Annotated in this window: 51 protein-coding genes and 7 pseudogenes (2 of these 58 only partly in view); 26 read left to right on the top strand and 32 right to left on the bottom strand. The window is 63.7% G+C overall.

Going from position 1 to position 57260, the window contains the following annotated elements:
• On the bottom strand, positions 1-732 hold the 5' portion of the coding sequence (locus ACFQGD_RS12945; protein WP_345404488.1) for an SDR family oxidoreductase. Its footprint begins 45 nt before the window's first position; the window shows 732 of its 777 coding nt (coding positions 1-732); the start codon lies at positions 730-732; its stop codon lies beyond the left edge, outside the window.
• A 1-nt stretch (position 733) separates the two neighbouring features.
• Positions 734-1957, bottom strand: a complete 1224-nt coding sequence (locus tag ACFQGD_RS12940) for a cytochrome P450 (protein ID WP_345404485.1) — start codon at positions 1955-1957, stop codon at positions 734-736.
• A 118-nt stretch (positions 1958-2075) separates the two neighbouring features.
• On the opposite strand from ACFQGD_RS12940, the gene ACFQGD_RS12935 reads away from it, so the two are divergent.
• The 5 genes from ACFQGD_RS12935 to ACFQGD_RS12915 all read left to right on the top strand — a co-directional run bounded on the left by ACFQGD_RS12935 (position 2076) and on the right by ACFQGD_RS12915 (position 7864).
• Positions 2076-3185, top strand: a complete 1110-nt coding sequence (locus ACFQGD_RS12935; RefSeq protein ID WP_345404482.1) for a ferredoxin--NADP reductase — start codon at positions 2076-2078, stop codon at positions 3183-3185.
• 47 nt (positions 3186-3232) lie between these two features.
• The gene (locus tag ACFQGD_RS12930) at positions 3233-3940 is read left to right on the top strand and encodes a class I SAM-dependent methyltransferase (protein ID WP_345404479.1); all 708 of its coding nucleotides are present in this window, start codon (positions 3233-3235) and stop codon (positions 3938-3940) included.
• Positions 3941-4090: 150 nt separating this feature from the next.
• A complete protein-coding gene (locus ACFQGD_RS12925) occupies positions 4091-4954 on the top strand; it encodes an IS30 family transposase (RefSeq protein WP_345404476.1) in 864 nt (287 codons plus the stop codon).
• A 612-nt stretch (positions 4955-5566) separates the two neighbouring features.
• Complete coding sequence (gene ltrA / locus ACFQGD_RS12920; RefSeq protein WP_345404473.1) at positions 5567-7330, top strand: group II intron reverse transcriptase/maturase; 1764 nt, start codon at positions 5567-5569, stop codon at positions 7328-7330.
• Between the two features lie 75 nt (positions 7331-7405).
• On the top strand, positions 7406-7864 hold the full coding sequence (locus tag ACFQGD_RS12915; protein ID WP_390183516.1) for an IS30 family transposase: 459 nt from the start codon (positions 7406-7408) through the stop codon (positions 7862-7864).
• Positions 7865-8216: 352 nt separating this feature from the next.
• Here the strand turns inward: ACFQGD_RS12915 and ACFQGD_RS12910 are convergent, their stop codons facing one another.
• The 6 genes from ACFQGD_RS12910 to cynS all read right to left on the bottom strand — a co-directional run bounded on the left by ACFQGD_RS12910 (position 8217) and on the right by cynS (position 13424).
• Positions 8217-9239, bottom strand: coding sequence for a prenyltransferase (locus ACFQGD_RS12910; protein ID WP_345404470.1), 1023 nt, complete (start codon positions 9237-9239; stop codon positions 8217-8219).
• 82 nt (positions 9240-9321) lie between these two features.
• The gene (locus ACFQGD_RS12905; protein ID WP_345404467.1) at positions 9322-10068 is read right to left on the bottom strand and encodes a class I SAM-dependent methyltransferase; all 747 of its coding nucleotides are present in this window, start codon (positions 10066-10068) and stop codon (positions 9322-9324) included.
• A complete protein-coding gene (locus tag ACFQGD_RS12900) occupies positions 10041-11315 on the bottom strand; it encodes a glycosyltransferase family 4 protein (protein WP_345404464.1) in 1275 nt (424 codons plus the stop codon). Before ACFQGD_RS12900 ends, ACFQGD_RS12905 begins: the two co-directional genes overlap by 28 nt.
• Before the next feature lie 135 nt (positions 11316-11450).
• Positions 11451-11657 (bottom strand): ferredoxin, encoded by a 207-nt coding sequence (locus ACFQGD_RS12895; RefSeq protein WP_345404461.1) that lies wholly within the window; start codon positions 11655-11657, stop codon positions 11451-11453.
• Between the two features lie 17 nt (positions 11658-11674).
• Positions 11675-12880, bottom strand: a complete 1206-nt coding sequence (locus tag ACFQGD_RS12890) for a cytochrome P450 (RefSeq protein WP_345404458.1) — start codon at positions 12878-12880, stop codon at positions 11675-11677.
• Positions 12881-12977: 97 nt separating this feature from the next.
• On the bottom strand, positions 12978-13424 hold the full coding sequence (gene cynS, locus ACFQGD_RS12885; RefSeq protein ID WP_345404455.1) for a cyanase: 447 nt from the start codon (positions 13422-13424) through the stop codon (positions 12978-12980).
• A 251-nt stretch (positions 13425-13675) separates the two neighbouring features.
• Between cynS and ACFQGD_RS12880 the strand changes: the two genes are divergently transcribed.
• From ACFQGD_RS12880 to ACFQGD_RS12870, 3 genes are all read left to right on the top strand, one after another.
• Positions 13676-14533: a formate/nitrite transporter family protein gene (locus ACFQGD_RS12880; RefSeq protein ID WP_345404452.1), complete on the top strand. Its 858-nt coding sequence runs from the start codon at positions 13676-13678 to the stop codon at positions 14531-14533.
• A gap of 93 nt (positions 14534-14626) precedes the next feature.
• Positions 14627-14893: a putative acetyltransferase gene (locus ACFQGD_RS12875; RefSeq protein ID WP_345404449.1), complete on the top strand. Its 267-nt coding sequence runs from the start codon at positions 14627-14629 to the stop codon at positions 14891-14893.
• 43 nt (positions 14894-14936) lie between these two features.
• On the top strand, positions 14937-15779 hold the full coding sequence (locus tag ACFQGD_RS12870; protein WP_345404446.1) for an aldo/keto reductase: 843 nt from the start codon (positions 14937-14939) through the stop codon (positions 15777-15779).
• 31 nt (positions 15780-15810) lie between these two features.
• On the opposite strand, the gene ACFQGD_RS12865 is transcribed toward ACFQGD_RS12870, so the two are convergent.
• Positions 15811-17013 carry an aspartate aminotransferase family protein gene (locus ACFQGD_RS12865; RefSeq protein WP_345404443.1) on the bottom strand — a complete coding sequence of 401 codons (1203 nt, stop codon included), beginning with the start codon at positions 17011-17013 and terminating at the stop codon, positions 15811-15813.
• A gap of 519 nt (positions 17014-17532) precedes the next feature.
• On the opposite strand from ACFQGD_RS12865, the gene ACFQGD_RS12860 reads away from it, so the two are divergent.
• Both ACFQGD_RS12860 and ACFQGD_RS12855 read left to right on the top strand, forming a co-directional pair.
• Complete coding sequence (locus tag ACFQGD_RS12860; RefSeq protein ID WP_345404440.1) at positions 17533-18657, top strand: DegT/DnrJ/EryC1/StrS family aminotransferase; 1125 nt, start codon at positions 17533-17535, stop codon at positions 18655-18657.
• A gap of 267 nt (positions 18658-18924) precedes the next feature.
• Positions 18925-19920, top strand: coding sequence for an SDR family NAD(P)-dependent oxidoreductase (locus tag ACFQGD_RS12855; RefSeq protein ID WP_345404437.1), 996 nt, complete (start codon positions 18925-18927; stop codon positions 19918-19920).
• A gap of 385 nt (positions 19921-20305) precedes the next feature.
• Here the strand turns inward: ACFQGD_RS12855 and ACFQGD_RS12850 are convergent.
• Positions 20306-20518 (bottom strand): annotated as a pseudogene (locus tag ACFQGD_RS12850) (transposase family protein); the annotation flags it as partial.
• A gap of 704 nt (positions 20519-21222) precedes the next feature.
• Between ACFQGD_RS12850 and ACFQGD_RS12845 the strand changes: the two are divergent.
• From ACFQGD_RS12845 to ACFQGD_RS12830, 4 genes are all read left to right on the top strand, one after another.
• Complete coding sequence (locus ACFQGD_RS12845) at positions 21223-22017, top strand: reverse transcriptase domain-containing protein (protein WP_345398885.1); 795 nt, start codon at positions 21223-21225, stop codon at positions 22015-22017.
• A 585-nt stretch (positions 22018-22602) separates the two neighbouring features.
• On the top strand, positions 22603-23661 hold the full coding sequence (locus tag ACFQGD_RS12840; RefSeq protein ID WP_390221053.1) for a reverse transcriptase domain-containing protein: 1059 nt from the start codon (positions 22603-22605) through the stop codon (positions 23659-23661).
• A 53-nt stretch (positions 23662-23714) separates the two neighbouring features.
• A complete protein-coding gene (locus ACFQGD_RS12835) occupies positions 23715-24374 on the top strand; it encodes a group II intron maturase-specific domain-containing protein (RefSeq protein WP_390221147.1) in 660 nt (219 codons plus the stop codon).
• Positions 24375-24386: 12 nt separating this feature from the next.
• Positions 24387-25211, top strand: a complete 825-nt coding sequence (locus tag ACFQGD_RS12830; protein WP_345393118.1) for a group II intron maturase-specific domain-containing protein — start codon at positions 24387-24389, stop codon at positions 25209-25211.
• A 129-nt stretch (positions 25212-25340) separates the two neighbouring features.
• Here the strand turns inward: ACFQGD_RS12830 and ACFQGD_RS12825 are convergent.
• Positions 25341-26352, bottom strand: a pseudogene (locus ACFQGD_RS12825) (ISL3 family transposase); the annotation flags it as partial.
• Positions 26353-26520: 168 nt separating this feature from the next.
• Here ACFQGD_RS12825 and ACFQGD_RS12820 point away from each other — a divergent pair.
• Positions 26521-26760, top strand: coding sequence for a hypothetical protein (locus ACFQGD_RS12820; RefSeq protein WP_345393121.1), 240 nt, complete (start codon positions 26521-26523; stop codon positions 26758-26760).
• 29 nt (positions 26761-26789) lie between these two features.
• On the opposite strand, the pseudogene ACFQGD_RS12815 reads toward ACFQGD_RS12820, so the two are convergent.
• Positions 26790-27041, bottom strand: a pseudogene (locus ACFQGD_RS12815) (integrase core domain-containing protein); the annotation flags it as partial.
• On the opposite strand from ACFQGD_RS12815, the gene ACFQGD_RS12810 reads away from it, so the two are divergent.
• The gene (locus tag ACFQGD_RS12810; protein ID WP_345393124.1) at positions 27037-27999 is read left to right on the top strand and encodes a hypothetical protein; all 963 of its coding nucleotides are present in this window, start codon (positions 27037-27039) and stop codon (positions 27997-27999) included. The pseudogene ACFQGD_RS12815 and the gene ACFQGD_RS12810 sit on opposite strands and share 5 nt — an antisense overlap.
• Positions 28000-28092: 93 nt before the next feature.
• On the opposite strand, the pseudogene ACFQGD_RS12805 reads toward ACFQGD_RS12810, so the two are convergent.
• Both ACFQGD_RS12805 and ACFQGD_RS12800 read right to left on the bottom strand, forming a co-directional pair.
• Positions 28093-28628, bottom strand: a pseudogene (locus ACFQGD_RS12805) (hypothetical protein); the annotation flags it as partial.
• 296 nt (positions 28629-28924) lie between these two features.
• On the bottom strand, positions 28925-30079 hold the full coding sequence (locus ACFQGD_RS12800; RefSeq protein WP_390221146.1) for an ABC transporter substrate-binding protein: 1155 nt from the start codon (positions 30077-30079) through the stop codon (positions 28925-28927).
• A 1094-nt stretch (positions 30080-31173) separates the two neighbouring features.
• Here ACFQGD_RS12800 and ACFQGD_RS12795 point away from each other — a divergent pair.
• The 3 genes from ACFQGD_RS12795 to ACFQGD_RS12785 all read left to right on the top strand — a co-directional run bounded on the left by ACFQGD_RS12795 (position 31174) and on the right by ACFQGD_RS12785 (position 35165).
• Positions 31174-32397 (top strand): phthiocerol/phthiodiolone dimycocerosyl transferase family protein, encoded by a 1224-nt coding sequence (locus tag ACFQGD_RS12795; RefSeq protein ID WP_345393126.1) that lies wholly within the window; start codon positions 31174-31176, stop codon positions 32395-32397.
• A gap of 1135 nt (positions 32398-33532) precedes the next feature.
• On the top strand, positions 33533-34858 hold the full coding sequence (locus ACFQGD_RS12790; protein ID WP_345393129.1) for an integrase core domain-containing protein: 1326 nt from the start codon (positions 33533-33535) through the stop codon (positions 34856-34858).
• Complete coding sequence (locus tag ACFQGD_RS12785; RefSeq protein ID WP_345393132.1) at positions 34827-35165, top strand: 3-oxoacyl-[acyl-carrier-protein] synthase III C-terminal domain-containing protein; 339 nt, start codon at positions 34827-34829, stop codon at positions 35163-35165. Before ACFQGD_RS12790 ends, ACFQGD_RS12785 begins: the two co-directional genes overlap by 32 nt.
• Here the strand turns inward: ACFQGD_RS12785 and ACFQGD_RS12780 are convergent.
• From ACFQGD_RS12780 to ACFQGD_RS12755, 6 genes and pseudogenes are all read right to left on the bottom strand, one after another.
• On the bottom strand, positions 35155-35985 hold the full coding sequence (locus ACFQGD_RS12780; protein WP_345393135.1) for an SDR family NAD(P)-dependent oxidoreductase: 831 nt from the start codon (positions 35983-35985) through the stop codon (positions 35155-35157). The two genes, ACFQGD_RS12785 and ACFQGD_RS12780, sit on opposite strands and share 11 nt — an antisense overlap.
• Positions 35986-36286: 301 nt before the next feature.
• Positions 36287-36379, bottom strand: a pseudogene (locus tag ACFQGD_RS12775) (helix-turn-helix domain-containing protein); the annotation flags it as partial.
• A 358-nt stretch (positions 36380-36737) separates the two neighbouring features.
• Positions 36738-37640 (bottom strand): HpcH/HpaI aldolase/citrate lyase family protein, encoded by a 903-nt coding sequence (locus ACFQGD_RS12770; protein ID WP_345393138.1) that lies wholly within the window; start codon positions 37638-37640, stop codon positions 36738-36740.
• A 524-nt stretch (positions 37641-38164) separates the two neighbouring features.
• Entirely contained in the window at positions 38165-39352 is a 1188-nt protein-coding gene (locus tag ACFQGD_RS12765) for a phthiocerol/phthiodiolone dimycocerosyl transferase family protein (protein ID WP_345393141.1), read from the bottom strand.
• A gap of 165 nt (positions 39353-39517) precedes the next feature.
• On the bottom strand, positions 39518-40360 hold the full coding sequence (locus tag ACFQGD_RS12760; RefSeq protein WP_345393144.1) for an HpcH/HpaI aldolase/citrate lyase family protein: 843 nt from the start codon (positions 40358-40360) through the stop codon (positions 39518-39520).
• Positions 40361-40651: 291 nt separating this feature from the next.
• A pseudogene (locus ACFQGD_RS12755) lies at positions 40652-40768 on the bottom strand (transposase); the annotation flags it as partial.
• A 286-nt stretch (positions 40769-41054) separates the two neighbouring features.
• On the opposite strand from ACFQGD_RS12755, the pseudogene ACFQGD_RS12750 reads away from it, so the two are divergent.
• Both ACFQGD_RS12750 and istB read left to right on the top strand, forming a co-directional pair.
• Positions 41055-41327, top strand: a pseudogene (locus ACFQGD_RS12750) (IS3-like element ISPfr13 family transposase); the annotation flags it as partial.
• 196 nt (positions 41328-41523) lie between these two features.
• The gene (istB, locus tag ACFQGD_RS12745; protein WP_345393147.1) at positions 41524-42351 is read left to right on the top strand and encodes an IS21-like element helper ATPase IstB; all 828 of its coding nucleotides are present in this window, start codon (positions 41524-41526) and stop codon (positions 42349-42351) included.
• Positions 42352-42603: 252 nt separating this feature from the next.
• Here the strand turns inward: istB and ACFQGD_RS12740 are convergent, their stop codons facing one another.
• Positions 42604-42894, bottom strand: coding sequence for a helix-turn-helix domain-containing protein (locus ACFQGD_RS12740; protein ID WP_345393149.1), 291 nt, complete (start codon positions 42892-42894; stop codon positions 42604-42606).
• A 181-nt stretch (positions 42895-43075) separates the two neighbouring features.
• On the opposite strand from ACFQGD_RS12740, the gene ACFQGD_RS12735 reads away from it, so the two are divergent.
• On the top strand, positions 43076-43666 hold the full coding sequence (locus ACFQGD_RS12735) for an RNA polymerase sigma factor (RefSeq protein WP_345393152.1): 591 nt from the start codon (positions 43076-43078) through the stop codon (positions 43664-43666).
• A 498-nt stretch (positions 43667-44164) separates the two neighbouring features.
• Here the strand turns inward: ACFQGD_RS12735 and ACFQGD_RS12730 are convergent, their stop codons facing one another.
• Positions 44165-44938, bottom strand: a complete 774-nt coding sequence (locus tag ACFQGD_RS12730) for an ExeA family protein (protein ID WP_345393155.1) — start codon at positions 44936-44938, stop codon at positions 44165-44167.
• Between the two features lie 65 nt (positions 44939-45003).
• On the opposite strand from ACFQGD_RS12730, the gene ACFQGD_RS12725 reads away from it, so the two are divergent.
• Positions 45004-45375, top strand: coding sequence for a hypothetical protein (locus ACFQGD_RS12725; protein WP_345398830.1), 372 nt, complete (start codon positions 45004-45006; stop codon positions 45373-45375).
• 102 nt (positions 45376-45477) lie between these two features.
• Here ACFQGD_RS12725 and ACFQGD_RS12720 read toward each other — a convergent pair whose 3' ends face one another.
• From ACFQGD_RS12720 to ACFQGD_RS12675, 10 genes are all read right to left on the bottom strand, one after another.
• Positions 45478-47880, bottom strand: a complete 2403-nt coding sequence (locus tag ACFQGD_RS12720) for a hypothetical protein (protein WP_345390875.1) — start codon at positions 47878-47880, stop codon at positions 45478-45480.
• Between the two features lie 3 nt (positions 47881-47883).
• Positions 47884-48216, bottom strand: coding sequence for a helix-turn-helix domain-containing protein (locus tag ACFQGD_RS12715; RefSeq protein ID WP_345390872.1), 333 nt, complete (start codon positions 48214-48216; stop codon positions 47884-47886).
• Complete coding sequence (locus ACFQGD_RS12710) at positions 48217-49332, bottom strand: tyrosine-type recombinase/integrase (RefSeq protein WP_390183717.1); 1116 nt, start codon at positions 49330-49332, stop codon at positions 48217-48219.
• Between the two features lie 129 nt (positions 49333-49461).
• Positions 49462-51507, bottom strand: a complete 2046-nt coding sequence (locus tag ACFQGD_RS12705) for a site-specific integrase (protein ID WP_345392809.1) — start codon at positions 51505-51507, stop codon at positions 49462-49464.
• Positions 51504-51812: a site-specific integrase gene (locus tag ACFQGD_RS12700; protein WP_390221052.1), complete on the bottom strand. Its 309-nt coding sequence runs from the start codon at positions 51810-51812 to the stop codon at positions 51504-51506. Before ACFQGD_RS12700 ends, ACFQGD_RS12705 begins: the two co-directional genes overlap by 4 nt.
• 20 nt (positions 51813-51832) lie before the next feature.
• Positions 51833-52210 carry a hypothetical protein gene (locus ACFQGD_RS12695; RefSeq protein ID WP_390221051.1) on the bottom strand — a complete coding sequence of 126 codons (378 nt, stop codon included), beginning with the start codon at positions 52208-52210 and terminating at the stop codon, positions 51833-51835.
• Between the two features lie 33 nt (positions 52211-52243).
• On the bottom strand, positions 52244-52732 hold the full coding sequence (locus ACFQGD_RS12690; protein ID WP_345392815.1) for a site-specific integrase: 489 nt from the start codon (positions 52730-52732) through the stop codon (positions 52244-52246).
• A gap of 268 nt (positions 52733-53000) precedes the next feature.
• Complete coding sequence (locus tag ACFQGD_RS12685; RefSeq protein ID WP_345392818.1) at positions 53001-53249, bottom strand: hypothetical protein; 249 nt, start codon at positions 53247-53249, stop codon at positions 53001-53003.
• Between the two features lie 74 nt (positions 53250-53323).
• A protein-coding gene (locus ACFQGD_RS12680; protein WP_390221019.1) for an IS3 family transposase occupies positions 53324-54513 on the bottom strand; the annotation gives its coding sequence in 2 pieces (ribosomal slippage) (positions 53324-54261 and positions 54261-54513; 1191 coding nt in all).
• Entirely contained in the window at positions 54482-55300 is an 819-nt protein-coding gene (locus ACFQGD_RS12675; protein ID WP_345398926.1) for a DDE-type integrase/transposase/recombinase, read from the bottom strand. The genes ACFQGD_RS12680 and ACFQGD_RS12675 overlap by 32 nt, the downstream gene beginning before the upstream one ends.
• 22 nt (positions 55301-55322) lie before the next feature.
• Here ACFQGD_RS12675 and istA point away from each other — a divergent pair, with 22 nt between their 5' ends.
• The 3 genes from istA to ACFQGD_RS12660 all read left to right on the top strand — a co-directional run.
• Positions 55323-56708 (top strand): IS21 family transposase, encoded by a 1386-nt coding sequence (istA, locus tag ACFQGD_RS12670; protein ID WP_345398929.1) that lies wholly within the window; start codon positions 55323-55325, stop codon positions 56706-56708.
• Positions 56705-56968: a hypothetical protein gene (locus ACFQGD_RS12665; protein ID WP_345398932.1), complete on the top strand. Its 264-nt coding sequence runs from the start codon at positions 56705-56707 to the stop codon at positions 56966-56968. The genes istA and ACFQGD_RS12665 overlap by 4 nt, the downstream gene beginning before the upstream one ends.
• A 130-nt stretch (positions 56969-57098) precedes the next feature.
• Positions 57099-57260: the 5' portion of an ATP-binding protein gene (locus ACFQGD_RS12660; RefSeq protein WP_345398935.1), read on the top strand. Its footprint extends 48 nt past the window's final position; only the first 162 of its 210 coding nucleotides appear in the window; its start codon is at positions 57099-57101; the stop codon falls past the right edge of the window.

The following is a 57260-nucleotide window of genomic DNA, read 5'->3' as shown; positions in this document are numbered from 1 at the left end:
GTTCACCCCGCGCGGGAGCGAGACCACAGTGGACACCGCGTGCGCGATGTCGGACGGCCGCAGGAAGTACGAGTGACGTGCGAAGCCCCAGCGGGTCCAATCCTCGATCAGCGGACCGACCACAGACTCGTCGAAGTCCATGCCCATGCTGGTCTGGGTCGGTCCCGGCCGGACGATCGACGCCCGCACGCCGGTGCCTTCCAGCTCCATCTGCATCGTCCGCGCCATCGCCTCCACTCCTGACTTGGCGGGCACGTAGCCACCCACCCGGGGACGCGGCGCGCGCACCACGTCAGAGCCGATGAACACGAGGTCGCCTCGCCTACGCTTCACCATGCCCGGCACGATCTCGGCGACCAGCCGGTGCGTACCGACCAGGTGGACGTCGACCGCGCGCTGGAACGCGTCGGGGTCCTGCTCGTGGATCAGCGCGGTGTCCAGATCGCCCGCGCCGGACACCGCGATCTCCACCGGGCCGAACGCCTCCGTGGCCGCGGCGACGAACGCTTTTACCGAGTCGGCGTCCGCGACGTCGAGGCCGAGCGCCAGCGCCTCGCCACCGCCGTCGCGGATGTCCGCGGCGATCTCCTCGCACCGCTCCACCCGGCGCGCGCCAAGCGCCACCGGATGTCCCGCCGCGGCGATCGCCCGCGCCGTGGCCTCGCCGATGCCGGACGACGCACCGGTCACCACGGTGGGACGTCGTTCGGGATTGGGGTCGAATCGAGGCACGTCAGGCCACCTCCATCCGCACCGGCAACGTGGCGAACCCGCGCACGTTGGTCGAGTGCACGCGTAGGGCGTTGTCGGCGTCGATCTCGTACGACCGCACCCGGCTGACTAGCTCGGTCAGCGCGATGCGGGCTTCCAGCCGGGCCAGGTGCGCGCCGAGGCAGAAGTGGGGCCCGCCGCCGAAGCTCGCGATCTGCACCGAGCGGTCCCGGTCGAGGTCGAAGACGTCGGCGTTCGCGAACACCCGCTCGTCGCGGTTCGCCGAACCGACGAGCAACAGCATCCGCGCGCCGGCGGGCACTGTCGTGCCGTGGTACTCGCTGTCCTCGGTCACGGTTCGGACGATGATCTGGCTCGATGTGTCGTAGCGCAGCGTCTCTTCGATCCAGTCCGGGACGCGCTCCGGGTCCGCCAGTGGTTTGGCGAGCTGGTCTGGGTTGCGCCAGCCCCAGTAGAGGGCGTTGCCGAGGAGCTTGGTCGTGGTCTCATTGCCCGCGACCACCATGAGGAACAGGAACCCGATGATCTCGTCGTCGGTGAGCCTGTCGCCCTCGATCTCCGCGTCGAGCAAGGCAGACGTCAGGTCCTCGGTGCGTTTCACGCGCCGCTGGGCCACCATGTCGGCGTAGTACTGCACCAGCTCCAGGGCGGCCTCCATCGCTGAGGGCGGAACGTCGAGGACGTTCTCCTCGCGGTGCATCACGGCGTCAGCGAGCCTACGCACCTCGTCGCGGTCGCCGGCGGGGACGCCGACCAGCTCGGAGATGACGTCCATCGGCAGCTTGCCCGCGAAGTCGGCAATGAAGTCGAACTCCCCCGCCGCGAGCGCGGGTTCGAGGTACTGCCGGGTGAACTCGCCGATTCGCTCCTCCAGCCTGCGGACTCGCCGCGGCGTGAACCCTTGGGAGACGAGTGAGCGCATCCGCTGGTGGCGCGGGTTGTCCATGGCGAGGAACGACATCGTCTTGTGCGCGTGCGGCCCGTACGCGGCAGGGTCGAGCGAGACACCGTTCGCGCTGGAGAGTCGCTGACTGTCCCGGAACGCGGCGACAACATCGTCGTAGCGCGAGATCGCCCAGAAATCGAGCTCCTCGTTGCGGTAGAGAGGCGCGTCAGCGCGCAGCCGCGCGTAGAGCGGGTAGGGGTCGTCGTGAAAGCCGTAGTCGTACGGGTTGAACACGACCGATTCGGACGTCTGGGACGTCCCTGCCGCGACCTCGGTCATGGCCTGCCCTCCCACTCATTACTAGACATATGTCCAGACACTACTATGGACAATTGGCTTGCGACAAGCATGGGCGCACTCTTGCACAAGAACTGGACAGCTGTCTAGACTTCTGTCCATGAACGCGAGGAACGAGCGGGCGACGTGTCATCGACTGCGGGTCGCGGAGGTCATCCCCGAGACCGCCGACGCCGTGTCGCTGGTGTTCGACCTGACGGAACGGCAGCGCGAGCGATTCGCCTATCGCCCTGGCCAGTTCCTGACGCTGCGGCTGCCCACGGTGGACGGCGCGCTCGCACGCTGCTACTCGCTGGCCAGTTCCCCGCACACCGACGACCGGCTCAAAGTGACGGTCAAGCGCGTGGACGACGGGCGGGCGTCCAACTGGATCTGTGACAACGTCGGCCCTGGCGCGGTACTGGACGCCCTGGAACCGGCGGGCGTGTTCACGCCGGCATCTCTCGACGACGACGTCCTGCTGCTCGCGGCGGGCAGCGGGATCACGCCGATCATGTCGATCGCCAGGTCCGTCCTCACGCACGGCACCGGCAGCGTCGTGCTCTGCTACGCCAATCGCGGCGAGGACGCGGTGATCTTCCGCGACGAGCTGCGCCAGCTCGAAGCCACCTACCCGGACCGGCTGACCGTGCTGCACTGGCTGGAGTCGTTGCAAGGTGTGCCCACCGAGCACGGGCTACGCGGGCTGCTCGCCGGGCAGCGATTCACGGACGTCTTCCTGTGCGGGCCGAAGCCGTTCATGACCGTGGCCCGGGCAGTGCTGCGGGACCTCGGCGTCGACCGCACGCGGATCCACCTCGAGCGCTTCAACTCGCTCGGCGGCGACCCGTTCGCCGACACGGTGCCCGCCGAACCGAGCAACGTCGCACAGCCTGGCATCGTGCCCACCGACCCCGAGTCGCCTGACGCTGCCGAACCATCAGGCGCTGCCGGTGAGCCCGTCGTGCTGCACGTCGACGTCGATGGCGAGCCAAGGCGCCTCGACTGGCCTTCGGGTACCACGCTGCTGGAGCTGCTGATGGCCAGCGGCGTCGACGTCCCATCTTCCTGCGGCGAGGGTGTCTGCGCGTCGTGCGAGTGTCGCGTTGTCGAGGGTGAGGTCGCCATGGTGGACAACCAGGTCCTCGACGCCGAGGACATCGCCGAGGGCTATGTGCTCGCGTGCCAGGCCACGCCTGTCACTCGGCACGTGCGGGTCAGTCTGGGCTGAGTACGCTCAGCCGTGACTCCCAGCACGCCGGACCAGAAAGGATGCCCGTGACCGCGACCAGCGACGACGCGAAATGGCGCCCAACGGCCGCTACCAATAGCGATGCGGCGATGCACCCCGACCTGCTCGAGCACGCCCTGCGCGTGCCGGGTTTCATGCCCACCGACGAGGGACTCGCGCTACACGACGCCGTGCGCGACAACCTCGGCTCGGGCGTCGCGGTGGAGATCGGCAGCTACTGCGGTAAGTCCACGATCTTCCTCGCTGCGGCGGCCGCGGCGACCGGTGGCACGGTCGTCACCGTGGACCACCACAGGGGCTCGGAAGAGCACCAGCCCGGCTGGGAGTACCACGACCCGGAGCTGGTCGACCCGCACGTGGGGCGGATCGACACCCTCGGTGTGTTCCGCCGCACCATCGCTGACGCCGGGTTGGAGGACACCGTGGTCGCGATCGTCGGGCGGTCGGTAGACGTCGCTGCGTTCTGGCGCACTCCTATCGACTTTCTGTTCATCGACGGCGGGCACACCGAGGAGGTGGCACAGGCCGACTACGAGGGCTGGGCACCATGGGTCGCCGAGGGTGGCGTACTGGCGATCCACGACGTCTTCGAGGACCCACGTGACGGCGGCCAGGCACCGCATCACATGTATCAGAGAGCACTCGATTCTGGCGCGTTCAGCCAGATCACAACGGTCGGATCGCTGCGCCTGCTACTGTGTGTCAACGGTTCGGCTGGCTCGCTAGCCGGATGAGTCAGAACGGTGGCGCTTCGAAGCCGCCGATAATACGCCGCTGCGCTGTCGAGTGGATCGACAACGCTATAACGACCAGTCAAAACTGGCCCCTCGCACAGTCGGTGGTTTCTAGCGGCGGTCGCAACACTTCCGAGATCATTTGGGGTTGTGTTGTCGTCATCTCGTCGTGTGAGGAAGGGGCCGGGGCGGCGTCCGCAGTCGGCCAAGCGTCAGCGGTTCATGGAGTTGCGGGAGAGGGGGTGGAGCATTCTCGCGGCCGCGCGGGAGGTTGGGGTTTCTCGGACCACGGGGAACAACTGGACGCGGGGGTATAAGACCTACCGCCACGGCAAGCCGGCGGGGTTCGTCCCGCCGTTGGAACGACTCGCTGTGCGGCAGATCAGCGGCCGGTTCCTGTCACAGGATGAGCGGATCGAGATCGCCGACCTGCACCATGCAGGAGTTAGCGTCCGGCAGATCGCCGCGCGACTGGGACGGGTGCCATCGACGATCAGCCGAGAGTTGCGCCGCAACTCGATGACGGGTCGTGGCTATCGCCCGTTCGACGCTCACCGGCGGGCGACCGCCCGTCGAGCGCGCCGGCCGCTGCGCCGGGTCGAGAGCAACGGCCAGCTGCGGCAACTGCTTGCGGAGTTGCTCGCGCAGCGGTGGAGTCCGCAGCAGATCAGCCGTCATCTGCGCCGCCAGTTCCCCGACCAGCCGGGGATGTGGCTGTGTCACGAGAGCGTCTATCAGGCTGTCTACCAGCCAGGCTCCACGCTGATGCGGCCGTCGACGTTGGCTCCTCAGCATCGTTCACCGCTGCGCACTGGCCGCGATCACCGGCGGGCTCACCAGCGCCGTGACCGGCGTCGGCCGCGGTTCCAGCAGCCGATGCTCACTATCCACCAACGCCCGTTCCAGCCCGAAGACCGCTCCGAAGCCGGCCATTGGGAAGGCGATCGTGCGACGTGGAAAGTCGCACGTGGTGAGTGGTTACATCGTTTGGAGGTTCATGTGGTGAAGGTGTAACCCGGTCCAGTGTCGAGGGACCGTCCCCGCCCTGGCGTGCGTCACGGGTGACCGTGGGGTGCGAAGCCCAGGGGAAACGCTGAAGGGCTCTCGTCCCATCCGGGGGCTACGGGCAAGGGGAAGACCGGACGGGTGAACGCGAGTGAATCTTCGTATGCTTCGTAATCCCAGTCCCCGCGTGATGGGACGCTGCAGCGGGGAACAGGGCTGGCCGCTGAGAAGCGGCAGGCGCCGCTCATCGAGGTCACGGTGGCCGGGACGACACCGCCGCCCCGGAGTAAAGAAGGCACCCACCCCGGTCGTGTCTCGCGCGTGCGGAACACGGAAACCCCGACAGAGTCCAACATCCTGGTTGTGTGGGTGTTGGTAGGCCGACCGTGAGGGAGGCGGAAGTCTCTGGCGGGAACAGGATGCCCAAGAAGCCAACGCCGGTGGGCGAAAGCCGACAGGAAATCACGACGCCCGGCGGTTCCTCCAAGCCGTCGTCGTGGTGAACTGGCCGGATATCGGACCGAGTGTCCGGGTCCCGAAAGGGGCGCTGACGTGGGCAGGTGAGCTGGTGAAGTGATGCGGCTTGGTGCCGCCGGTACCGAAGGACACGTTGGACACCTGATGGTGAACGGACCTGAGGGCGCGACCCTCGACTGGGACGCTCTCGATTGGCGTCGCCACGAGGACAACGTACGGCGGTTACGGCAGCGGATCTTCACGGCGGTTAAGGGCGGGGACCTGGCCACGGTCAGGAACCTGCAGAAGTTGATGCTGCGCAGCTGGAGCAACACGCTGATCAGCGTGCGGCAAGCTACGCAGCGCAACACGGGTCGCGCGACGGCCGGGGTCGACGGGGAGGTCGCGTTGACCTCCGAGGCCAGGATGGAGCTGGCGGTGCGAGTGCACCGCGAGGCTCGATCGTGGCGATCCCGACCGGTCAAGCGAGTGCACATACCCAAGGCGGGTAGCCGTGCGAAGTTGCGGCCACTCGGAATTCCTGTGATCGCGGATCGCTGTCATCAGGGCAGGGTGCGCGCCGCGCTGGAACCGGAGTGGGAAGCCCGGTTCGAACCCCGATCCTACGGGTTCCGGCCGGGGCGCAGCTGCCACGACGCGATCGGCGCGATTTACAACACCTGCAAAGGCCCGCGGGCCAAGCGGGTATGGGCGCTGGACGCGGACCTGGCCGCGGCGTTCGACACCATCGATCATTCCCAGCTGCTCGAGGCACTCGGATCGTTCCCCGCCAGGGACATGATCCGAGGGTGGCTCAAAGCTGGGATCATCGAGGCAGGCACAGGGTTCGCGCCGACCGGAGAGGGAACTCCCCAGGGCGGCGTGATCAGCCCCTTGCTGCTGAACATCGCGCTGCACGGGCTGGAACACGCCGCAGGGGTTCGCTACATCACCGCCGGTCGGCAGGCCGGCGACACCGTGGCGGGCTCACCCGTGGTGATCAGATACGCCGACGATCTGGTCGCGCTCTGCCACAGCCAACGGCAAGCCGAGCAGATCCAGGCCAGACTGGCCGAATGGCTAGCGCCCCGAGGGTTGGTCTTCAACGAAGACAAGACCCGCATCGTCCATGTTGGACGGGACGGGTTTGACTTCCTCGGGTTCAACGTCCGCCGCTACAACGGCACGTTGCTGATCAAACCCTCGACAGCGGCGATCCAGCGAATCCGGGAACGGCTCCGCACCGAGATGCGCGCACTGCGCGGATCCAACGCGGCGGCGGTACTCGCCACGCTCACCCCGATCACCCGGGGCTGGGCGGCCTACTACCGGGGCGTGGTGTCGTCCAAGACCTTCAAGGCCCTGGACAACTACCTGTGGGTGCTGCTCTATAAATGGGCCACCCGCCGCCACGCCAACAAGCCGAAGAAGTGGATCGTGGAGCGCTACTTCGGCAAATACAACAAGTTCAGGAACGATCACTGGGTGTTCGGCGACGCCGCCAGCGGCGCCTACCTACCCAAACTCGCCTGGACCGACATCGTCCGCCACACCCTGGTTAAAGGCGAGGCGTCTCCGGACGACCCGACCCTGGCCGAGTACTGGGCCACGCGGCGACGCCGCGTCCCGCCCCCGCTGGACGGGTACACGCTGCGCCTGCTCGCCAAGCAGGACGGCCACTGCCCGCTCTGCGGGGACGAACTGCTGAGCGTCGCACAACCACCCCAGTCACCCCACGAGTGGGAACGATGGTGGCTGCAGATCACCCGCAAGGCGATCAACGCCGACTATCTCACCCACCACGGCAAACCAGGCTCACCGGACGGTGATCACACCCGCCTCGTGCACGCTCACTGCAGGCGATCGCTCCGCGCCCGCCAACGCAGCAGCCCGCCACCACAACCGGAACCGCCCTCGCGGCTTGCTTGAGCTGCCTGCGGTGAAAGCCGCACGGGCAGTTCTCAGGGGGGACCGGCGGGGCAACCCGCCGGTCCTACCCGACTCATCGTCGGCAAACATCACCTGTCGGCGATCGGCACACTCGTCGAACGGCAGACCAGGATGGTCCGGCTACTGCACCTGCCGCAGTGGGACGGCGACACACTCCATGCGGCGTTGACGGCGCGCATGGCTGACCTGGCGCCAGAGCTGCTGCGCTCGATCACCTGGGACCAGGGCACCGAGATGGCCCGCCACCTAACGATCACCGAGTCCCTCGGCGCACCGATCTACTTTTGCGATTCCCGATCACCGTGGCAACGCGGCTCGAACGAGAACGCCAACGGGTTGCTACGCGACTATTTCCCGAAAGGCACCGACCTGGCACGCCATTCGTCGAAGCATCTGCTGGCCGTCGAGGAGGAACTCAACAATCGCCCACGAGTCATCCTGCAGGACCGATCGCCCGCACAACTGTTCACCGCCCTGCTAGGCTCCGCCAGTCCGCCCGTGTTGCGACGATAACTAGAACCCACCATGCCGCATGGGGGTCAAGATTCACGTGCCGTCGACAGGGCGGTATCGTCAATCGTCAGTAACGGGTTCGGATACGTCCGAGCGAGTCCGTTTCCCTGCGCTGCGAGAAGACGGACGCCCGCCGCTGCAGGTCGATCACGCGAGTTCGCAGCCGAACGTGATGGGCAAGGCGCTCCTTGAACTCAGCGAACGTCAGCCTGTTCACGGGCGCTTGACTCCGGCAGCGCACAGCGGCTGGTGGTCTCTGCGGTTCGTCTCGTTGCCTGAAGGAGTCGTCCTTTTCACAGCAGGCACGTTAGCGCGGGCCGCCGGGCGCCCTTGAAGCGCATTCTGAACCGCGTCAGCGGTCAGACCGGCTCGCCAGTCGTCTCACAGTGGGAGAACACCCGCACGCATGCCGATCCACCGCCAGTCCGGAAGGCAATCCCTCGGCCCGAAAAATCCCATTCCCTGGCGTAGTGCGCGATAACGCATCCGCCGCGAGAATCACCGCAGCGGCCGTCCATGTCGTGCGCTCTTCCGGCCAGCGCTTGCCGTCCGCGAATACCAGCCCGGTCCAGTAGGAACTGTCCTCCTCCTCCCGCAGGTGCTGCATCGCGGCGAACTGCTCCAGTGCACGCTCCCACTCCCCCAGCGCGTCCAGTGCGAGCACCAGCTCGCACGTCTCCGCCCCAGTCACCCACGGATGGTCATCCACACAGCGCGCGCCGAGCCCGTCGACGATGAAGTCGTCCCACCGATACTCGATCCGCTCACGACCAGCCTCACCCCGGACCGCACCGCCGAGCACCGGGTAGTACCAGTCCATCGAATACCGCGTCTTCTCCGCGAACGCCTCGGGATGCACTGCCAACACATGTGCAAGCTGGCCGAGCGCGATCTCCCACTCCGGCTGCGACTCCCCCACCACGCCGGCTAACGCTAAGCCGCAGCGCAGGCTCTGGTGGATGCTCGCGCAGCCGGATAGCAGCGCTTCCCAGCACACCTCACCGCTGGCGCCCTTCGCCCAGCCGATCTCACCCCGCGCGGTCTGCAACTCCAGCACGAAGTCCAACGCTCTGCGCACCGTCGGCCACATCAGCGCGGCGAACGCCTCATCGCCGGTGACGCGGTAGTGATGCCACACGCCGACCGCGATGTAGGCGCAGAAGTTCGTGTCGGCACCTGCGTCCTCAACCTGGCCGTCCCGGAGCTGCAGCGGCCACGAGCCATCCGCACGCTGCGTACGCTGGGACCACGCATACGCCGCCTCCGCCTCTGCCCACAGCCCCGCTGCGGACAACGCCATCGCGGACTCGACATGGTCCCACGGATCGACGTGCCCACCCGCGAACCACGGGATCGCCCCAGAAGGCTCCTGCACCGCCGCAATGGCACGAGCGCTACGCAAAACATCGTCGGCCGACAACACTCCAGGCACAGCGGGGACGGCGTGGCGCCGCACGCTACGCAACCGCGCCCTCCGGCTTGTCCAGATACACCACGACGCTCTTGCCGATCAGCGGGTCGAGCAGCCGCTCGGCGGTGTGGGTCAACCACGGCGCACGCAGCATGTCCCACACCAACATTCGGTGATATGCCTTCGTCAGCGGATGGTCCTCCCGATCAACCCCGACGGCGCACTTGAGCCACCAGTACGGCGCGTGCAGCGCGTGCGCATAGTCCGTTCCCAGCGGACGCAGCCCTGCGGCCCGCAACCGGTCGGTGAGCTCGCTGGCGCGGTAAATCCGCACGTGCCCGCCCTCGACCTCGTGATAGGCATCCGACAGCGCCCAACAGATCCGCTCGGGCAGCCACCTGGGCACGGTGACAGCGACTGAACCGCCCGGTTTGACCACCCGCGCCAGCTCCCACATGGCCTTCTCGTCCTCGACGATGTGTTCCAGCACCTCGGAGGCGATGACGACGTCGAACGAATCATCCGGGAACGGCAGGTCGAGCGCGTCGCCGACCTTCGTTGTCGTGGTCGCCTCGGCGGAAGCGTCCCCTTCCTCGGCCATCCCAGCGAACATGGCGGCGACGCCCTCCAGCTCGGTGGCATCATGGTCGAACGCCACGACGTCGGCGCCTCTGCGGTAGGCCTCGAACGCGTGCCGCCCAGCGCCACAACCGACGTCGAGCACCGAACGTCCCGGCCCAATGCAGAGCCGGTCGAAATCCACGGTCAACATCTCGTTCCTTTCGTCGCCCATGATTCGGACCTGCAAGCAGTCTTCATGCGCTCGATCGCCTCCGCGTAGCACTCGGCCGTTGCCGCGGCGACCGACGTCCAGCTGTAGTAGCGCAGCACCCGCTGCCTACCCGCCGCGCCCATCCGCGCACGCCGCTCGGGGTCGTCAAGCTGTGCGGCGACGGTACGGGCAAGCGACTCGGTGTCGCCCGCGGGCACCAGGTCAGCGCACTCGCCGTCGGCACCGACCACCTCGGGCAGCGCACCCGCCCTGCTCACCACCAGCGGCGTGCCGCAGGCCATCGCCTCCACGGTGGGTAGCGAGAACCCCTCATACAGCGACGGCACACACGCGACCTCGGCAGAGGCGAGCAGCCCGGCCAACTCGGCGTCGGAGACGCCGCTAACGGTATGCACGATGTCGCCGATGGCCAGCTCCGAAATCAGCCGCTCGGTAGGTCCGCCGGAGATCAGCCGGGTGACCAGGGTCAATTCGACGTCGCGCTCGGTGCGGAGCTTGGCGACGGCTTCCAGGAGGTGGCGCACGCCCTTCAACGGGACATCGGCGCTGGCCACGGCGACGATGCGGCCGGGAACGCGAGGCCGCTCGGGCGGACGGAACACGGCGGTGTCTACACCGAGCGGCACCACCCGGATCTTGTCGCGCGGCACCGCGAAGTCGTCACTGATGTCGTCGGCCGAGCAGCCGGACACGGTGAGCAGCTCAGGCAATTGCCTGGCGACACGGGCCTGCATGCGGACGAAGCCATACCAGCGGCGTAGTGTCAGCTGGCGCCAGCCGGTCGCGGCGGCGAGGTCGGTGGTGCGGTCGCGCGTGATCGGGTGATGCACGGTCGCGACCAGTGGGATGCCCGCGCGCTGCAGCGACAGCAGGGCGTTGCCGAGCGACTGGTTGTCGTGCACGAGGTCGAACTCGTCCGCTCGCGCGTGCAGCAGTTTCGCGACGCGGCGGCTGAACGTCCGCGGCTCGGGGAATCCGGCGGTCCACATCGTGGCGAGTTCCAGCAGGTCGGTGGCGTCGCGGATCTCGCTGTGCCGGGGCGTGCGGAATGGATCCGGCTGCCGGTACAGGTCGAGGCTCGGCACCTTGGTGAGCCGGACCCGTGAGTCGAGCACCGGATACGGTTGGCCGGAGAACACCTCGACCTCGTGGCCGAGCTCCGCGAGCCCGCGGCTGAGGTGCCGTACGTAGACACCCTGCCCACCGCAATGCGGCTCACTGCGATAGGACAGCAGCGCTACCCGCACGGATCACCTCACAGGACAAAAATGAGAACATGTTCTCGTTACGGACGATCAGCCTAGCATGGCCCTTCAACCAGCCCTGACCCTCTCCGCGGCCGACAGGCGTGACCTCGGCACCGACACCGAGCCGCTGCCCTCTCAGCCAGCCTCGTCAGCGAATTCGGCCAGCGACAGGGCCACCTTCGGGCACGCCCTGACGGCTTGGCGCACCCGCTCAGCGGCGTCCACGCCCGGCTGCGCCAGCACGTGCAGCTGGTCCTCGTCGTCCAGCTGGAAGACGTCGGGGGCGTATCCCTCACACAGCCCGTTGGCCTCGCAGGCATCGTAGTCCACGATGACTCGCATGGTGTCCTCCCTGCCGGTTACCACAGCCGGACGGGCATTTCCTTGATGCCGTTGATGAAATTCGACCGCAACCTGCGGGCAGGCCCAGCAAGCCGCAGGTCGGGAACCCGGTCGGCCAACGTCTCGAACAGGGTCCGCAGTTCCAGCCGCGCCAGGTGGGCGCCGAGACAGAAGTGCGGCCCGCCACCACCGAAGGAGATGTGCGGGTTCGGGTCACGGGTGATGTCGAAGACGTCCGGGTTGTCGAACACATCCTCGTCCCGATTCGCCGACGGGTAGAACAGCACCAGCTTGTCGCCTTCCGCGATGTCCTGTCCGCCGATGACGGCGTCGCGGGTCGCGGTGCGGCGGAAGTCCATCACCGGACTGACCCAGCGCAAGACCTCCTCCACCGCGGTTGGCACCAGTTCCCGGTTCTCCCGTAGCTTGCGCCACTGCTCGGGATGTTCTAGGAAGGCAAGCATCCCGCCAGATGCCGCGTTGCGGGTGGTCTCGTTGCCCGCGACGATCAGCAGTACGAAGAACATGTTGAACTCGAGATCTTGCAGGACATCGCCGTTGGCGTCGGGCTGGATCAGCTTGGTGACGATGTCGTCGCGCGGTTCGGCGCGACGACGGTCGGCGAGCTCGTTGGCGTAGGCGAAAATCTCGCTCGCGGCCACCGCGCCGTCGGATCCCTCGACCTGGAACTCGGGATCATCGAAGCCGATCATCCGGTTCGACCAGTCGTAGAGTTTCTCTCGGTCCGTATCGGGAACACCCATCAGTTCGGCGATGACCGCAAGTGGCAACTGCGCCGCGATGTCGTGCACGAAGTCCACTTGGCGCCGCTCGGCGATCTCGTCGACGAGGCCGTGGCAGATGTCGCGAATCCCCTGCTCCAGCTTCCCGACCATCCGCGGCGTGAACCCGCGGTTGACCAGGTTGCGCAGCCGGGTGTGATCCGGCGGGTCCATGTTCACCATCATCGCGCGCTGCAACTCGACGACGTCGTCGTCGAAATCGGACAGCATCGCGGTACCGGCGTAGGAGGAGAACGTCTGCGCGTCGCGGGAGACGGCGACCACGTCGTCGTAACGGGTCACCGCCCAGAACCCGCGCCCTGGCGGGTCTTCCGGCTGCCAGTACACCGGCTCGATGCGCCGCAGCTCCGCGAAGAACGCGTGCGGTACACCCTGCTCGTAGACGTCTGGATCATGCAGCGTGACACTTGCCGTACTCATCGCACCTCGCCCGTGGTCGACGCCATCTGTGCCGTCACGGTATAACACGTTCTGCCTATATGTAAACAGGTGTCCAGAACAGTGTCCAGAGCAGCCCTCACCACCGGTAGTCGAGGAACTTCCCGTCGAACGTGACGACGACGCGGTCGCCATCCGGATCAGGGCGGCGAGCGATATCGACCTTGAAGTTGATGGCGCTCATGATGCCGTCGCCGAATTCCTCGTGGATGAGCTCCTTCAGCGCCGGGCCGTAGACAGCCAGCGCCTCGATGAACCGGTAGATCGTGGGATCGGACATCGCCGCCGAGTCGGTGCCTCGGGACGGCTGCAACTGCAGGCTTTCGGCAACCAAGCCATCCAGCTCGAGCAGCTGGCACACCCGTTGGGCCTGCTCGTACGTCAGCGGGTGTTGGCCGAGCAACGCCGCCGTCGTCCACACGACGGCGCCGAGCTTGTGGGCGATCTCGGCCCAGGTCAGGCCGCATCGCATCCGGGCGGCGATCACCAGGTCGGCGGCGTCGGACTTGCTCATGATCGGGGTCATCGGCGGGGCTCCTCACGAATCGGTGCGTACACGCACAGCCTCACCGACCAGGGCAGGAGACTCCAGACGCCACAAGCCGTCGACACAGACTCTTAACGCCACGGCGGCCCGATGAGCCTCCTGTGACGGGTCGCCGTTCCAGACGTCACACGGAGGACACATTCACCGAGCAGACTCAACCAACGGCGCAGCACGCCTCCCGGGTGCCGCCGCGCCCGCACACCCCTGCACCCGAGCGAAAGAGGGACCGCATGTCCTATCTGAACCCACCAGAGTTCGCCAAGAAGATGATCGACGCCGGTGAGTCCAAGGCACTCATGTCGACACGCGATACCGTGATCCGCGCCTACATGGCTGGTGCCATTCTCGCGCTCGCGGCGGCGTTCGCGGTGACGGTCACCGTGCAGACGGGTCAGCCGATCGTCGGCGCGCTGTTGTTCCCGGTCGGATTCTGCATGCTCTATCTGCTCGGGTTCGACCTGCTGACCGGCGTATTCACACTGGTTCCGCTGGCGTGGATCGACAAGCGACCCGGGGTGAGCGTGAAGGCACTGCTGCGCAACTGGGGCCTGGTCTTCATCGGCAACTTCGCGGGCGCACTCACCGTCGCGTTGATGATGGCTATCATCGTCACCTTTGCGTTCTCCGTGCCGCCGAACGAGGTCGGCCAGGCACTCGGCACGATCGGTGAGAGCCGCACGATCGGCTACGCCGAGCACGGCGCCGCGGGCATGCTGACACTATTCATCCGTGGTGTGTTGTGCAACTGGATGGTCTCCACCGGTGTCGTCGCTGCGATGATGTCGACATCGGTGTCCGGCAAAGTCATTGCCATGTGGATGCCGATCCTGGTGTTCTTCTACATGGGCTTCGAGCACTCAATCGTGAACATGTTCCTATTCCCGTCCGGTCTGATGCTCGGCGGCGACTTCTCCATCGGCGACTACTTGGTCTGGAACGAGATCCCCACCATCGTCGGCAACATCGTCGGCGGTCTGACCTTCGTGGGCCTCACCGTGTATGCGACCCACGCCCGCACCGGCCCTTCCAGGTCGAACGGCGTCGAGAGCGCAGAGGAAGAGCGGGAACCGGCCACCGTGGCTGGCTGACACCACACGGGAACGACGCCTTCCCACACCGCGTACGAGAAGGCGTCGTTCCCGGGCCACTCCCCAACCGTCGGCATGGTCGATAATCAACCCATGCCCGACGACCAGCAGCCACACCCGCGCGCCGGATTCCGCCTCACCGTGTCCGTCACGCCGGAAGACGTCGGGCAGCGGGTGTCCTTGCGGCGCCGCACTGACGACGGGAAGTTCACCGACGTCGTGGGCATTCTGGAACGCTGGGACAACAGTGTCATCGCCGTCCGACGGCGAGACGATCAGCTCGTCGAGTTCGACGCCGACGTCCTGGTCGCGGGAAAGGTCGTGCCGCAGGCCCCTCCGCGCAGGCGTCCCCGCATGTAGCCCGTGCGAAGCGACAAGGCGTCCACATCGATACGTTGGGGGCATGGCTTCCGCGATTCCGCACTACACCCTCAACGACGGCAACCAGCTTCCCCAGATCGGCTTCGGCACCTACCCGCTCACCGGCGACGAGGGCACGAAAGCCATAGTCAGCGCCATCGAGAACGGCTACCGCCTGCTCGACACCGCCGTGAACTATGGCAACGAAGAAGAAGTCGGCCAAGCCGTTCGGCAGTCGGGGATCGCCCGTGAGAACATCGCGATCACCACCAAAATCCCCGGCAGACACCACGAGTACGACCACGCCACCCGCTCCGTGGAGGACTCCCTGCGCCGACTCGGGCTCGACTACATCGACCTCGTGCTGATCCACTGGCCGAACCCGAGCGTCGGCAAATACCGCGAGGCATGGCGGGCACTCATCGACCTCCGCGAACGCGACCTGGTGCGCTCCATCGGCGTCAGCAACTTCACCGAGCAGCACCTCGACGACATCATCCGCGACTCCGGTGTCACGCCCGCCGTCAACCAGATCGAACTCCACCCGTACTTCCCGCAGGCCGAGACGCGCGCGGTCCACGCCAACCTCGGCATCCAGACCGAGTCGTGGAGCCCGCTCGGCAAGCGCAGCGCCCCGTTCGACCAGCGGCCCGTCACCGACGCCGCCGAGGCACACGGCGTCGGCCCCAGTCAGGTGATCCTGCGCTGGCAGCTGCAACTCGGCGCGCTCCCGCTGCCGAAGTCCGCCAACCCGGAACGCCAACGCGAAAACCTGGACGTCTTTGAGTTCGAACTCAGCGAGCAGCAGATGGCCGCCATCAGTGGGCTCGCACGTCGTGACGGCAGGCTGTTCGGCGGCGACCCCAACGTTCACGAGGAGATGTAACGCTCGCTCGCACAGCCTCCGGATGGAGCTATCAGCGACCCAGCCAGTCCTTGAACCCGGTCTTGAACCGGGTCAAGGCGTCATCCAGCTCAGCGGGTCCGTGCGCTTCGGAGACGAACCAAATACCCCGCCGCGCCACCCAGATGCCGTGTTCCACCAGTACGGACGCGAGGCTGGCGTAGCGCTGCAGATCGAGCTCCTGCAAGCTGCGGTAGTCGGTGACCTCGGCGTCACCGAACGACACGTGGAACGCCATCGGCATCCCCTCGACCCGCAGTGGTTCGCCGAACGATTCCCCGATCTCCCGAATCCCGTCCATCAGCTTCGTGCCGTGCGCAATGATCGACGGATACGGCGGATCGTCCCGGACATGCTCCAACGCGGCGATCACGGCCGCCATCCCCGGTGCCCAGGCATTGAACGTACCAGCATGGTTGACGTCGCCGATACCGATGCGGCTCATTAGATCCTCGCGCCCCACCAGGGCCGACACCGGATAGCCACCACCCAACGCCTTCCCATAGACCGCGAGATCAGGCGTCACACCATAGCGGCGCGCCGCACCCCCGGGGCCCACTCGGAAACCTGAGATCACCTCATCGAAGATCAACACGATACCATGACGCGAGCACATCCGGCGCACCCGCTCCAGGTACCCCGGCGCCGGTTCGATCACCCCAGAGTTGATCATAATCGGTTCCATGATCACCGCTGCGATCTGCTCACCCTCGCGCTCGATCACTTCCCCCAGCAGCTCCGCGTCGTTCCACGGCAACACCCGGAAGTCCTCGAGATGCGACTCCAACTGGCCAGAACTCGCCGCTTGCCACGCACCATCACGCTCGGCGACCAGCACATTGTCCAGCCAACCGTGATAGTGGCCCTCAAACCGGATCACCCGGGTGCGACCAGTGACCGCCCTCGCCAGCCGCAACGCAGCCTGCACGACCTCCGTGCCGGTCAGCCCGAACCGGACCATGTCCGGCCAGTCGAGCACCGAACACACCAACTCCGCCGCATAAACCTCCCGCTCCCCCTGACCGCCAAAGATCAACGCATCACGGGATGCCTGATCCACCGCTGAGGTCAGGAATTCTGGAGCGTGCCCGAACAACGCCGGTCCTTGCCCCAGCAGGTGGTCGACGTAATCGACATCGTCGACGCTACGAAGCCGCGCTCCGTCCGCGCGTTTCAAGAACACGTCCGGCCCGTCCAGGCGAACATTCGAATGCACACCCCCTGGCGTTCGAGCACGGGCCCTGCGCCGCAATTCGGCGGAACGAGTGCACTGATCAGTGAGCGTCGTGACAGCATCACTACCTGTACTCACGAATACCTCCGGAAATCCGGACATCGAATAGACGATCGTCCTAGCGCGTGCGGTTGTGACGGGCGTATACACACCCGCACACATCAGGCATATCCAGCAACATCAGAAATGAAACATAAAGATTAGTATATGAAACCACGCTACTGCGGTCACATTTTTCCGTCAAGGGGGCCAGTTCCCATGTGACTACGCCACCATTAATGACATCCAGTCGTCACAGTGAATATCTTCGCGGCGCGGCTTTTACCGTGATTCACGACCGGATTAGCAACCTCTCACCTTACGTGATTTGGTCGATATTCATTACCTTTCAGTCAGCGCATACAACCAGATCAACGCTAGCCGCGCTACCGGACATGAATCTACCGCACGGCTAAAGCTGGCTCCTCGCATCGCTGCGCCTCAGGAATTGATCCTCAAGACGTGATCCCGCTGGCGGAACCGACCTTGAACGGCAATGAAGCACGCTACGTCCAGGAATGCATTGAAAGCACTTACGTATCCTCCGTCGGACCTTTCGTCGAAAAGTTCGAGAAGGCGTTCGCGGCCACCATCGGCGCCAGCCACGCCATCGCCTGTGCCAGTGGCACCGCCGCGCTGCACGTCGCACTGCGACTCGCCGGCGCCGAGCCAGGACGTCTAGTGGCGGTATCCGACTTCACGTTCATCGCCTCCGCCAACGCCGCCACCTACACCGGCGCCGACGTACTGCTGGTCGACAGCGAACCCACGACGTGGAACATGGACACCGAACTGCTCTACGACGAGGTCTGCCGTCGCGCAGCCAGCGGCCACCAGATACCCGACATCGTCGAAATCGTGCACGTCCTCGGCCACCCCGCACACATAGAACCGCTGCTGGAACTGCGCGACCGGTACGGCATCCGCGTCGTCGAAGACGCAGCAGAATCTCTCGGGGCCGAATGGTGCGCTGGCACCGCGACAGGCACCTACGCCGGCACCATCGGCGATATCGGCTGCTTCTCGTTCAACGGCAACAAGATCATCACATCCGGCGGTGGCGGTATGCTCGTCACCGAGAACGACGACCTCGCGGCTCGGGCCAAACACCTCACGAACCAAGCCAAACGCGACGGCGGATACCACCACGACACCGTCGGCTACAACTACCGGCTCACCAACCTCGCGGCAGCCCTCGGACTTGCGCAACTCGAACGATTCCACGACGCAGTACGGGCGAAGCGTACCATCGCCCACCGCTACCACGAAGGCCTCCGCTGCCTGCCTGTCACCGTGGCCCCCAGGGCGTCATGGGCGAACCCGAGCTACTGGCTCTACTCAATCCTGACCCACGAGAATGCCCTAGGACCCAATCAACTCATCAACGCCCTCGCCGAGCGAGGCATCCAAGCAAGACGACTCTGGCCACCACTGCACCAACAAACCCCATACCGGTCGACCGAACGAATCGGCGGCGACGTCAGCGCCAAGCTCTACCGCAGAGGACTCTCACTACCCAGCTCCACCCATCTGACCTGCTCTGAGCAAGACGCCGTGATCCGCGCAGTGACCGACTTTGTCCGGTAGTCCAGCCGTCACCCGCGCTCTGCGCTGAACGGCCCGTTGGGCGGCAGCCCGCCGTCCAACGGGCTGCCGCCAGCACGGCTGCGGCTACGCGCCATCGCGCAACGTCCCGCTGTCGGCGGCCGACCGCAGAGGCGTAGCACATGCCGGGTGCGATCACGACAGAACTCGACACCTATTAAGGCCACCGACCGCGAGCGCACTCTCGATGACGAGAGACGAGAACGGTCGCAGGGCCGTGTCTTTGACGACACACAAAGGGATGTGTTAATGACGGATCTTTCGGGCGTCCGGGCCCTCATCACTGGAGCGAATGGGTTTATCGGCAGCCATCTCACGGGACGGCTCATGGCCGAGGGGGCCCAGGTCTCCGCCTTCTGTGAATACAATTCGCACTGCTCACTGGGGTGGCTCGACGACCTGCCGCCCGACCAGTTAGCCCAACTCGACGTCACGCTGGGCGATATCCGCGACGCACGGTTGGTGCGCGACGCGGTAAAAAATGTCGACGTCGTTTTCCATCTCGCCGCCTTGATCGCCATCCCGTACAGCTACCAAGCCCCAGCTTCGTTCGTGGAAACAAATGTCAACGGTACTCTCAATGTGCTCGAGGCGGCGCGAGACACCCCGCATGTCCAAGTGATCAATACCTCCTCAAGCGAGGTGTACGGGACACCGGAGTCGGTGCCGATCACAGAGACGCATCGGCTGCAAGGGCAGTCACCCTACGCGGCGACGAAGATCGCTGCCGACCAATTGTGCGAGGCGTACGCTCGAGCATTCGACACGCATGTCGTCACGCTACGGCCGTTCAACACTTTCGGCCCGCGGCAGTCTGCTCGCGCCATCATCCCCACGATCCTCGGCCAACTGCTCGCCGGAGCGCAGCAAGTACAACTCGGAAACCTGAACCCGCGCCGCGACATGACGTTCGTGGCCGACACCGTGGACGGTTATGTCCGGATAGCGACCGCCAACCTATCCCCTGGTGAAACAGTGCAACTCGGCACCGGCGAAACCGTCAGCATCGGCGACCTGTTCACACTGTGTTGTGAGGTCACCGGCGCCGACGCCGAGGTTCTCACCGATGTCGAGCGAGTCCGTCCCGAGGCAAGCGAAGTGCAGGTCCTGCTGTCGGATCCGAGCCGGGCAAAGGAGCGGCTGGCATGGCGACCCAACACAACATTGCGCGACGGGCTGGCTGAAACGGCGCGCTGGCTAAAGCCCAGACTCGACGTCCATAAAGCGATGCGGTACCAGCGATGACCCCGCAGCCATCCGAACCTGTCAGCTGCTGACTCGCCATGCCCCAAGCCGCAGTCTCGAACACACTGAACGGGCGGCGGGTGTCCATGTCGACGAGCACTGTTGCGTACCGCAGTCGCTTGCGTAGCGCGAAATCATCGACGCCCACAACGTGCACCTCGCGGCGAGGCGGGTCGGGATGGTCGCGGACCCGCCGGAGCAGCGTGTCGCGGCCGCACGTCATTCCGAGTGTCGCAGCCAGCCGTGCTCCGGCCCGTCCGGCCAGCGCTAGCCCGATGTGGGCCACCATGGTTTGCCACAACGGTGTGGCTCTGCAGTGCGGGGTGGTCACACCGGGCACCTGTTCGGCGAAGGTCGCAGCGTGACATGTTCCGTTGCTGCAGCGGAAGCGCCGTACCTCGAGGTCAATGAACACGCCAGTACCGGCCAGCGGTGCATCCGCCAGGCGACGCCGATAACGACCATGCACCAGCCGGGACGCCTTCCCGCACCAACGACAACGAGCACTAGATCCCGCAACCCTCGCGACGACAACAAGATCACCGACACGCCGCTCGACCCGCTCCACAACCAAGCCAGCAAGACGAGGCCACACCATTTGACTGTCCACAATGCACAGTCAGCAGCCTAGAACACGCAAGCCCTCCAGCCCGTCAGACACGCCACAAAATCAGCGACAGAACCTGATTAACGGCTCTGGCTCCTTTTCGGTTTGCGCCGTGAGGCGCTGTGATTCGAGTGGAGGTGGGAGACCTTCGCCGCTTGCCTCGTCGTAGCGAGGGGGTGGAGCTGAGGGCAGCCTGATCCGGGTGGTGCCGGGGAGGGCGGGAGCAGCCCTGACAATGCCGGGACGTGGCCAGTACTGCCAGATGTCGCGGGTCCGGTGAGCGTGACGGAGCGGAGTACGCGAGGAACCGGCGTTTTACGTCTCTCCAATGAGACACCGGCTCGAACCTGGCGGATTTGGGCCGGACGCGGTGCGCACCTGTTGGCGATGTCGGCGGGGAACTCCTGGGTCGGTTTACCGTTGCCGGCCGGGAGGCCACGAGGAAGGTCTACGGCGTACTCGTGGCGATGCCGCAGGGACACAGTCGGGCTCCTCCTTCGTCGAGCGAATCACAGTGAACACGGGAACCACCTGGTCGCGGTTCCCGGCGGCGGGCGTCCAGCTTGTTGTCCGGGATAGGCGCATCGACCGCCGAATGGGCCGGGCGGGGCGGAGCCGTCGTAGTAGTCCGAGATCGGGAAAGCCGGTCACATGGCGAAGGGCGGCAGCGGATTCGAGAAGGGACGGAGGCTGCAATGCCGAAAGACGCACCGCCGAATGGCGGTGCCCGCGACCAAACCCCGGCGGGGCCATGGACGCGGGTATCGGAGATGCAGGCCAAACTTCACCGTTGGGCGGCGGCTGACCCTGGTCGCCGGTTCGACGACCTGTTTAACTTCGTGCATGACCCGGCGACGCTGATCGTGGCGTTCGACCGGGTCGCGGGAAACCGAGGGGCGCGCACTCCCGGGGTCGACGGTCTGACGGTCGCCGACGTCGAGGAGCGCATCGGCGTTCCGGGGTTCCTGCACGACCTACGGGCCGCGTTGAAGGACGGCTCGTTCCGTCCGCTGCCGGTGCGGGAACGTAAGATCCCCAAACCGGGCGGGTCCGGGAAGGTCAGAAGCCTCGGGATTCCGACGGTGGCTGACCGGGTCGTGCAGGCCGCGCTGAAACTCGTGCTGGAACCGATCTTCGAGGCGGACTTCGAGCCGGTCTCCTATGGGTTTCGGCCCAATCGGCGGGCCCAGGACGCGATCGCCGAGATCCATCACTTCGGCTCCCGTGGCTATCGGTGGGTGCTGGATGCGGATATCGAGGCGTGCTTCGACCGGATCGACCACACAGTCCTGATGGACCGGGTGCGTCAGCGGGTGAAGGACAAACGCGTACTGGCGTTGGTCAAGGCGTTCCTCAAGGCCGGGATTCTCACCGAACTCGGCGAAAATCGGGACACCCTGACCGGTACGCCGCAAGGGGGCAGTGCGACGCGAGGTCGCACGGTAGTGAGTGGATGCACCGATGGAGGTTCGATGGTGACGAAGGTGTAGTCCCCGATCAGTGTCCGCGGATCGGTCCTCGCCCCGACGTGCGTTGCTGGTAACGGCAGGGTGCGAAGCTCGGGGGAAAGCCGGAGGGTTCCCGTTCCATCCGGGAGCCACGGGCGAGAGGAAGACCGGACGGGTGAACGTTGTGAACCCTTGATTGATGTCTCGTGACTGCGGATTCCCCGTGATGGGTAGTGGCAGCGGGGTTGCAGGGCTGGCCGTTGGAAAGCGGCGGGTGCCGACCGGATCATTCCTGTCCGGTCGGGTGGACACCACCGCCCCGGGATAAAGAGGGCACCCACCCCGGTCGGGTCTCACACGTGCGGAACGCGGGAACCCCGGCTGGGGTCCAGGGCGACAGGGTTCGTCGTGGTAGGCCGACCGTGAGGAAGGCACAGATCCCCAGTGGGACAGGATGGTCCAAGAAGCGAATGCCGGCGGCTGAAAGGCAGCAGGAAACCGAGGCGGATGAACCGTTGACCTCCAGCGATGCCCCGGATAACTGGCCGGATACGGGACGCATGTGCCCGGCCCGCAAGGGAGCCGACGTGGACCAGGTGAGCTGGTGAACGAAACCTGAGGACGACGTTGGAACCGGAGGGCAAGTTGGACGCCGAGGCGGTCGCTGAGGTGAACGGACCTACGGACGAATCCCTGGACTGGGACGCTGTGGATTGGCGTGCCGCCGAGGAGGACGTACGACGTCTGAGGCAGCGGATCTTCACCGCGAGTCAGGCAGGGGACTTCAAGAAGGTCCGCAACCTGCAGAAGTTGATGCTTCGGTCGCGCGCGAACACGCTGCTGAGCGTGCGGCGGGTGACCGAGGACAACGCTGGCCGCAAGACGGCGGGCATCGACGGACAGGTCATCACGACCTCGTTCGGCAAGGCGGCGCTGGTCGGCTGGATGTGCCAGCAGACCGAGCCGTGGCAAGCCCAGCCCGTCAAGCGGGTGTTCATCCCCAAGTCGAACGGCAAACAGCGCCCGCTCGGAATTCCAGTCGTTGTGGATCGCGTGCTGCAGGCACGGGTGAAGAATGCACTGGAGCCCGAATGGGAGGCACGGTTCGAGCCCAAGTCGTATGGCTTTCGGCCCGGCCGTGGCTGCCACGACGCGATCGAAGCGATCTACCAGGTGGTTAAGGGCCGCAACGCCAACCGCCAGTGGATCCTCGATGCCGACTTGGCGGCGGCATTCGACCGCATCGATCACGACCACCTGCTGAACAGCCTCGGGTCCTTCCCCGCGCGGGGACTGATTCGGGACTGGTTGAAAGCCGGTGTGATGGATCGGGGCCGATTCGCCCCGACGGAGGCGGGAACACCGCAGGGTGGCCTCGTCAGCCCCGTCTTGCTGAATGTCGCGTTGCACGGGATGGAGAAGGCCGCGGGAGTCAGGTACTTCCACCGCAAACGGGGTGGGATCGAAACCGCACCTGACTGCCCCGTGCTGGTCCGCTACGCCGACGACGCCGTGGCCCTGTGTCACAGTCGCCAGCAGGCGGAGCAGGTCAAGGCACGGCTGGCCGAGTGGCTGGCGCCGAGGGTCTGGTCTTCAACGAGGACAAGACGCGCATCGTCCACCTTGATGAAGGTTGTGACTTCCTCGGGTTTAACGTCCGCCGCTACCACGGCAGAGTGGTCTTGATCAAACCCAGCCGGGAGGCCGTGAGACGCATCCGGAGACGGCTGCGCACCGAAATGCGTGCCCTGCGAGGCGGGAACGCTGCTTCGGTGCTCAAGAAGCTCACCCCGATCGTTCGGGGATGGGCTGCCTACTACCGGACCGAGGTGTCGAGCGAGGTGTTCTCCGCGCTCGATGACTACATGTGGAAGCTGACCTACCGATGGGCACGACACCGCCACCCGAAGAAGTCGCGATGGTGGGTCGTGGACCGCTACTACGGTCAGTTCAACCCGACCAAGCGCAACCGCTGGGTGTTCGGCGACCGGGACACCGGCGCTTTCCTGCCCAAGTTCGCTTGGACCAAGATTGTCCGACACGCGATGGTCGTCGGAACCGCCTCGCCTGACGACCCGGCGCTGGCCGACTACTGGGCACAGCGTCGCCGCAAGCAGATGGACTCGCCGCTGAGCGCATCTGTTCGGCGCCTGCTCAAGGCCCAACAAGGACGATGCGCCGCCTGCGGCGGGCTTCTGCTGCATGCCGACCAACACCCGCAAAGCCCGAACGAATGGGAACAGTGGGTGCGCGTCACGCTGGTGGCACTGCGCAAGCAGCACATCACCAGCCCACACACGCGGCGCAACGGCACGGACGATCCGCGTCTCATTCACGCCTTCTGCCGCCGACGAACCATCATCAGCGGCGAAGGTCCAGCCGAAACGCAGGTGGCCTGAACGCCTTCGAGCTTGCTTGAGCCGTATGCCGGGACGACTGGCACGTACGGTTCTGAGGGGGCCTCGGCGGGGCAACCCGCCGGGGCTACCCGACTTCTGTCTCCGCTGCTGGCCAACATCGCGCTGTCGGTGCTCGATGAGCATCTGATGGCGCCGTGGAAGCCGGGTGGGACGATGTCCACCGAGGGTAAGCGCGGTTACCGCCGCCGCAAAGGTCTGCCGACATGGCGGCTGGTCCGCTATGCCGACGACTTCGTCGTCTTGGTCCACGGGACCGAACACGACACACGGTTAGTGCGCGAGGACGTCGCCAGGGTGCTTGAACCGATGGGTTTGCGGCTATCACCGGCCAAGACCCAGATCGCGCACCTGGCCGACGGGTTCGACTTCTTGGGGTTTCGCATCCAGTGGCGCCGCAAGAGGGGAACGGACAAGTGGCACGTCTACACCTTCATCGCTGACAGGCCCATCCGGTCGTTGAAGGTGAAGATCCGTGCTCTGACCCACAGGCAGTCGCAACAACCGCTGGGGCCGCTATTGATCAGGCTCAACCAGATCATGCGCGGCTGGGCCAACTACTTCAAGCATGCCGTGGCCAAGGACCGGTTCGCCGTTCTGCACAACTTCGTGTGGTGGCGGCTGATTCGGATGCTGCAGGTCCGGCACCGCTGGAGTTGGAGGGACGTCCGACGCCACTTCACCACCTGGAATGGGCGGTGGCTGCCCATCGTGGCACCGGACGGGACCGAGTTGTTCAACATGGCCAAGGTGACGGTCACCCGCTACCGATGGCGCAGCAACACGATCCCCAACCGCTGGACCCCAGAACCAGCCTGACGACAGAAACCGTGGAGAGCCCGTTGCGTCGAGAGGCGCACGGCGGGTTCGGCGAGAGGCCCGGGGAAACGGACCGGGAGCAATCCCGGCACCGCGCCCCGGGCCTACTCAGCGGTGACGCTTGGTAGTTCATCCGAGGAGTATGCGGTGGCGGAGGAGGTGGAATCCTGCGCGTCCGTACATCTGTCGCTTGATCAGCTTCGTTTTGGTGTTCACTCCTTCTGTTCGTCCATTGTGGAATGGCTGGGTGAGGGCGGCGTCCGCGGCGTGGCGGTCGAGTTCGAGTCCGCGAGTGAACGCGTGCAGGTGGGGCAGGTTCCTCGGCCCGGGCTTGGTCGATCCAGGCGGTGAGGCGCTCATCGTTGCCGGGGTCTGGGGTGAGCAGGCCAGCGAAGTCGCTGATGAGGGCTGCGAGCATCGTCATCTCGGGGCAGGCGCTCGTTGCGGCGTCGATCCGTTCCCGCTGATGGTCGTGAAGCTCGTCGGGATGGGTGAGCAGGTAGCGGGCAAGCCGCTTGGGTGAGATCGCGAGCCGGTCGGACTCGACGAGTCCCTGGGTGATGTAGCGATATAACAGGTTCTGGCTTCCGGTGTAGCCGAGCTCGGTGATCTCGTGGAGCAGCTGCAGCACGGGCACGCCCGGGTCTTCCTCACGGCGCTGACGGAGGTGGTCCCGGAACGGATCGACCAGGGTGGGCCGGTACTGCGGTGCCCGCACCAGCCGTTCAGGTTGGCCGATGCGGGCGTAGCGCTTGACCGTGTTTAGCGCCAGGTTGAGCCGACGGGAGATCTCGAGTAGCCCGACGCCGCGATCGAGCAGATCATGCACCTGCCGCCAGCGTTCGCGGGTCGTGGCGGCGCGTTTCCCGTCGCGGGGTGGCGGGCCGGTCTTGCCCCAGCAGGCGCTGTGGGCGGCGACCTCCTTGAGAGCGGCCTCGGCGAGGTTGTGCCACAAATGCCAGCGATCCGCGACCTGCACCGCGTCGGGCAGCGCACGCCGGATCGCTTCGGCGTAGGCGCCGGAGCCATCCCGGCACACCACCTGCACCCCGGGATGCTCGCGCAACCAGGCTTAGAGCGTGGCCGCGGTGCGGTCGGCCAGAACATCGACGCGCTCGCCAGTCTCCGCATTGATGATGAGAAATAACCCCGGAGTTCCCTGGCGGTCGGCGACGGGTTCGTGGCCAGGACCTGGGCATTCCTGCACGTTCAGGTGATCTTTTCTGATCTGAGTCAAACTTCACGATTCGTGAGCCGATCTCATTTGAGTCGATGGTTCGGCAGTTGAGGTGAAAGCGAGGAGGTTCGGGTGGCGCTGGCTGTAGTGCAGGACCTGCGCGAGCACCGGGCTACGGCGAGCGTGCAGGAGATCGTCGAGTTCGAGACCGATGTGTTGTCGGGCTTCGTACTCGCCCGGTCCGCCGCCGGGCTGGCGGACAGCACCATCCGTTCCGATGTGACAAACCTGGAGCAGGTGCGGGCCTGGTTCGGGCGTCCGTTGTGGGAATGGAACCCGCCGACGCCGACGCGTACTTCGGCAACGCGTTAAGTTGAACCGTCACGGGTTCTCTGCCGCTTCTATACGGGGTGCGGCTCTCGATTGAGGGCAGCATAGTAGGCCTGCTCATGTTCAGCGGGCGGGATCTGTCCGATCGTGCTGTGCAGGCGTCGGTGGTTCCACCAGTCGACCCAGCCGGCTGTCGTGTACTCGACGTCGACCAGGGTCTTCAACGGGCCGCCGTGGAAGACGTCGGTGGCGATGGCCTCGGTTTTGTACAGGCCGATGATCGACTCCATGAGGACGTTGTCGTAGGCGTCGCCGACAGTGCCCGTCGTCCGCCATCACGGTCGCATCGCTGAGGTTCTCGAGCAGCTCGGCCTACTCGACGACGATCGTGTCCCCGCGTTCGAGACCTGGCTGCTACGCAAGCTCGAGGGGATCACGCCCGGCATCCGCCACGACACTGAAGACTGGATCCGCGCTCTGCATAACGGTGGGCCGCGCACACGGCCCCGCGGTCCCAACACCGTCTGGCACTACCTCAACGCCGCCCGTCCCGCCTTGCTGGACTGGTCAAACCGCTACGGCCATCTCCGAGAAGTCACCCGCGAGGACCTCCTCGCGGTCGCGGGCTCCTTACACGGCAACAAACGCCGCCACACTCTCTGCGTCCTGCGGTCACTGTTCCGGCACTGCAAGAAGAAAGGCGTGATCTTTCGCAACCCAACCGCACGTATTCCCGTTGGGCCGAACCAGTATCACGCCATTCTTCCCCTGCACGACAACGACATCGTCGCAGCCACCAACGCGGCGACCACCCCGGCGGCCCGCCTCACCGTCGCCCTGGCCGCTATCCACGCCGCCCGCACCACGGACATCGGCCGGCTGCTGATGGACGACATCGACCTGGGTAACCGTCGACTGACAATCGCCGGCCGAACCCGCCCCATGGATAACCTGACCCACCGAGCCCTGATCGACTGGCTGGACGAACGGCGAGCTCGCTGGCCCAACACCGCCAACCCACACCTGCTGATCAACCGTGTCACCGCCGTCCGGACCTGCCCAGTCGGCAGAGTCTGGATCACCAAGACCTTCTGGGGACTCGAAGTCACCCTCGACCGGCTACATACCGACCGCAAACTCGAGGAAATGCTGACGCACGGCCCCGATCCACTCCACCTCACCGCCGTGTTCGGCGTCAGTCCTGGCACCGCCATCCGCTACGCCACCGCAGCCCGTCAACTCCTGGACACGCCAATCGAACGACACGATCAGCGCAGTTGACCACGAACCCAAGGAATATGCTTGCCTTCCAAACCCGACTAACCCGGAGTTCCAGCCGAGATCCCTTCGGTTTTGCTGAACTCCGGGCTTTCTCACGGTCGCGTAGCGTTGCCGCTTACGCAGCGCGAAATCGTCCACCCCGACCACGGGCGGCACCGGCCGCTCCGGCACGGGTACCCGCAACAGCGCCCGCAGCGCGGTCTGCCGTGACAATCCGACGCCGAGACTGGTCAGGACTCGGGCACCGGCGCGTCCAGCCAGCTCCCGCACGACACGGCCCACCTGTATGGCCAGCCGGGCGGTGCGGCGTTGATACCGCCTGGCTACGGTAAGCGGCTCGCGGAATGTCTGCCGCGAGCAGTCCATAGTGGAGCAGCGCATCCCGTCGTGCCCGCACCCGCACCACGACTGGTCTTCCGTCCACCGGCACGTCGGCGAGCCGCCGCTCGATATAGGCATGCGCCCGCTTCGTCTCCACCGCGGTTTCGAGCACCGGCTTCGTGAGCCCGGTCAACATCCCGTCCGGGCCGACCAGCTCCACACCCCAATCCGGGCAGACTCCACAAGTTGATGCGCAAGCTGCTGTTGATCAATCTGAGCCGACACATCGGCTCGATCGTCTCGTCCACGACTGGCCCTTTCCCCGAGCTTTGCTCGGCGTGTCGGACCAGATACACCGCTCACGCTCATCCGACAGGCCCCGTGCCAGCCGCACAACGACCCACGGTTATGCCGGAACAGCCTTCTTTTGGGGTTCGTCGTGGGTGAGACTGGCCAAGGGCCGAGGACGCCGGCGGAAGATGCGGCAGTGTGCACGAACTCGTTATGGCGATAGTCGCCATATTTACGTATTCTGACTGCCCGGACCCCTAAACACCACAATACATCAAATCGAAAACCCGTACTTGCAAGAAGTCCCGCGCAGCTAAAACCCAAAGCTCTTACTGGATGAATACCTCCAACAATTACAACTCGTGCGATACGAATTGTCTCGAAGTGACGCCGCACCATCGAACGATGAACCTCGCAGATCAATTCGAAAGGTAGCCGCGGACTCCATCCTCCCCATAGAGAACGCGCCTGACTTCAATCCACTAGCTGAGAGGGATCCATGCCTCACTGCTCTGACAAGAAATGAGAATCCGTCACAGGTGTCTAGCATGCTCGAGAACGCGCCGCGATCGCTAGTATTTTGACCAGCCCTCCTCATAATGTTACGACATCGGGTCTGCGCTTCACTAATCGTCCCAGGGTCGTCAGCTGTACTCACGTCATAAGCTGGCAACCAACCGACCGCCAGGCTCCCTCGCATTTGGTTCGCATTGTCTCCCGCGTACGGTCGGTTCGCCGAAGACAGTCCATACCTCGGCCTATAATGCTGAGATTCAGCAGCCTGTGTAAAATAGCCAATTTGCCCGCTCATGTCGATTACGTGACTAACTCCAGACTCTCTGAATCTCGGCACGGTCTGTGCCGCTTGAGCAGAATATTGCGTCACCGATCCGCTGAATTCACCTATAACCCCTTCTAGGCCGTATCTTGAAAGCTCATTCTTTACGATATCCCCAACTTCGGATCCCCACTGCTCTCGAACTACTATGATGCCAACTCTACCCATTGGTCGCGAGCTCGGTTGGCCGAGGCTACTATCCCATCCTTCAAAGTATCCACTCGCTTTGAGTCGCTGCATCCATTTCGGCACGAGGCGTTCAACGGCTGGTTGCGTTGGCGCATACAGATAGGGAGCCAGTCGCGCATAGACCGGCCTGGGTCGCAACACAATGGGAGACATAGCGATCAGCGGCGTCTTATGCTTAGCTAAGCAGGACGCCGCCAACGGTCGAGAGAGGTGCGGAATCACATCGACTACAGCGAACACAGGTCGATCCTCTGTCCAAGCGGTACATGCCTCCTGCTGAGTTCCGTTCGGGTCCTGCGCCGCGCGACCAGTTGACAAATCATAATACACCGGCGTTATCTTCTTTCCCAGAACACCGCCACGTGAGTTTATGTCACTAATGACTGCCTCTGCCTGTGCCTTTTGGTCGCCAAGTCCGAACTCGAATCCTGCCGACGCCATAAAATTGCTAAAGTCCGACTGCAGGCCAAAGCCGATGAATATCTCATTTTTTGTTACCCCCCTAGTCAACCTTCCTGGATTCTGCGTGGCCCTCCCACCATGGCTGCCTGCTACTCCGCCAGTAGGACTGCCTGCTACCCCGCGAGTCCGACTGCCTGCTACTCCGGGCACGCGAGATTTCACGACGTCTGACGAGCTACGGCTATTAGTCCCAGGACTCTCTAGCGGTGTGGACAGATCGTCTGTTGCACCGGGTAATAGTTCTGCCTTCTCGGCAAACTGGACTGTTGACCCGCACCCCGACGAGAGTAGCAACAGAGCTAGGAGCGACGGCACATATGCCTTTTGAGTTGAAGAACCAAAGGAGCGCGTTACCACAAAACGACGCACACCGTTCCGTTCTTGCAACTCCGCCTTCATCTGTAACAATCGAATCGTTAACACAGATTTACATGACACATCTTCAATAGTAGGTAGCGGGTTAATGGAAGTCAACAACTGGACAATACGTCGTGCGCGTATGCTTCCATCAGCATTCGCTGGCTAGTTTCACTCCACACGACCTAACGGGTTTAGAACACATAATATGGTACCATGCTGGCGTAATAATGGCTCTGATAGCGCCACCATGTCTGATATCTTGAGTTCCAGCCTTGTCCCGCGATCGGTGTGTTCGGCCCGACACACCGGGCTGCCGGGGCTGGCGAGATGGGCGCGAAGTGTGATGATAGTTGATGCCGTGACGACCCGGACATCGAAGCGGAAGATGAAACACTGTAACTACCGGCATGCTCGGATATAAGGGAGCATCAATCCTACGTAGGCACAGACCACAAAGGTGCAACACGGAGGACGCTGATCTTGACTAGCGAATCAAGTAGTCTTATGTTTTAAGTAAATCTGTCGCCGCGTAGTGCTAAAGGAATAAGTTATCGAGCAGATAGGTCGATAACTCGTATGTTCGCCAGGGCGGGACACTTCGCCAAACTGCTTCGAAGTTCTTGCACCGTGCTGCAGATAGCCTACGGGAGAGTAAATGTTTCAAATCAGCTCTGCGCAGGCCAGCTCAAGAGAAATCTCAAAGGAGTCATGGAATGGCAAGTATGATTCGACCATTGGATGTATTCGAGGCACCAATACTCAGCGGCGTGCCGGCCTTTACGGTTAAGTATAGCGGTCACATACCGGAGGACGTTCTACGCGCGGCCTTTCGCGAGTTGTGTGACTGTCATCCAATACTAAAAGCTGCAGTGGAGATAGATAATAGTAAGTACCAATTTAGCATCAATACGGATCATTATCCCCAAGTTTTGTCGTTCCGAGAAGATGACGACGAAGGCTTTCGCGCCGCACTTGGCATGTGGCAAAATGAAGATGCGGTCGCACAACTACTCGTCCAAATGGGTGATACAGGTGGGGCAGTTACCCTACGGGCGACCCACGCCATCGCAGATGGTGCGGCGATATTCGCGATTTTAGATCACTACTTTCGACTGTGCAGCTGTTTCGCAGGACACGATACAGAGGAGATTAATCGGACGCGAGGACGCATACCTCAGCCCCCGTCTGCGATGTTTGACGAACGTTGGTTCGGCAGAGTTGTGTCGGATTCCAACTTCGACTACGAAGTCGACCCGATGAAGCTAAAAGAATTCAACCCTCAAGCTTCTGGCGTCCCCACGGTGCATCGTACATTGAAGTTGGATGCGAAGGTGACGGCTCGTCTAATTGGTGTGGCAAAGCGTCGTAACATTACGCCCAATTCGCTACTGAGCGGAGTAATTGCCTCAACCGAACTCGTCGAGGCGAGCAGGTCTGAGTCAGAGTTTGTGGAAATTGTTTCGGCGGTCAATCTGCGGAATAGGGTCCACCCGCCAGTGCGCAGCACTGAGACAACAAACTTCATCGGCACACACAGTATTTACCTAGACAAATCGATCAACCGAGACCCCTTTTTTATTGGAGCGACTCTGCGAAGCGACCTTAGTAGGGCAATTTCGGATCAAAGAATCGAATTGTGGCCACCACAAGGCACTTGGCCTCCTGCGGAGCGACCTAGTCAAAAGGGCGTTCAGATAAGGATGAGCAATGCCGGTCTCGCTCCAAAATTTGTCAGTCCACCAAATGTCAGTATTGACGACCTAGAAGCGCGCACCGGCGACCTTGGCAGCTCAGCGATATCCGCTCTTTATGGGGTTATCACCTACGCTGACAAGCTCACTATCTACGCGCGTTACCCTGTCGCACAACGCCGGGAAGACCAGGCTGATGTGGTAATCGATCGTATACTCCAGACGATCTACGCTGCGTGCACGTGAAAACGAATCGGCGGTTGTTCACAAGTGTCCACTGAGGAAAGCATCGGCCGATGCTTCCGGATCTGCCCCTACCTGAGTCGTGGGGATCTGTCTGATTATTGGCTCTGGCTCATTTTCGGTGGTGACGCGGGGTTCGTGGGGTGGGCACGGAGCGTTGTGTCATAGTGACGCTGGTGCGATGTTGATCAAGTTCTGGCGTTGGTGTTCTCGGGATTGTTGTCGGAGGTCATCCAAGGGGTTGAGGAAAATGAAGGGACGATCGTAGTCCGGACGTCGACGCCGCTGGGGCCAGCGGTGTGTGCCCGGGCTGCGCCGTGGAGACGAAGCGGGTTCATGCCTAAGTCGAGCGGCGGGTCGCCGATGTGCCGGTGGACGGTGCGGGCACGACGGATGCGCTGCTGCACTATGGACTGCTTGCGGCAGACATTCCGCGAGCCGCTTACCGTAGCCAGGCGGTATCAACGCCGCACCGCCCGGCTGGCCATACAGGTGCGTCATGTCGTGCGGGAGTTGGTCGGACGCGCCGGTGCCCGAGTACTTAGCCTCGCGCTTTCGTGGTGATGCGGCGGTCGGGTCGTGTTGATGAAGAAGAAAGGTGCTCCGAACTGTGAAAGTTCGTATATTCAGCGCCCGAGTTTTCGCGAGTTCGAGGAGGCACCTTTCTGGTGGGTAAGTCTACTGGTTTGTCGGTGGCCGTGAAATTCTCCCCATAGGTGGCAAATTCCTTGCGCGTCTGAGTCTGTGAACCAGATCCCGGTTTTAATTCCCGACCACTGAACGGGCTAAGTTGATCATCCGTTCAGGAGGTTTGGAGTGTCTCAGCCGAAGCCGGGCCGTAAGCCGCGTAAGCGGCTGGCTCCCTCGGAGAAGTACGAGGTCTACGTGCAGGTCTTGACGCAGCAGGCCACTCAGCGGGAGGCGGCCGAGAAGTGGGGCGTGGACCGTTCGACGATCGTCTCGATCTGCCGGACGGCCAAGCAGGGCGCCCTGGATGCGCTGTCCGCTGCGCGGCCGGGTCGTCCGGGCAAGTCGGCCGCGCAGGCCGAGCTCGATGAGGCGAAGGCCGAGATCGAGCGGCTGCGCGCGACGGTGACTGAGCAGGCCGTGGCGCTGCATCTGCAGCAGGGAAATCGCCTTGGGACTCGTAGCCGGCCCGGTCCCGCCGCGGGTGCACGCCGATGTGAAGGCCGCGCTGCTGGCGCTGGTGGCGTACGCCCAGGCCGAGGGAGGCTGGTCGCTGCGCAGGGCTGCGGCCACGCTCGGGCTGGACCATGTGCGGGTGCTGCGTTGGCTCGATCGCGCCGCCGCCGGGCGGCTGGCCGACGCCAAACCTGGCCCCGATGTGCCGCTGCACGCGCTGCTGGACTGGGAACGTGCCGCGATCGTCAAGGTCGCCGACGAGTGGGGCGAGATCGACCGCTCGCATCGCAAGCTCGCGCACCGCGCCTCCCGGCTCGGCCTGGTCTATGTGTCCGAGTCGACGGTGCTGCGGGTGCTGGCCGCGGAGGGCGTGCACCTGCCCGAACGCCCTCCGCGGGAGCGACGCGACAAGCGGCCGTTCCCGGAGTGGGCCGAACTCGTCCCGGGCGTGATCTGGATCTACGACTTCACGCACTTCGCCGGTCTGCCCGGCTGGGGCGTGATCGCGGTCATCGACGTGGTCTCGCGCAAGTGGCTGTCCACGGTGGTCTCGGCGGAGGAGACCTCCACTCAGGTCGAGGTCGCGTTCACCCGCGCCTTGGGTGACGACGGTAAGGAGTACCTGCTCGACGAGGCGCTGCTCGACGAGCTCGCCCACGGTGTCGTCCCGGACAATGACGAGCGGATCCCGGTGCTGCTGGCGGTCTCGGACAACGGGCCGCAGATGACCTCCAACGCTACGGCGGTGTTCATGGCCGGTGCCCGCATCGCGCAGCACTTCGGGCGCCCCGGCACCCCGAACGACCAGGCCTGGGTCGAGTCGTTCTTCGGTCACCTCAAGGGCGAGTACCCGTATCTGGACAAGATCACCGACGCCGGCGATCTGGAAGCCGAGCTGGACCGTCTCCGGGCGTTCTGGAACGGCACCAGGCTCCACGAAGGCATCGGCTATGTCACCCCCAACGACGAACACGAAGGACGGGGTGAGGTCATCCGCGCCGCACGCCGAGCAGGGCTACGCGCAGCCCACGAAGCACGGGTTGACACCGACGACAACTACAACCAGATCACCAATGACCGCCCCGCCAGTGGTTGGGAATTTCGAGCCCCAACTGGTTCATTTGGTCAGACGCACCTCGCCCACCCGTACTGGATTCCTGTTGAACAGGCTGGTGTCGGAGAGTATCCTAGCCGACTTGGTGAAGATTCCCGCCGGCGGCACCTGACAGCCCACGAGCCACCAGACGGTTCAGACGACGGAGCACTTCCTGGAGATGCAAGGACGAAATGTGCGGTCGCTGGCCGCGAAAATGCTGCCTGAGCTGATCGTCGACCTTCTCAGGTCAACGAAGCTCGAACTCGGGGAAGCGCGGCTCATCGAGCCCCACCAAGCTAACGGCGTCATGCTGGCCGAGCGGTCGGACACATTGCGCCTGGAACCCGGCCAGACGCACATGACAGTACGGGACTACGGCAACACCGGCGCAGCGTCAGTGCCGAACACACTCGACGACGGTGTGAGAAAGAGAAAGATCAAGCCCGGCGACGCTCTGCTGCACGTCGCGTTCGGTGGTGGGGTGACGTGGGGCGGCGTGACCATGCGCTGGACTACGAACCTCACATCATGAACCCGCCGCCACAGATGAGGGTCTGCCCGCTGACGTAGTCGGACTCCGGCGTACACAGCAGATATACGGCTCCAGCTGCATCCTCGGGCGTCCCGGCGCGTCCAAGTGGAGTCATCCACTTTATCGCCGCGAGCAACTGAGGGTTCACGCCGACCTTGATCTCGCGGCCTTGGATGTTGACAGCGCCGCCGCCAGCGGCGGCGGCCTTTGCGATGCTCGTGTGGATGAGCCCGAACGCGACCGTATTGACCGTCACGTTGTACCTGCCCCACTCTTTCGCCAGCGTCTTCGTCAGACCGGTGACGCCGACCTTGGCGGCGGCGTAACTGACCTGACCTGCATTGCCTCCGAGCCCAGCGATGGAGGAAATGTTCACCACTTTGCGGCACGGCACCGGCTCATCCGTGGCTTTCGCCCGTTTGACCGCGGCTGAAATGACCGGCTGAGCGGCGCGCAGGACGCGGAATGGGGCTTTCAGGTGTACATCAAGGATGGCATCCCACTGCTCATCGGTCATCTTCTGGATGACGTTGTCCCAGGTGAAGCCGGCGTTGTTCACGATTATGTCCAACCCACCGAAGCCGTCCACAGCGGTATCGATGAACCGCTCGGCGAAAGCCTCATCGGTGACGCTGCCAACGCACGCGATCGCGCTACCCCCGCTAGCCTCAACTGCGGCCAGGGTGTCCTTTGCGGTTTCTGCGTCCAGGTCGTTCACCACGACCTTCGCTCCCTCGGACGCGAGCTTCAGCGCAATTTCGCGTCCGATACCGCGGCCAGAACCTGTTACGAGAGCGACCTTGTTGTCGAGTTTTGCCATCAAAAGCACCTTTCTCAGTCAGACACAGCGACCGTGGCGTCACCTTGTAATGTTGTCGTCTCATCAGCTAGTGCCGCGTCTGGAAACGTTGGCCTTGTAAGAGAACACCAACGCCAGAACTTGATTAACATCGCATCAGCGTCACTCTGGCACAACGCTCCGTGTCCATCCCGTCAACCCCGCATCACCACCGAAGATGAGCCAGAGCCGATCAAGGGACGGACCCCTTACTGATCGACGATGGCGTAGTTCGAGGGTGTGGCCGTGCGTTCCGTGAGGGCTTGCTGCAAGCTCAGGCACGCTAGGCCAGCCGGTCGACCGTCTCGTGGACGTAGCGGTATACTGTCGCCACGCCGATGCCGAACTCGGCGGCGAGCCGAGTGTAGATGTCGCAGTTGCGTAGGTGCGCCTATATCAGCCTGGCCTGCTCGCGGCCGCTGAGACGGCGAAAGTGTGAGCCGATCGCCGCACGGTGTTCGCCGATAATTCCGGCGACGTAGTTCAGGGTTGCGGTGGACGAGCGATCGCCGACGGATAGAACAGCACGTGAAGCTACTGGTGGCTGTTGGATTGATCTTGGTCGACGATCCATCTACCAGGAGCTTAGCCACGTCCACCGCGACGACACGCAGCCACGAACGAAGATCAAGTTGAAAAGGATCCGTACACATCGGACAGAATGCCAAGCACTCGTGTGGCATGTTAACCCAGATCAACGATACAGTGCCCCGCACCACCGCCCACCCACCCGATCAACTAGCGCCGGAAACTCGGGCTAGGATCTGGCGCGCCCACCTAAGGTGGAACGCATCGACGAGCACCCCATCGAGGCTGACCGCTCCCTGCCCGGCCGCTTCACCCTGCTCGACACTCGCAAGATGCCGTCGCGCGAGATCGATTTCCTTCTTACTCGGAGAGAACACCCGGTTGGCGATAATAACCTGACTTGGGTGGATGACGAGCTTACCTGAAAAGCCAAGCACCGCAGCCCGCTGGGCCGCCTGCTCGAAGCCGGCATGATCGCGGTAATCAGGATAGGCGGAGTCGATGGCAGCGACGCCAGCGGCACGCGCCGCCACCAGGATCTTGCTCCGTGCATACTGCCAGATATCACCTGGATACGGGATCGTCGATTCCAGGTTCGCGCCTACCCTGGCGCCCTGCGAGAGCGAGTAGTCACCGGCCCCGAAGCTGATGGCTGTAAGCCGAGGCGATGCTTTGGCTATTGCTTCCACGTTGATTAATCCCTCGACGGTTTCGATCACGGCTTGCACGCGAATACGTTCGGCCAGGCCGAGCTTCTTCTCCACCTGCGTCAGCAGGACGTCGACCCACCAAACGTCTCGTGCGGCTGTCACCTTGGGCACAATCAACGTGTCCATCGCTTCCCGTGCCCCGGTCACGGTTTCGATAATGTCGTCGTGCGCCCACGGCGTGTCCAGCCCATTGATCCGCACCGCCCGCTCCGTGTTGCCCCAGTCACGACCGGTCAGCGCTTCAACGGCTTCGTCGCGGGCGTCCTCCTTGGCCGCAGGCACGACCGCGTCCTCCAAGTCCAGGAATACCACGTCCGCGCCAGACGCGGCTGCCTTGCCGAACATCCATTCTTTCGTCGCTGGTGTCGCCAAGACTGATCGCGGTGGCCGGATGAGCATGAAGCAGATCCTCGCTACGAGTGAACTACATGTTCAGGATGATAAAATCTAAGATGTATCATTGAACATAGTACGCTCCGCGCGTTAGGTCAATTTGGCCGCAGACCCCACCTACGACCTAGCGGGGTGGCATGTATCCAAACTGATCAGACCAATGCAGGATATATATGCTTCCCCAGTTCGTGATCCCGACATCCTCAGCCGCTACTTCTTAGCTGGGCGATCGCGCTCACTGTGGACGGAGTCGGTGGTAGTGCCTGCGCAGTCGATGATTGAACAAGCTCCGTCGGACCCGACATACTGGCGACCCGGCCGGCCAGTGCCGCACGCCTTCTCAATGCCGCCGGGCTCGAAGATTGACTCCGCTCCAGAAATTAATCACAATTCAGTGGTTAATGGATTCAGGCTGGGTTCCCAACCGAAGAGGCTAGACAGCGGTCCCGGCAGGACTCACGGACGCCGCCAAGTTCGGATGAGATAGAGAAAGCTGGACATCGAAAAGCGTCTTGCGAAATTCGGCCAACTTACGTCGTAGTTGCGCGGTCAATCTCCTCCTTTATGTATCCAGACAGCGAGCTGGCTTCGGCGTGTTCAAATACATCATCGGACAGTCGCAAGTCGATTGTCAGACTACCTCGGAACGTGTATACGACGTACTCGCCGTCATTGTTAGATCTTATCCTAACCGGGGGCGGTCGCAAAAGGTCGACATATCGTAACTCGTCAGGATGCTGTAATTCAGGCAGGATACCCTGCCCGCTGAGGCCAAAATTCAGTCCTAACGGAACGCGAGGCGCCAAGCCTTGAGGAGACAGCATTCCCTCCCGGCTTGGAACTGCGATATTCCGATTCATAGTATTGGACCTTATTTGAGCATGAAAATCACGAGCGATCGAATGTACCGTGCTGGCGCGAGAAATCTCAAAAGACGCTATGGATAAACCGACAAAATTTGTGCTTTCAGTCGGATCTACGACAGGCGAAACATGGCGCCTAAGATTCACAGGGTAAAGTACGTTAACCGGCAATGATTCGCAACCAGAGTGTTTTAATCGGTGGAGGCCAAGTGCGACTGCACTCCCAACAAATGAATTTACAGAGAGTTTGTTCAAGCGTGCCCAGCGAGCAACATTAGACGTTGCGCTAGTAGAGAATTTCAGGCTCTTGAAAATAACACCGCTAACACTAGCAACAGGTCCTGAAAACGACTGAAACGACTGGGTTGACTCCCAGCGTTCGCGGATAAGATCCGACGGACGCTTTGGCAGGACTGGATTCGGTTCTACTCGAGTGTCGAGACCATCCATGATATTTGTATAGTGTTCAAGAAGTTCCACGAGGTAGGAAATAAATGCCGCGCCGTCGACTATTGCATGTGTGATCCGCAAGGCGATGTACCCAGATCCCGGCTTGCGAATGTGAGCCAATTCTGCGACCGCTCGCGCACTGTCCCAATCGCTGTGAGCGAATTGCCAAAGCGTGCCTTTATCACCATCAATTGATTTGATGGTGACATCATGGCTAGGCGACGTGTATAGAAGCTTACCGCAACTACTTGTTTCGATTCTACCGCACAGGACTGGATTATTACAACAAAGGGATCGGAACGCTTTCAGCAATGCGGAGTCATCTACATCGCCAACGTACTCAAGTGCGAATGTCCGCGGTTCGTCAATTTGTGACTCAATCTCGTCCAGGTAGCGCTCTGGCACAGAGTACCTCCGTTGTGCTAGGTTAGGTAAGGAGCTTCTACGCGTCAACTTGAACCGGGAAATTCAGCCGGTAAGCAGGTTTAACCCCAAGCATTGAAGGGCGGGTAACTAGCGCACCGTCATTGAGTCGGCCGCGAATAAGCTACGTGTACAAGGCTGTTTGTGTCAAATCACTTGATCTACCGTTCTTTCTGCTCTTGCTATCAGTAGTCGGGCGCGCTCGATAACAGGCTTACCGACGACCTCACCATTAAGAACCGTTGCTGATTCTTCTTTCGCCATGTCGATTACTGACCTCGCCCACTTGATGTCTTCAATGGATGGAGTAAAGGTAGAGTTTGTGGTAGCGACTTGGTTAGGATGTAGGCATAGTTTTCCACCAAAACCTAGCCGTGCGGCATGATCTAGATCATCCTTGAGTGTCTTTTCGTCTCTAATCGCTGTGGTCAAGCCATCTATAGGAGGTGCGAGCCCTGCGGCTGCTGAGACGGTGGGTAGCATGGATCTGGCGTAAAACATGGCTAGACGCTCAGTGGGAGAAACGCCCAATTGAAGGCCAAAGTCGACGTTCCCGAAGATGACGCGTGCGACCATAGGTTGTTGACAAATCGACCAGGACTCGACAACCCCTCTCGCTGTTTCGATAAGTGGAACAATATAGCTCTCCGCGTTTAATTTCATTCGAAGGTTCGAGATCTCATTCGAGTCCGAAGCCTTCGGCAAGACTACAATACACTGATATGGCTGCAAAATTCTTACATCGTCGAGATGCCACCTGGTGGTCGTGTCATTGATTCGAATGATAGCAGACCGATGCGTCTGCAGCCATGCTGCGACATTGGATCGTGCATCGTCCTTTTCTTCCGGGGCTACTGCGTCCTCTAGGTCAATCATTACTCCATCGGCCCCGCTAGCATAAGCCCTGTTGAATCGATCGGGACGATGTCCTGGCACCGCGAGTAATGATCGCATGCTGGAAACCTGATCGATCGTTATTGCGACTGCCATTAATCCTCCGATGGTATAAAAAGAGTGTCGAATACAATCGAGAAATCGATGGTACTGTAGACGGATTCGGGCTAGTACGGGGAGTATTTCAACCCGGAACATTTGGACTTAGCATGCGGTTATTCACCGTTGATCCAGTGGAACTGCCGCGATGGTCTTTTGAATGTGGCGAGCGGTCGTACATGTACGAAGTACAGGATTCGTTGTACTTTCAGTACTGCAAGATTCTTTGGATGCTGGGAATGTCGGGTGAACGGCTCTGGCACATTTGCGGTGGTGACGTTCGGTAGTTCATCTGAGGAGTATGCGGTGGCGGAGGAGGCTGAATCCTGCGCGTCCGTACATCTGTCGCTTGATCAGCTTGGTATTGGTGTTCACTCCTTCTGTTCGTCCATTGTGGAACCCGAGTTGGCTCACATTATGCCCCACGGCCTGGGTGTGGATGGCGTCGAGAATCTGCTGGACGTCGTCGGGTAGCGGGTCGGCGGCGGTGATGGTCTGCTCGCCTGCCTGGATTTCGATGGTGCGGCTGATCGCGAGGGCGGCGAACACGATGGTCAGGTGGGCCTCGATCGAGTCCCGTGTGAGGTTCCCCCTAGATCGTGGAGGCATGGGTTATAAGGAGTGCCATGTCGGAGAAGTGAACCGTCACGGGTTTGATGCCGCTTCCTTGTAAGTCAAGGAGGATGAGCACATGCCCAAGAAGGTGGACCCGGCCCTGAAGGATCGGGCGCTTCGGATGGTCGCTGAGCACCGGTCGGACTATCCATCGGTGACCGCGGTCTCGAAGGTCGTGGCCGAGCAGCTCGGGATCGGGAAGGAGACCGTGCGCCGGTGGGTCGTCCAGGCCGACATCGATGCCGGCGACCGGCCTGGTGTCACGAGCGAGGAGTCGGCTGAGATCAAGCGGTTGAGGGCCGAGAATCGTCGGCTGCGTGAGGACAACGAGATCCTCCGCAAGGCATCGATTTTGACATGCTTGACGTCGACGATCTGACCGAGCTCGGCATGAGCCACACCTCCGCCGACATCCCGTCATCTGGCGATACAGCCTCCGGGGTGCTGTCTCTGCACGCTGGTCGAGTGCTTCCTACCGACACGCGCCCTCCGCCCTCAGTGGCGATCTACGACCAGCTTCTTCGACACCGAAAGGACACCACGGCATGAGTAGCACCCTGACCGGACCGCCAGCTGCGGCGGTCGGCAAGATCGAGCCCGGCGTCGACACCGTGGACGCGCACATCGAGCAGGCCTGCCGCACCCTGTGTCTGTCCACGATCCGCGCCCACTACGAGGAGATCGCCGAGGCCGCGTTGCGCGAGCACGCCTCCTACAAGGCCTTTCTGCTGGATCTGCTGGACGCTGAATGCGAGCAGCGTGACCAGCGACGCCGCATCCGCCTGGTCCGGGAGGCTCGATTCCCCCGTCCGAAACGGGTCGAGAGCTTCGACTTCACCGCCAATCCCCACGTCAGCGCGGAGGTCGTCAACACCCTCACCCAACCCGGCTGGATCAGCGCCGGACAACCCTTGTGTCTCATCGGTGACTCCGGCACCGGCAAGTCCCACCTGCTGATCGGGATCGGCACCGCGATCGCCGAAGCCGGCCGGAAAGTCCGCTATACCACCACCGCGAACCTCGTCAACGAGCTCAGCGAGGCCGCCGACGAACACCAACTCGGCCGCGTCCTCAAACGCTACAGCAAGATCGACCTGCTCTGCCTGGACGAATTCTGTTACCTCGAGCTCGACAAGACCGGCGCCAAACTGCTGTTCCAAATCCTCACCGAACGCGAAGAACGGCGTTCCATCGCCGTCGCCTCGAACGTGCCGTTCTCGGAATGGAAGGCCACGATCCTCGACCAACGGCTCTGCGCGGCCGTCGTCGATCGCCTCACCTACAACGGTCACATCATCGAAACCGGCACCGACTCCTATCGACTGCGCACCACCCAACAACGCCTCGCCGACCAGAGCGATCAACGCAGATGATCATGCCCACCATGAGCCTGGACCTCGGCGGCGCCGTCGAACTCGCCGAGGGCACTATGGTTCGTCAGCGACCTCAGCCCGCTCGACGACTTCCTGCGCCGCTTCGTCGGCCCACCGCCTACAACCTCAACCTCCTCCACACCGACCTCGACCGTCTCGCCACCCTCCTCATGATGCCCACGGTGGTAAGCAGCGCTCTCGCCTCTCCTTGTCCCTACTGGCACGCCACCCCAGGCAGCACAGCCGAGCGAATCACTGGCTGTGCTCAGGCGACTGGCGACGGTTGCGTCGCGTCATCCTGGCGGCATGATCAAGCCGCTCACGTGTGATACCGAGTTCCGGGGCCAGATGGGATCGCCAATATGGGCCCGGGACTCGGATGCCGCGTTCCCAGCGAGAAATGATCTTGCCGGTAACGGCGGTGGTGCCTGCGCGGGCCTGCAGTTGCCGGGCCAGCGCCGCCTTCGAGAGCTTGAGTGCGCAACGCGCCCCCTTGATGAGATCGCTGATGTCCTGGTACTCCTGAATATATGCAACCTCCATTTCGATTGACAAAACCCCTACTAGGGATCCGCATGAGCGGCCTGCGGCGCGGTATGCGCGCCAAGATGTTCACTCAAATGGAGCAACTTTCACGGACTGTGAAGGCTGGTTGCGGTGACCAGTTCGGCACGAACAAGTAGCTGCTAATGATTCGCGATAAAACAGAATTGGACGAGTTCTGATGTTTGAGAACCGCGAGGGCCGTTGGAGCGTTTCCGGACACAATTTTGACAAACTTCGTCGACGGGTTCGCGCGCATGTGATATATCTATGTCGCCGCTACAACGAACCCGTCGACACTGCCGATGAGATAACCCAGCGGACGTTCGAAAAATATTTCTCGAAACCGCGTGATGTCGATATCAACAAGGACCCGTTTCTACTTCTATGCAAGATCGCCAACGGCGTCTGGATAGATTACTGTCGAAAAAGATCCCGCGAAGAACCACAAGGGGCGACACCACGTGATCAACACATTCGGCCAAGTCAGGATCCCACACCACAGCAGAAAGCGCTGGAGTCGGAAACATCTCGCAGGTTTTATCAAACACTAGAAGAACTGACGCCAACCAATCGGAAAATCGCATTCTGCCGCGCCCGACTAAATTTATCCTGGCACCAGATCGGCATGATAGTTGGACTCAGCACGTCCGCTGTCGAGAGCCGTGTGTTGACCGTCACTGACCATGCAGATCTCAATGGCATTGATTGCGCCGACGGCTTGGGGGTTGCGAGTGGCTTCGGAGGGGCTGATGCCTGGCAACGTTCTTGACGGTGACGGCGTCGTCGGCGCGGCGACGTGCGGACTGGGCGGGCCAGCGGGGGCTTCTCCGGTCAGATGCATCAGCTGTGAGACATCGCTTCGATACTGACGTTCGGAGGCAGGGGAGCATTACTCGCGGGCGTATCTGTTGCTGCAGAACGGTAAAGCGTCTTGGTCGCAGCGTGGTGTTTGACGCAGCACCAGGGCTTCGTTAGTTTAAAACAGACGTTCCATCAAGTGGATAGTGAGGTTCGGCTGTTGTTCATCTTCCGGCCCGCGCGACGCATCTGTGGTTCGTTGGGCGTTGGCGCTAGGATGTTTGTCCTTTTGACCGCAACGGTCTGCTTTGTGGTTGCAAGTTGGGTGCTTCAATCGCACGGCAGCTCAGCGGAATATGCCGCACCGTCAGCGTTTGCTTTGGTGACGACTACCCTACTGATTCTCACGAGGCCTCTGCACGTATGTCCTAAGTGTCCTTGCGTCTTGTGACTGGGTGCATCACTTGCCCTAGTCGGCGGTGATTTCGGTAACGGCGGTGCGCGCGGCGGCTTCGTCGACGATCGTCTTGTTAACGGCGTAGGCGGCGACGAGTGCTTGCAGGGCGAGGTTGTTGGCGGCGCGGGGGTAGCCGCGGCTGGTCTGGTGGATGAGGGCGATGGCGTCGTCGGAGAAGAGGGTGTCGGAGCGTCCGGCGAGTTCGAGGTGGTGGCGTAGGTAGCTGGCGGTTTCCTCAGGTGTCATGGGTGGCATGGTGTAACGCAGGCCGATGCGCTGGTCGAGCGCGGCTAGCGCCCCGAGTTTGATACGGCGGCGCAGGGTGGGTTGCCCGACGAACAGGCAGGCGAACGGGCATTGGCTGTCCATGTCGTGGTTGGTGAGCATTCGGACGGATTCGAGCTGTTCAGTGGTCAGCAGGTGCGCTTCGTCGATGACCACGATGGCAGTACGGCCGCGTTCGGCCTGTTCGGTGGCGAGGGCGTCGGCGGCTTGAGGTATCAGGGTGGCGTGGTGAAACCGGGGGTGCTGGCCGAGCGCGGTGACGATCGCGCCGAGCACGCCACGAACGCCGACGGTGGGATCAGGCAGATAGATCACGGTATGTCTGCTGGCGTCCAGAGAGGACAGAGCGGCGCGGAGGGCGACGGTTTTGCCGGCGCCGACCTCGCCGGTGATTACCCCGATGCGCTGTTCGCTGACGCACCAGCCGATGCGGGCGACGGCTTCGTTGTGGGCGACGTGACGGTGCAGCATCCCGGGGGCGAGATCACGACCGAACGGCATCCGGGTGAATCCGTATTCTCTGAACTTGATCAAGGTCTTCGGGCCGCGGTGATGTCCATCCGATCGTGTCACTCGGTTGTGACGATGGGTATGCCGAGGTCGACGCTGGCTGGTCGTGCGGGGTGGCGATCGATCTGGGTGAGCTTGTCTTCGGCTCCGGCGAGGCTGACCTGCAGTCCTTCGATCTCGCCGAGCCAGCCCTCGCGTTCGGCCTCGGCGATGCGGGCGGTGAGGTTGTCACGGATCTCGATGAGCCGATCACGTTGGGCGGGATCGGGCCAGAGAACCGGGCAACGGACGCAGGCATGTTCATGGATGCACGGCGTTCCGAACGCTCGGGCGCAGGTGCCGATGGACACCTTGCGGCGTTCGAAGTGGCCGAGAAACTCCTGCCATTCGGCGTCGGTGGGGGTGCGGTATTCCTCGGTGGGGCGTAGCGCTCGCCGGCGGGTGAGGAACGCCAGATGGGCTTGAATGGCTTCGTCGGGGTAGACCGCCTCTGGCGGACTCAGGTATCAGAACTGTCCGAATTCCTGGCTTCATCGGCTGCTTCGGCGGCTGATTTCGGCGGCGTAGTTGGTCCAGTCGCCGCTGCTGGCGCGTTGCCAGGCGACGGCGACGGTGATGTGGATGCCGAGCAGTCGGGCCAGGACGGCAGCAGGCAGTTCGGTGCTGAGCTGAAACAGCGCTGCGGATCGGGATCGGGCCGAGTTGATGCCGAGCTTGCGGAGACGTTCGGCGAGGCCGAATGCGCTGATGGGCCGGCCGGGCTGACCGCCGGGGAACAGCCAGGGGGAGGTTCCCTGGTCGCCGACGACGGCCTTGCCGTGGCGGGCGGCGACAACCTGGAGAACGAGCTCAGCGAGGGGTTCGGGCAGCTCGATCGGCTCGCGTCCGAGCCGCAGGCGTACTTGGTTGTCGTGGTGTTCGACGTGGTCGATGGTGAGGCGGCTGAGGGCGGCGGGCCACTGGGCGTAGAGCAGCACGAGCAGCCCGGCGACGCGGTCCTCGGGTTTGAGCGTGTCGTCGTGCAGCAGCCAGCGAGCCTGTGTCCAGCGGGTTTCGGTGTCGATGAGGCCGGAGGGTCCGTCCCACCTCGTGGCTGGGAAGTCGAGCTGGGTCAGTTTCTGTTTCTTGGCCCAGCGGACAAAGTTGCCGGCCTCGGTGCGGTAGCTGCGTTTCGTGGTGGCCAGCCAGGCATCCAGGTCGCCTTGCCGCGCCGTGGCCAGCGTGAGCCTGTGATCGGTGAGCCAATCGAGCAGGGTGATGGCGGCCTTGATAACCCGCTGCGCAGCGACGACCTGCTCGTGGGTGGTGTCGGCGCCCTTGACTCGGCCACGCAGCCGCCGCATGACATGCCAGACGGCGTAGCGGTGCAGCATCTGCCGCTCGTCGGGGTCAGCACGGTCGGCGACGATGTCGGTGATCCACCGTTCCAGCCGCGCCATCTGCTCATCCCGTGGCGGCAGCGTTCCGATGGCGACCAGGACGCTGCGCAGGTGTTCGACCGTCTTTCCCTCGGGCAGCGCGTCCAGGGACGCGTGGGTGAGCGATTGCCCGGTCAGATCGCGCAGGATCGCCGGGGCGGCGCTCTTGTTGAGCCAGTTCGCGACCGTGGTGGGTCGTTTTGCCTCGGCAAGGGTGTCGTAGAGGCCTTGCAGTTCGGGGCGAATCTCGCCGCTGTCGTTGCTGAGCAGGTCGCGCAACCGCTGCTGGACGGCGCAGCGGGCGCACCGTCCAGCGTGAATGCGGTCGGGTTGACCGCAGTTGGGGCAACTGCGCCAGAAGCCAGGGTCGGGACGGGCGCAGCTCGCGCAGAGCGGTTCATCGAGGGTGCCGCCACGGATCGGTGCGTCTTCGCCGCAGCCGACGCAACGAATCCACCGCTGTCTGCAGGCCCGGCACCAGGGCGTGCCGGTCGCCTGGGAGATCACGCAGGGTGCGTCCTTCCCGCAGATCTGGCACGTCAGGGTCTTGTATGGCACGCAGCTGCCGCAGAGCGGCCCCTCGGCGGTGCGAACGTTGACGGGACGGCGTCGGCCGCAGTCGAGGCAGGTTTCCTGGTTGGCGGGGTCGGTGATCATGCAGTTCGGACACAGCGGTTGGCCGTGCTCGTCGCGGGTGGCCGCCTCGCGGACCACGCCGCAGCGCGAGCAGGGTTGGGCGCGGGATTTGGCCACACAGTTGCGACACAGCCACTGTCCGTCGATCCGGCGGTGCAAATGGATGACTCGGTCACAGCCGGGACAGGACGGGCGCACGATGGCCTGCGCTCCGGCGTCGCGGAGCTTGTCGACCAGCCGCAGCACTGCGAGAACGGGTGCCTCAGCGCCAGCCCCGGTGAGCAGTTCGGGCCGATCTTGCACCGCCCATGCGAGCTGATAGCGGCGTCCGGCGCCGGGCACTGTCGCACGAACTGCGGCGGCCACGACGTCCGCCGACAGTGTCGAATCCACGCCGGTCACCACGCCCACGACGATGTCGACGGGATCCCGACCCGCATCGGGCGGGCAGTGGGCGCATCGCGGATTCCCGTCCCGGTCTCGGCAGTTCACCGGCCGGACCTTGCCGCAGGCCGCGCAGGCGTCTCGCCGGGGACCGCAAACGCCGCAGTACCAGTCCTGGCCGCGGCGCTGCAGGGTGCGCAGGGGTTTACCGCATTCAGCGCAGACCGGCGGCGAAACTTCCATCGCGCCGGCCTCGCGCAGCGCGATGAGCAGATCCCCGACACCCCTGGGTGCTGGGGAGCGACCGTCGGCCAGCAGCACTGGCTTCTCAAGCAGCGCTTGGGCCATGCCGCGGCGCTTGGCCCGGCCCCCGGCAACACCGGTCACCGTGGCTTCGATCACCGTGCGGTCCAAGTTGGGCTCGCGTGCGGCGACAAGGTCGACGATGACGCCGATAGGGTTGGCGAGCACCTCCGGTGCCAGCGGGACTGGCATGGTCTACCCGTCGACGCGGGTGATGCGGGCCCGCTTGGGGCGCAGACCGCCGACCCCGGCCTCGGTATCGCCGACAGCCTTGGACCGGCGAAGCGGGGTGGCCCCGGCGATCGGCTCGATCAACTCGTCCATCGTGCAGTCGAGGATGTCCAGCAACGCCATCAGCACGTTCAGGCTCAACCGTTCAGGCCGCTCGGCGACCAGCCGGTAGACCTGGCTGGACGACAGGTGGATGCCGCGCTGGGCCAGTGGTTCGATCAGGTCGGTGGTGGCGAACAGGCCCCGGTCGGCCATGACGTTTCGCAGCCGCCACCGGTAGTCGAGTTTGCGGGTCATTCACGATTCCTTCCGACATTGCGGGTCGAAGGCCGGGTTCAACGCCTTGCGCAGCGCGGTGTTCATGAAGTCACCGGACACATGGGTGTAGATCGCCGTCGACGTGTCACACCGATGCCCCACGGCCTCCTGGATGAACCGACGATCCACGCCTTGCTCTGTCAGATGGGTGACCCACGAGTGCCTCAGCGAGTGGGGCGTCAGCTGTTTCGGCAGGCCGAGGGCGTCGCGGTAGGCGACGAACCGGGCATTGACCTCCGCCGGTTTGACCCTTCCGCCGCGTTCGGTGACCCACATCGCCGGGTGCTCGTCGCAGCCGAACCTCGGACGGATGTTGTCCACGTAGTCGGCCACCGCCTCGACCGCCCACCCCATCACCGAGGGCACGTTCCGCCGCCGCGGTGGCTGCCCGCGCACCGCCTTGCCATAGCGGACGTGCAGCATCCCGTACCGGCCGAACTCCGGCGCCGCCGGATTCCGGCCCCAATCGGCGATGTCCAGTTTGGACGTCTCGGTGCGGCGCAACCCCCACGCATAGGCGACTTTGAACAGCGTGGCATCACGATAGGCAGCCAGTGCGCCCTTGCGTTTCGCCCGCACCGCGCGGTCGACCTGGTCGTCGGCGTAGTCGAGGAACCGCTGCAACTCCTCGCGGGTGAACGGCCGCGCCTCGGCATCACCCTCGTACTCGTTGAGGTGGGCGATGGTGTTCCACTCGTGGCAGATCGGCACCGGATGCACCCCCGGCCCGAACTCGCCCTCGCACGCGGCCGCCCAGCCATACCGGGCGTCGCACAGGTACTCGCTGAACAACCGCAGATCCGTCTGATAGTTCCGGATCGTCGCCGGGGTCAGATGCTTTTCGCTGGTCAGCCACTGCGTCCACTCGTCCACATGGGCCGGTCCCCAGCTCCACGGGTACTCATTGGTGAACGAGATGAACTGAAGCACCAATCGCACCCGCGGGGCCATCGTGGACTCCTGCAGCCCCCGCGCCGTCTGCTGAGCATGCCAGCCGCGCAGCATCGCCTCCACCATGGCGTCCTCCGGCCGCAACTGCACCACACCCGAGACCAGCTCCAGGTGCGCCGCGCCGGCCAGATCACCCCGTCCCACCACGCCTCCAAACCAAGATCACCAGGACCGTTTGGGGCAGGGATCATGCACCTAACGGGATCACTCGGCAAGCGACGCAGGTCAGACGGCGTGTCGCAGCCGCCCACCACCGGCATTGCCGAAGCGCTCTCAGCAGGCGACCCGCAGTTTCTCGCCCGTTGGATGCAATTCCCGAGGGTTCTTGTAGCCGAGTGTCACGTTGATGTCGCGGTGACCCGCGATGACCTGTGCGATGTGCGGCGGCAGCCCGTTGAGAACGGCGTCGGTGATGAACAACCTTCGGAAATCGTGCGGGGTATAGCGCAACGGACTGCCGTCGGGCTCGGTCAGGTCGGTGCGGGCCAGGGCCTTGGAGAGCAACTTGCGCACGAAGTCCGGGGTGAGGGCGCGGTGTTCGATGTTGACGCGGCGCTGGAACAGCAGCGGCGCCGGGTCACGCCAGACGCACTCATGGTCGTAGGCGGTCACGAGTGGAATGGCACCGGATTCGTTGCGGATCCGACCAATGATCGCGGCGAGCACGTCAGCGAGCTCGGGGCTGACCAGCAGGAGCCGTTCGGTATCGGTCTTCGATGGGGCGATCTGCAGCAGCGGCACGAGTTCCCCGGTCGTGGGCAGACGGTATTGCACCAGGCTGTGGTGGGAGAGTTCGAGGAGTTCCTCGATCCTGACCCCAGTGGCTCGCAGAACCTCCACCGCCGCCCAGGTCCAGAACGCGTAGTCCTCGGCAAGCACGAGATCCTCGCGTTGCCCCGTGTCGGGATCTTCGACCCAGACCTTGCCAGCGCGAGCGTGGGGCGTGTCCGCGCGCACCAACGTCTGGCCCGCGGCGGTGAACGTGTCGCCGGGACCGGCGTTGCGTCCCGCGTGGAGCAGCGCTTCGGCGTCCTTGCGGTGCTGGTCGACAGAGTGGATCAGCTTCGGCAGGACCGGAAGCCGTTCCCGGGTGCGAGCGTCCATTCGAGACTTGTGCCGACGTTTGGCCTTGCGGACCTCGATTTCCTGGGCGCTGACCGGGCTGGGCGCGACCCAGGGACCCCACCGGGCGGGGTCCTCAACGGCCCAGCATGCGAGGTCAAGGTAGAGCGCTCGCACCGGCATGAGAGATTCCCGGTAGCTGATGCGAGGAACGCGGACGTCGCTGTTGGTGCCGCTGTCGGTGCGGACTCGCGTTGTCTTGCTGCGTAGACGCTCTTTCCATGCGGCGGCGACCTCGGCCGGCAGGTTCAGGCTGTCGATCCCGGGGTGGTGCCGTTCGATATCGGCCCAGAACAGCCCGACCAGGTAATGCGCCAGCGACTTCACGCTCGCGTAGTCCAGCGTGGGTTGCCGTTCACAGAGGTAGGCAACCAGCAGATCGCGCACCGATCGGCAGGTCAGCTGGTAGCGATCGACCAGTTCAGCGGGGGTGAGCTGCCCCAGAGTGCGCAGCTCCCGCAGCGAGCTCGGCGCATCGGGTTCTAAGATGCCCATCCGGTGCAGCGTGCGATAGAACGCCGTGGTGCCCGCAGCTCGCTTGACGAGGACGTCGTTCTCGGTATCCAGCAGTTCCAGGACATCGCCGACGGCGACGTCGGACAGGGTGCCGCCTTTGGCCGCGAGGATGTTGGCGCTGCGGTAGAGGGTCCGCTTCGTCTCGGCCGGACTGAGGTCCGCGTCCGTGTCACACATGGCCCGCAACCGCGCGAACCCTTCGACGTCGCGGCTGCGGGCCATGTTGCGGACCAGCGCTCCCCGGCCCGTCGATCCGCCCGCCAGCCAGGACAGGGACGGGCGGATGATGTCACCGCACGTCGCGACGATGACCGCCCCGGACAGCGCCCACTGGCGCCATTGCGCTGGCTCGGATCGAGCGCGCAACCATGCCGCCGTCACCTTCCGCCAGTCGGCACCGGCCTGTTCGGCTCCGCTGGCCAGCCACCGTTGCTGCCAGGTGGTGCCGGGCTGCTCCTCAAGCCAGTCCAGCAGCAACCTCAGACCACTGGCACGCACCTTCTGGCTGTTGGGTTTGTGCTGCACGAACGGTGGCGCGGTCAAGCGCGCCAGCACCACATCCCGCGGCTGCTGGGTCGCATCCCATGCCTCCGCCGCGGGTCGGGCCGGGAACCGCGTCCTGCCTGCCGCGCGGCGTTTCATCCATACTGATTCCTGGACTCTCTCGATCACCGCGGTCATGACGATACCTCCGTCCCGAACAACACGCCCAGCGTTTCCGGGCGGTAGCCCGGCGCCGGAGCAGGGGCCACCCGCGCCGCGGCCTGCCGAGCCTGCTCGGCGTGATGGGCGAGCATCCGTCGGATGACTTCTTCCTTGCGCGGCGTCAAATACAGCTGTGTGGTGGTCAACGCGGCGTGTCCGAGGACAAGCTGCACGTCAGTCAGCGGAAGGTCCGGGTCTTCGGCCATCCGGTAAGCCGCGGTATGGCGCAACGAATGCAGCGTGGCGTTCGTGCCGACCTGCTGGTTGACCCGCTCGAACATGCGATGAGCCGCGTGATACGTCAGCGGGCGGGTCGGCCGGCGCAGTGTCCACCACAGCGGTTGACTGCGCCCGCGGGGATCAGCTCCTGCATCTCGACCTGGTAGAGCCGCAACCAAACGAACGCATCCGGCGACGCCGGCAGTTCCTGCAGCTGCCTGCTGCCCTTGCGGACAACAGTGATCAGACGCCGGCCAGGGTCGACACCGCCCTGGGTGGCCGACAGCAGCTCCGAGGCCCGTGCTCCGGTCGACACGTAGAACGCCACCAATGCCCGATCCCGGTGCGAGGGCAGCCGAGCGAACATCTCGTTGAACTGATCGTCCGGGACGCTGCGAGGAATCCGGGTGGGCACGGTTGGCCGGTAGAGCCCGGTGCGTTCGTTGCGGTGCGGTTCCATCGGGTTGTGATGTGCCTGCGGCCGCCGCCCGCGTCAGGACCGCTCCAGCGGAAACGGGTTCAGGATCGGCCCGTCACCGAGGTCGAGATGGAACTCGTAGAAGCCGCGCAGCACCGTCTCGCTATGTGCACGCACCGACGGCGCATACGCCCGTGCCGGCGAAGGCGCTCCGCTAGGAGGCTGGCCCGGGCGACGCCAATGCGCGCGAGCAGGCTTGCCCGCGACCTGTAGCCAGCGGCAGAAGTCACGAGCCTCGACTCGTGTCGCCCGATCCCAGTCGACGCCGACCGCCCAGCAGAACCGGAACCAGCGCAGCAGGTCCATCCCATAGGACCGCAGCGTCGCTCCTGAACGACCGGCGGCCTGAAGCTCACGGAAGAACGCCGCCACCGACTCCACCGTCGCCCCGCCGCCGTCGAGTAACCGGTACGGATCCCACTCATCGCCGGTAGCCGCCAGCCTCCCAACCTGGGGCACCACCAGCGTCGCCAGATCCCGCGACGGAACGCGCGTCTCGTCCATGGACGCAGATGTTTAGCACAACCAGTAGAGGGTCACTGACCTGGGGATATGCCCCACCTAGTTCAGTCAACAGGCAGAAGCCCTGTAATTTCTCGATCACGGTTCCTCCTGGTCGGTGTGGGTGATGCGGGAAAGGAGCAGGTTCTTGGCTGTCAGGTAGGGACCTTGTCGCCGGGATCTGCGTGGGGTCCGGCGTCGCTGAGTCGGCGGGCCCAGGCCAGCAGTTTGGCGACCTCCCGAGCGCTGACGGGCTCAGAGGGTGGGCCACTCATGACGTCTCCGCGCTGCCGTCGGAATCGTGGGTCACGCGGGGTGGTGCGTTGCTGGTGTCGGTCAGCGCGGCGTAGTTGACGCCCTGGGCGAGCTCGGCCTGGTAGGCGGCGTCGATCAGGTGGGCGTAGTTGATCCCGGTTGGCTCGGGAACCTCGGGTGGGGTTTCGGGACGCGCTTTGGGGTGGGCATGCCGGCCGATGTGGAACGGCAGCGCGGTGCCGAAGCTGCGCCCGTGATAGCGCACCTCGACCAGGGTGAGGTCGAACGGGTCGAACTGAGCGGCCTCGATCTTTCCGGACAGCTGTTTAGTGGGTCAATTCATGCCGCTTGCTGCCGGTTCAGGTACTCGTTGTAGACCTCATTTGGGGCCTTATAGTCGAGTCCCGAATGGAGACGTCGACTATTATATCTAAGTTCGATATAGGCAGCAATATCTGTCCTGGCCCTCTTTCGGGTGGAGTAGATCACTCGGTGAACCCGCTCGTTCTTCAGGGCACCAAAAAACGATTCGGCCATCGAATTGTCATAGCATATTCCCGTGCGTCCGACCGATTGCCTGATGCCCAATGATCGGAGCGTGCTGGCAAACTGGGCGGAAGTGTAATTGCTGCCACGGTCGGAGTGGAATATCGCCCCGCGTGCGATAGGATAGTTGCGTACGGCCATGCGAATCGCCTTCTCGATGAGAGGCGTCTGGTAATTATCGTCCATCGCCCACCCGATAACGCCCTTCGTATGACAGTCGATGACCGTCGCGAGATAAACCCAGCCCTCCCACGTAGGGATATAGGTAATATCGCCAACCATCTTCTCGCCGGGCGCGGATGCGGCGAAGTCGCGGCCAACGAGGTCGGGCAGCAAGCTGGCAGACGGCTCAGTCAGGCCGAGTCGCCACGGACGGGGCTGGCAAGGCTCGAGCCCCAGCTCACGCATGATGCTGCGGATCAGCTCAGGGGTGCACCGCTCACCCTGGCGCTGCAGCTGGGCGTGGACGCGCCGGTGACCGTAGGTCTCATCCGAATCGTCGAAAACCTTCGTGATCAACGGAGCCAGGTAGGCGCGACGCTGCGCCGTCGCGCACTTGGGCCGACAACGCCATTCATAGAATCCCGACTTCGACACACCCAACCATTCGCACATTTTGGTCACTGTGTACTTTTTCTCGCCAGTATCGGTCACTGCGCCCTTCTCCACCTCGATGAACTCGTACCTCTCGTTCACCGATACTCGCTCGCGAAGAAGGCTGCGGCTTTTCCCAGGAACTCCTTCTCCATCCGTAGCTCACGGACTTCCTTCTCCAGCTCACGCAGCCGCGCGCGCTCCGACACGGTCAATGGTGGCTCGTCCGCAGCATGAGCCTTCCGGTAGTCGTTCACCCAGTTACGAAGCGTTTGCTCGTTCAGCCCGTTCTCCCGCGCGACCGACGCCACCGGGCGGCCCGTCTCGACCACCATTTTCGCCGCCTCCTCCTTGAACTCAGGAGTAAACGACCGACGATTCTTTGACACTGGCTTCCTCTCTTCCGAACAAAAACCCTAGTGGGTTCGCTGTCCGGAAGATCAACAGCCCCTCAAACACGAGCTCGACCTGGCGACCGACCAGGGCGGAGTCGACCTCGTAGACGTTGCCGTGCAGCGACACGGTGCTGGTCTTGGTGACCGTGCGCTGCGCGGACCAGCGAAACGCTTCGGTCAACGCCGCCGGACTCGGCAACGGATACGGCTCGCCGGCCTGCCAGCGTTGCAGTGGCGGCGTCCCGGTTTCCGAGTGCGGCCGGCGGTGATAGACGGTTTCCACCCACGCGGTGAACAGTCGGTTCAGCTCCAGCAGATCGCCGACTGGGTGCCGCCCGGTCTCGTGCTCGTCGCCGGTGAGTTCGACGAGGAACTGATCCCGCACGGTTTTGAAGAACCGTTCGATTTTGCCACGGCCCTCGGGGCGCCCTGGGGTCGAGTGCGTCAGGACGATACCGAGGCTGGCGCATGCTCGCCGCAGCCACGAGTCCACGAACGCGCTGCCGTTATCCACATAGATCCGTTCGGGCACCCCGCGGCTGGCCAGGGCTGGGCGCAGCGCGGCGGCCAGCCGCACCGTGTCCTCGGCATACCCGAACCGATGCCCCACGACCGTCCGGGAGTGATCATGTCGGCGTACGACCTGATGTGTCGGATTTTGTACGGCCTCACGTGTAGGTGAGGTCTCGGCGAGTTGAGTCCCTACTCGCTGTGAAGGGGGCCACCCTTCGGTTCTTGTCAGCCGGCCAAGCAGACAGAACCGAAGGGTGACCCTTTCCATGATCCTGGATGCGGAGTCCTGGATGAATATCCGTCGTTTCCGCGCCCTGTTTGATGCGGGCGCATCGTATGCCGAGATCGCTGCCGAGTGTGGTTGCGACTGGCGCACTGTGAAGAAGTATTTGGCTGCCGACGCGCCGTCGGTCCCGCCGGTGGGGTCGTCGCGGGCGGGCACGCAGCCGCGGGTGATCGACTCGTTCACGGAGGTGATCGATGCGTGGTTGCGCAGCAATATCAAGCTGCGTGGCACGGTGATCCATGAACGCCTGGTCGCCGAGTATGGCTACCAGCACTCGTATCAGCGGGTGAAAATGTACCTGCAGGAGGCCCGGCCGCGGATCGCCGCGGAGCTGGCCGCCGGTGATGAGAACCCGCTGTCTGGGCTGCACCGCCGGTTCGAGGTGATACCGGGTGCCCAGGCTCAGGTGGATTGGGGTGAGGAGGGTGCGCTGCTGGCCGATGCTGGTATCGGCACGGTGTACTCGTTCCACATGACGCTGTCGCATTCGCGGGATCCGTTCTGTTGTTTCACCGACAGCACGGATCTGGCGACGTTTTGGGATTGCCACCGGCGGGCGTTCGCCCACTTCGGTGGGGTGCCGCACACGATCGTCTATGACCGCACCAAGACGGTGGTCCAGCGGCATGTCGCGCCGCGGCGGGCGGTGCCGCTGCATCCGGAGGCGGCGGCGTTCGCCGAGCATTACGGCTTCACGATCGACGTGCTGGCCGCCTACCGGCCAACCGGGAAGGGACGCGTTGAGCGGCAGGTCGAGATCGTGCGCAACCATGTCGTGGCGGGACGGTCGTTCGACTCGCCGGCCGAGTTGGATCGGGCGTTTGCCGAGTGGTTGCCGATCCGGCGGGCACAGGTGCATCGCACCCACGGCGAGGTGATCGCCGTTCGCGCCGAGGCGGATCGGGCGGCGTTGCTGGGATTGCCGCCGACACCGTATGTGGTGGCCGAGCAGCATCTGCGCACCGTCGGCAAGGACTGCCTGGTCTCGTTCGAGTCCAGCCTGTACTCGGTGCCCGCCCGCCTGGTGCGCCCGCACCAGAAGGTGCAGGTGCGTGTCACCGGCGAATCGGTGGTCATCCACACCCTGGCCACCGACGGCGCCACGGTGCTGGCCGTGCACCCGCGGGCACCGCGGAAGGGCTCGTGGATGGTCGACGCGGCCCATTGGGACGGCCTGCCCGACGGGCACACCCGCGCCACAATCCGCGACGGCGGCCCGCACACACCCCTGGACGTGGTGCCGCTCGACTCCGATGTGGAGCCGAATCCGTTGTCGGCGTTGCTGGCGCGTAACAGCGCCGCCCAGGTTCCGGTCGCCCGCCGGGCTCTGTCCAGCTACGACACCGCCACCCAGCTGCCCGACGAGGGGCCGGAGGTGACGCTGTGGTGACCGCCAACAACCATGCTGATCACGACGACTCGGTGATCATGTTGGATACCCACGTCGCCGTGCCGCTGTGCTGCGACCTCGACATGTTGGAGGACTGGCTGCTGCACTGCAGCGCCGACACCCTCGACGAGTTGGGCAACTTCGCCTACCGCGCCACCAATAACCCCCAGTTCGGCGTCACCGAGCTGATCACCGCACTCGGCCGCTACGGCGTGGTCCTGCGGCGACTGCTCGCCGCTCAACGCGCCCAGCAGCGCTAACACTACCCCGCGGGCGGTCCCGACCCCGGCCCCTCACGCAAACCCCTGCCTGGCCGACTGACACCGGGGCCGGGGCCGTCCCTCGCATTTTCCCTTGATAATTCACCAGCTCGAAGGAGAAACACCGACGATGAGTGAACTGTTGTCCGCTCGCATTCAAGCCCAGGCCACCAAACTCGGGCTGAACCACCTTGCCAACCACCTGCCCGAACTGGTGAAACGGGCCGATGACCAAGAAATGGGCTACCTGGATTTCCTGGACCTGATTACCGCCGAGGAAGTCGGCATGAAA

This window comes from Haloechinothrix salitolerans, from assembly GCF_042662605.1.
GTDB classification, from domain to species: domain Bacteria; phylum Actinomycetota; class Actinomycetes; order Mycobacteriales; family Pseudonocardiaceae; genus Haloechinothrix_A; species Haloechinothrix_A salitolerans.
This window is presented reverse-complemented; position numbering and strand designations above follow the sequence as displayed.

Excerpts from the sequence above, each read along its gene's own strand:
- ACFQGD_RS12940 (WP_345404485.1), bottom strand. The coding sequence starts at position 1,957 with ATGACCGAGGTCGCGGCAGGGACGTCCCAGACGTCCGAATCGGTCGTG.
- ACFQGD_RS12935 (WP_345404482.1), top strand. The coding sequence starts at position 2,076 with ATGAACGCGAGGAACGAGCGGGCGACGTGTCATCGACTGCGGGTCGCG.
- ltrA (WP_345404473.1), top strand. The coding sequence starts at position 5,567 with ATGGTGAACGGACCTGAGGGCGCGACCCTCGACTGGGACGCTCTCGAT.
- ACFQGD_RS12905 (WP_345404467.1), bottom strand. The coding sequence starts at position 10,068 with ATGGGCGACGAAAGGAACGAGATGTTGACCGTGGATTTCGACCGGCTC.
- ACFQGD_RS12895 (WP_345404461.1), bottom strand. The coding sequence starts at position 11,657 with ATGCGAGTCATCGTGGACTACGATGCCTGCGAGGCCAACGGGCTGTGT.
- ACFQGD_RS12890 (WP_345404458.1), bottom strand. The coding sequence starts at position 12,880 with ATGAGTACGGCAAGTGTCACGCTGCATGATCCAGACGTCTACGAGCAG.
- cynS (WP_345404455.1), bottom strand. The coding sequence starts at position 13,424 with ATGACCCCGATCATGAGCAAGTCCGACGCCGCCGACCTGGTGATCGCC.
- ACFQGD_RS12880 (WP_345404452.1), top strand. The coding sequence starts at position 13,676 with ATGTCCTATCTGAACCCACCAGAGTTCGCCAAGAAGATGATCGACGCC.
- ACFQGD_RS12875 (WP_345404449.1), top strand. The coding sequence starts at position 14,627 with ATGCCCGACGACCAGCAGCCACACCCGCGCGCCGGATTCCGCCTCACC.
- ACFQGD_RS12870 (WP_345404446.1), top strand. The coding sequence starts at position 14,937 with ATGGCTTCCGCGATTCCGCACTACACCCTCAACGACGGCAACCAGCTT.
- ACFQGD_RS12855 (WP_345404437.1), top strand. The coding sequence starts at position 18,925 with ATGACGGATCTTTCGGGCGTCCGGGCCCTCATCACTGGAGCGAATGGG.
- ACFQGD_RS12845 (WP_345398885.1), top strand. The coding sequence starts at position 21,223 with ATGCCGAAAGACGCACCGCCGAATGGCGGTGCCCGCGACCAAACCCCG.
- ACFQGD_RS12835 (WP_390221147.1), top strand. The coding sequence starts at position 23,715 with ATGCGTGCCCTGCGAGGCGGGAACGCTGCTTCGGTGCTCAAGAAGCTC.
- ACFQGD_RS12800 (WP_390221146.1), bottom strand. The coding sequence starts at position 30,079 with ATGGCGTCGGCAGGATTCGAGTTCGGACTTGGCGACCAAAAGGCACAG.
- ACFQGD_RS12795 (WP_345393126.1), top strand. The coding sequence starts at position 31,174 with ATGGCAAGTATGATTCGACCATTGGATGTATTCGAGGCACCAATACTC.
- ACFQGD_RS12780 (WP_345393135.1), bottom strand. The coding sequence starts at position 35,985 with ATGGCAAAACTCGACAACAAGGTCGCTCTCGTAACAGGTTCTGGCCGC.
- ACFQGD_RS12770 (WP_345393138.1), bottom strand. The coding sequence starts at position 37,640 with ATGCTCATCCGGCCACCGCGATCAGTCTTGGCGACACCAGCGACGAAA.
- ACFQGD_RS12760 (WP_345393144.1), bottom strand. The coding sequence starts at position 40,360 with ATGGCAGTCGCAATAACGATCGATCAGGTTTCCAGCATGCGATCATTA.
- istB (WP_345393147.1), top strand. The coding sequence starts at position 41,524 with ATGAGTAGCACCCTGACCGGACCGCCAGCTGCGGCGGTCGGCAAGATC.
- ACFQGD_RS12740 (WP_345393149.1), bottom strand. The coding sequence starts at position 42,894 with ATGGAGGTTGCATATATTCAGGAGTACCAGGACATCAGCGATCTCATC.
- ACFQGD_RS12735 (WP_345393152.1), top strand. The coding sequence starts at position 43,076 with ATGTTTGAGAACCGCGAGGGCCGTTGGAGCGTTTCCGGACACAATTTT.
- ACFQGD_RS12730 (WP_345393155.1), bottom strand. The coding sequence starts at position 44,938 with ATGCCGTTCGGTCGTGATCTCGCCCCCGGGATGCTGCACCGTCACGTC.
- ACFQGD_RS12720 (WP_345390875.1), bottom strand. The coding sequence starts at position 47,880 with ATGCCAGTCCCGCTGGCACCGGAGGTGCTCGCCAACCCTATCGGCGTC.
- ACFQGD_RS12715 (WP_345390872.1), bottom strand. The coding sequence starts at position 48,216 with ATGACCCGCAAACTCGACTACCGGTGGCGGCTGCGAAACGTCATGGCC.
- ACFQGD_RS12705 (WP_345392809.1), bottom strand. The coding sequence starts at position 51,507 with ATGACCGCGGTGATCGAGAGAGTCCAGGAATCAGTATGGATGAAACGC.
- ACFQGD_RS12700 (WP_390221052.1), bottom strand. The coding sequence starts at position 51,812 with ATGTTCGAGCGGGTCAACCAGCAGGTCGGCACGAACGCCACGCTGCAT.
- ACFQGD_RS12695 (WP_390221051.1), bottom strand. The coding sequence starts at position 52,210 with ATGGAACCGCACCGCAACGAACGCACCGGGCTCTACCGGCCAACCGTG.
- ACFQGD_RS12690 (WP_345392815.1), bottom strand. The coding sequence starts at position 52,732 with ATGGACGAGACGCGCGTTCCGTCGCGGGATCTGGCGACGCTGGTGGTG.
- ACFQGD_RS12675 (WP_345398926.1), bottom strand. The coding sequence starts at position 55,300 with ATGGAAAGGGTCACCCTTCGGTTCTGTCTGCTTGGCCGGCTGACAAGA.
- istA (WP_345398929.1), top strand. The coding sequence starts at position 55,323 with ATGAATATCCGTCGTTTCCGCGCCCTGTTTGATGCGGGCGCATCGTAT.